The organism is Nocardia sp. NPDC057353 (assembly GCF_042667085.1).
In the GTDB taxonomy this organism is placed as follows: domain Bacteria; phylum Actinomycetota; class Actinomycetes; order Mycobacteriales; family Mycobacteriaceae; genus Nocardia.
Window position 1 is genome coordinate 111007 of the sequence record NZ_JBHVAK010000007.1, and the last position, 42341, is coordinate 153347.

43 protein-coding genes (1 of these 43 running past the window's edge) are annotated in these 42341 nt (G+C 73.7%); 17 read left to right on the forward strand and 26 right to left on the reverse strand.

Annotation, left to right across the window (positions count from 1 at the left end; genetic code table 11):
- Positions 1–1472 carry the 3' portion of a RecQ family ATP-dependent DNA helicase gene (locus ACFUUZ_RS05535; protein WP_378692827.1) on the forward strand. It extends 157 nt beyond the left edge of the window, so the window shows 1472 of its 1629 coding nt (coding positions 158–1629); its start codon lies off the left edge, out of view; its stop codon occupies positions 1470–1472.
- Between the two features lies 1 nt (position 1473).
- Here the strand turns inward: ACFUUZ_RS05535 and ACFUUZ_RS05540 are convergent, their stop codons facing one another.
- The gene (locus tag ACFUUZ_RS05540; RefSeq protein ID WP_378692828.1) at positions 1474–2358 is read right to left on the reverse strand and encodes a helix-turn-helix domain-containing protein; all 885 of its coding nucleotides are present in this window, start codon (positions 2356–2358) and stop codon (positions 1474–1476) included.
- A gap of 361 nt (positions 2359–2719) precedes the next feature.
- Here ACFUUZ_RS05540 and ACFUUZ_RS05545 point away from each other — a divergent pair, with 361 nt between their 5' ends.
- The 3 genes from ACFUUZ_RS05545 to ACFUUZ_RS05555 all read left to right on the forward strand — a co-directional run bounded on the left by ACFUUZ_RS05545 (position 2720) and on the right by ACFUUZ_RS05555 (position 4880).
- Positions 2720–3184 (forward strand): hypothetical protein, encoded by a 465-nt coding sequence (locus tag ACFUUZ_RS05545; RefSeq protein ID WP_378692830.1) that lies wholly within the window; start codon positions 2720–2722, stop codon positions 3182–3184.
- A 134-nt stretch (positions 3185–3318) separates the two neighbouring features.
- Positions 3319–4176 carry an SAM-dependent methyltransferase gene (locus ACFUUZ_RS05550; protein ID WP_378692832.1) on the forward strand — a complete coding sequence of 286 codons (858 nt, stop codon included), beginning with the start codon at positions 3319–3321 and terminating at the stop codon, positions 4174–4176.
- A complete protein-coding gene (locus ACFUUZ_RS05555; protein ID WP_378692834.1) occupies positions 4173–4880 on the forward strand; it encodes a DUF6081 family protein in 708 nt (235 codons plus the stop codon). The genes ACFUUZ_RS05550 and ACFUUZ_RS05555 overlap by 4 nt, the downstream gene beginning before the upstream one ends.
- 33 nt (positions 4881–4913) lie before the next feature.
- Here the strand turns inward: ACFUUZ_RS05555 and ACFUUZ_RS05560 are convergent, their stop codons facing one another.
- The 3 genes from ACFUUZ_RS05560 to ACFUUZ_RS05570 form a co-directional block, all read right to left on the reverse strand.
- A complete protein-coding gene (locus ACFUUZ_RS05560; RefSeq protein ID WP_378692836.1) occupies positions 4914–5234 on the reverse strand; it encodes a hypothetical protein in 321 nt (106 codons plus the stop codon).
- A gap of 18 nt (positions 5235–5252) precedes the next feature.
- Positions 5253–6056 carry a toll/interleukin-1 receptor domain-containing protein gene (locus ACFUUZ_RS05565; RefSeq protein ID WP_378692838.1) on the reverse strand — a complete coding sequence of 268 codons (804 nt, stop codon included), beginning with the start codon at positions 6054–6056 and terminating at the stop codon, positions 5253–5255.
- 62 nt (positions 6057–6118) lie between these two features.
- Positions 6119–6991: a cyclopropane mycolic acid synthase family methyltransferase gene (locus tag ACFUUZ_RS05570; RefSeq protein ID WP_378692840.1), complete on the reverse strand. Its 873-nt coding sequence runs from the start codon at positions 6989–6991 to the stop codon at positions 6119–6121.
- 156 nt (positions 6992–7147) lie between these two features.
- On the opposite strand from ACFUUZ_RS05570, the gene ACFUUZ_RS05575 reads away from it, so the two are divergent.
- Entirely contained in the window at positions 7148–7582 is a 435-nt protein-coding gene (locus ACFUUZ_RS05575) for a VOC family protein (protein ID WP_378692841.1), read from the forward strand.
- A gap of 7 nt (positions 7583–7589) precedes the next feature.
- Here the strand turns inward: ACFUUZ_RS05575 and helR are convergent, their stop codons facing one another.
- Positions 7590–9767, reverse strand: coding sequence for an RNA polymerase recycling motor ATPase HelR (gene helR / locus ACFUUZ_RS05580; protein WP_378692843.1), 2178 nt, complete (start codon positions 9765–9767; stop codon positions 7590–7592).
- Between the two features lie 116 nt (positions 9768–9883).
- Here helR and ACFUUZ_RS05585 point away from each other — a divergent pair, with 116 nt between their 5' ends.
- Positions 9884–10987 carry an alanine racemase gene (locus tag ACFUUZ_RS05585; RefSeq protein WP_378692845.1) on the forward strand — a complete coding sequence of 368 codons (1104 nt, stop codon included), beginning with the start codon at positions 9884–9886 and terminating at the stop codon, positions 10985–10987.
- A 1-nt stretch (position 10988) separates the two neighbouring features.
- Here ACFUUZ_RS05585 and ACFUUZ_RS05590 read toward each other — a convergent pair whose 3' ends face one another.
- The 3 genes from ACFUUZ_RS05590 to ACFUUZ_RS05600 form a co-directional block, all read right to left on the reverse strand.
- On the reverse strand, positions 10989–12683 hold the full coding sequence (locus ACFUUZ_RS05590; protein ID WP_378692847.1) for an alpha/beta hydrolase: 1695 nt from the start codon (positions 12681–12683) through the stop codon (positions 10989–10991).
- A 161-nt stretch (positions 12684–12844) separates the two neighbouring features.
- Positions 12845–13642, reverse strand: a complete 798-nt coding sequence (locus tag ACFUUZ_RS05595; protein WP_378692849.1) for an SDR family NAD(P)-dependent oxidoreductase — start codon at positions 13640–13642, stop codon at positions 12845–12847.
- A gap of 10 nt (positions 13643–13652) precedes the next feature.
- Positions 13653–16538 (reverse strand): BTAD domain-containing putative transcriptional regulator, encoded by a 2886-nt coding sequence (locus tag ACFUUZ_RS05600; protein ID WP_378692851.1) that lies wholly within the window; start codon positions 16536–16538, stop codon positions 13653–13655.
- Positions 16539–16636: 98 nt separating this feature from the next.
- Here ACFUUZ_RS05600 and ACFUUZ_RS05605 point away from each other — a divergent pair, with 98 nt between their 5' ends.
- Together ACFUUZ_RS05605 and ACFUUZ_RS05610 are read left to right on the forward strand one after the other, a co-directional pair.
- A complete protein-coding gene (locus ACFUUZ_RS05605) occupies positions 16637–17722 on the forward strand; it encodes a methyltransferase (protein ID WP_378692853.1) in 1086 nt (361 codons plus the stop codon).
- A 15-nt stretch (positions 17723–17737) separates the two neighbouring features.
- On the forward strand, positions 17738–18487 hold the full coding sequence (locus ACFUUZ_RS05610; protein WP_378692854.1) for a PIG-L deacetylase family protein: 750 nt from the start codon (positions 17738–17740) through the stop codon (positions 18485–18487).
- Positions 18488–18500: 13 nt separating this feature from the next.
- On the opposite strand, the gene ACFUUZ_RS05615 is transcribed toward ACFUUZ_RS05610, so the two are convergent.
- From ACFUUZ_RS05615 to ACFUUZ_RS05625, 3 genes are read right to left on the reverse strand one after another with little or no spacing between them, the layout of a single operon-like run.
- Positions 18501–18977: a nuclear transport factor 2 family protein gene (locus ACFUUZ_RS05615; protein WP_378692856.1), complete on the reverse strand. Its 477-nt coding sequence runs from the start codon at positions 18975–18977 to the stop codon at positions 18501–18503.
- Between the two features lie 35 nt (positions 18978–19012).
- A complete protein-coding gene (locus tag ACFUUZ_RS05620) occupies positions 19013–19444 on the reverse strand; it encodes a nuclear transport factor 2 family protein (RefSeq protein WP_378692918.1) in 432 nt (143 codons plus the stop codon).
- A 49-nt stretch (positions 19445–19493) separates the two neighbouring features.
- Positions 19494–21578, reverse strand: coding sequence for a tetratricopeptide repeat protein (locus ACFUUZ_RS05625; RefSeq protein ID WP_378692858.1), 2085 nt, complete (start codon positions 21576–21578; stop codon positions 19494–19496).
- A gap of 197 nt (positions 21579–21775) precedes the next feature.
- On the opposite strand from ACFUUZ_RS05625, the gene ACFUUZ_RS05630 reads away from it, so the two are divergent.
- A complete protein-coding gene (locus ACFUUZ_RS05630) occupies positions 21776–22522 on the forward strand; it encodes a MerR family transcriptional regulator (RefSeq protein ID WP_378692860.1) in 747 nt (248 codons plus the stop codon).
- 26 nt (positions 22523–22548) lie between these two features.
- On the opposite strand, the gene ACFUUZ_RS05635 is transcribed toward ACFUUZ_RS05630, so the two are convergent.
- A complete protein-coding gene (locus ACFUUZ_RS05635; protein WP_378692862.1) occupies positions 22549–23157 on the reverse strand; it encodes a TetR/AcrR family transcriptional regulator in 609 nt (202 codons plus the stop codon).
- A gap of 172 nt (positions 23158–23329) precedes the next feature.
- Between ACFUUZ_RS05635 and ACFUUZ_RS05640 the strand changes: the two genes are divergently transcribed.
- Positions 23330–24016, forward strand: coding sequence for an SDR family NAD(P)-dependent oxidoreductase (locus ACFUUZ_RS05640; protein WP_378692864.1), 687 nt, complete (start codon positions 23330–23332; stop codon positions 24014–24016).
- Positions 24017–24048: 32 nt separating this feature from the next.
- Here the strand turns inward: ACFUUZ_RS05640 and rox are convergent, their stop codons facing one another.
- Together rox and ACFUUZ_RS05650 are read right to left on the reverse strand one after the other, a co-directional pair.
- On the reverse strand, positions 24049–25473 hold the full coding sequence (gene rox, locus ACFUUZ_RS05645) for a rifampin monooxygenase (protein WP_378692866.1): 1425 nt from the start codon (positions 25471–25473) through the stop codon (positions 24049–24051).
- An 84-nt stretch (positions 25474–25557) separates the two neighbouring features.
- On the reverse strand, positions 25558–25971 hold the full coding sequence (locus ACFUUZ_RS05650) for a VOC family protein (protein ID WP_378692868.1): 414 nt from the start codon (positions 25969–25971) through the stop codon (positions 25558–25560).
- Between the two features lie 76 nt (positions 25972–26047).
- On the opposite strand from ACFUUZ_RS05650, the gene ACFUUZ_RS05655 reads away from it, so the two are divergent.
- The 3 genes from ACFUUZ_RS05655 to ACFUUZ_RS05665 all read left to right on the forward strand — a co-directional run bounded on the left by ACFUUZ_RS05655 (position 26048) and on the right by ACFUUZ_RS05665 (position 28351).
- On the forward strand, positions 26048–26635 hold the full coding sequence (locus ACFUUZ_RS05655; RefSeq protein WP_378692870.1) for a TetR/AcrR family transcriptional regulator: 588 nt from the start codon (positions 26048–26050) through the stop codon (positions 26633–26635).
- Positions 26636–26716: 81 nt separating this feature from the next.
- Positions 26717–26941, forward strand: a complete 225-nt coding sequence (locus tag ACFUUZ_RS05660) for a hypothetical protein (protein ID WP_378692872.1) — start codon at positions 26717–26719, stop codon at positions 26939–26941.
- A 126-nt stretch (positions 26942–27067) separates the two neighbouring features.
- Positions 27068–28351: a serine/threonine-protein kinase gene (locus ACFUUZ_RS05665; protein ID WP_378692874.1), complete on the forward strand. Its 1284-nt coding sequence runs from the start codon at positions 27068–27070 to the stop codon at positions 28349–28351.
- Between the two features lie 33 nt (positions 28352–28384).
- Here the strand turns inward: ACFUUZ_RS05665 and ACFUUZ_RS05670 are convergent, their stop codons facing one another.
- From ACFUUZ_RS05670 to ACFUUZ_RS05680, 3 genes are read right to left on the reverse strand one after another with little or no spacing between them, the layout of a single operon-like run.
- Positions 28385–29260: a tyrosine-type recombinase/integrase gene (locus ACFUUZ_RS05670; protein WP_378692876.1), complete on the reverse strand. Its 876-nt coding sequence runs from the start codon at positions 29258–29260 to the stop codon at positions 28385–28387.
- A gap of 50 nt (positions 29261–29310) precedes the next feature.
- Positions 29311–30219, reverse strand: a complete 909-nt coding sequence (locus ACFUUZ_RS05675) for a cation diffusion facilitator family transporter (RefSeq protein ID WP_378692878.1) — start codon at positions 30217–30219, stop codon at positions 29311–29313.
- Positions 30220–30254: 35 nt separating this feature from the next.
- A complete protein-coding gene (locus tag ACFUUZ_RS05680) occupies positions 30255–31730 on the reverse strand; it encodes an alpha/beta hydrolase (RefSeq protein ID WP_378692880.1) in 1476 nt (491 codons plus the stop codon).
- 284 nt (positions 31731–32014) lie between these two features.
- Here ACFUUZ_RS05680 and ACFUUZ_RS05685 point away from each other — a divergent pair, with 284 nt between their 5' ends.
- Positions 32015–33358, forward strand: a complete 1344-nt coding sequence (locus tag ACFUUZ_RS05685; RefSeq protein ID WP_378692882.1) for a lipase family protein — start codon at positions 32015–32017, stop codon at positions 33356–33358.
- Between the two features lie 7 nt (positions 33359–33365).
- Here the strand turns inward: ACFUUZ_RS05685 and ACFUUZ_RS05690 are convergent, their stop codons facing one another.
- Positions 33366–34244, reverse strand: a complete 879-nt coding sequence (locus tag ACFUUZ_RS05690) for an alpha/beta fold hydrolase (RefSeq protein ID WP_378692884.1) — start codon at positions 34242–34244, stop codon at positions 33366–33368.
- Positions 34245–34383: 139 nt separating this feature from the next.
- Here ACFUUZ_RS05690 and ACFUUZ_RS05695 point away from each other — a divergent pair, with 139 nt between their 5' ends.
- A complete protein-coding gene (locus tag ACFUUZ_RS05695; RefSeq protein ID WP_378692886.1) occupies positions 34384–35790 on the forward strand; it encodes a carotenoid oxygenase family protein in 1407 nt (468 codons plus the stop codon).
- A gap of 48 nt (positions 35791–35838) precedes the next feature.
- Here the strand turns inward: ACFUUZ_RS05695 and ACFUUZ_RS05700 are convergent, their stop codons facing one another.
- Positions 35839–36297, reverse strand: a complete 459-nt coding sequence (locus tag ACFUUZ_RS05700) for a hypothetical protein (protein WP_378692888.1) — start codon at positions 36295–36297, stop codon at positions 35839–35841.
- 244 nt (positions 36298–36541) lie between these two features.
- Between ACFUUZ_RS05700 and ACFUUZ_RS05705 the strand changes: the two genes are divergently transcribed.
- Complete coding sequence (locus ACFUUZ_RS05705) at positions 36542–37759, forward strand: cytochrome P450 (protein WP_378692890.1); 1218 nt, start codon at positions 36542–36544, stop codon at positions 37757–37759.
- 22 nt (positions 37760–37781) lie between these two features.
- On the opposite strand, the gene ACFUUZ_RS05710 is transcribed toward ACFUUZ_RS05705, so the two are convergent.
- From ACFUUZ_RS05710 to ACFUUZ_RS05725, 4 genes are all read right to left on the reverse strand, one after another.
- Complete coding sequence (locus ACFUUZ_RS05710) at positions 37782–38747, reverse strand: NAD(P)H-dependent flavin oxidoreductase (protein ID WP_378692891.1); 966 nt, start codon at positions 38745–38747, stop codon at positions 37782–37784.
- Positions 38748–38864: 117 nt separating this feature from the next.
- On the reverse strand, positions 38865–39215 hold the full coding sequence (locus ACFUUZ_RS05715) for a hypothetical protein (protein WP_378692893.1): 351 nt from the start codon (positions 39213–39215) through the stop codon (positions 38865–38867).
- A complete protein-coding gene (locus ACFUUZ_RS05720; protein WP_378692895.1) occupies positions 39208–39513 on the reverse strand; it encodes a hypothetical protein in 306 nt (101 codons plus the stop codon). Before ACFUUZ_RS05720 ends, ACFUUZ_RS05715 begins: the two co-directional genes overlap by 8 nt.
- A gap of 206 nt (positions 39514–39719) precedes the next feature.
- A complete protein-coding gene (locus tag ACFUUZ_RS05725) occupies positions 39720–39911 on the reverse strand; it encodes a hypothetical protein (protein ID WP_378692896.1) in 192 nt (63 codons plus the stop codon).
- 640 nt (positions 39912–40551) lie between these two features.
- On the opposite strand from ACFUUZ_RS05725, the gene ACFUUZ_RS05730 reads away from it, so the two are divergent.
- The gene (locus tag ACFUUZ_RS05730; protein ID WP_378692898.1) at positions 40552–40815 is read left to right on the forward strand and encodes a hypothetical protein; all 264 of its coding nucleotides are present in this window, start codon (positions 40552–40554) and stop codon (positions 40813–40815) included.
- Between the two features lie 161 nt (positions 40816–40976).
- Here ACFUUZ_RS05730 and ACFUUZ_RS05735 read toward each other — a convergent pair whose 3' ends face one another.
- The 3 genes from ACFUUZ_RS05735 to ACFUUZ_RS05745 all read right to left on the reverse strand — a co-directional run.
- Positions 40977–41405: a cold-shock protein gene (locus tag ACFUUZ_RS05735; protein WP_378692900.1), complete on the reverse strand. Its 429-nt coding sequence runs from the start codon at positions 41403–41405 to the stop codon at positions 40977–40979.
- Positions 41383–41589, reverse strand: coding sequence for a hypothetical protein (locus ACFUUZ_RS05740; protein WP_378692902.1), 207 nt, complete (start codon positions 41587–41589; stop codon positions 41383–41385). Before ACFUUZ_RS05740 ends, ACFUUZ_RS05735 begins: the two co-directional genes overlap by 23 nt.
- Positions 41590–42053: 464 nt before the next feature.
- Positions 42054–42341: Hsp20/alpha crystallin family protein (locus ACFUUZ_RS05745; protein WP_378692904.1), on the reverse strand; the 288-nt coding region annotated here is incomplete at its 5' end.

A 42341-nucleotide genomic window follows, 5' to 3' on the forward strand; every position in this document is an offset into this window, starting at 1 on the left:
CCGGGAAGTCCGCGATCTACCAGGTGCCGTCGCTGCTGCTGGACGGCCCGACGCTGATCGTCTCCCCGCTCACCGCGCTGCACCGCGACCAGGTCCAGCAGCTGGCGGGGACCGACGCGCCGCCCGCCGTCGCGATCAATGCCGCGCAGTCGGCCACAGCGACCGAGCAGGCGTGGGCCGCGCTCGCCGACGGCACCGCGAAGTACCTCTTCCTCGCCCCGGAGCAACTCGCCAAGGCCGAGGTGCTCGACCGGGTGGCGGCGCTGCGCCCCGGGCTCTTCGTGGTGGACGAGGCGCACTGCGTCTCCGCGTGGGGCCACGACTTCCGCCCGGACTACCTGCGGCTCGCGCACGCCGCCGAGCGGGTCGGCAGGCCGCCGGTGCTCGCGCTCACCGCCACCGCCAACGGCCCGGTCCGCGAGGACATCGCCCGCGTGCTCGACCTGCGCGACCCGGCCACGATCGTCGCCGGATTCGACCGGCCCAACCTCGCGCTCACCGTGCGCGCCACCCGCACCGCGGCGGACCGCGACGCCGCCGTGCTCGACCTCGTCACCACCGGCCCGGCCCTGGTCTACACCGCCACCCGGCGCGAGACCGAGCGGCTCGCCGCCGCCTTCCGCGAGCGCGGCGTGGACGCCGCCGCCTACCACGCGGGCATGAAGGCCGCCGAGCGCAACGCGGTGCACGAGCGCTTCCGCGCCGACGAGGTCGCGGTGGTCGTCGCGACCTCCGCCTTCGGCATGGGCATCGACAAGCCCGGCGTCCGCGCCGTGGTGCACGCCGCCGTCCCGGACTCGCTCGACTCCTACTACCAGCAGATCGGGCGCGCGGGCCGGGACGGCGAACCGGCCGAGGCGATCCTCTGCTTCCGCCCCGAGGACCTCGGGCTGCAGCGCTTCCTCACCGGCCGCCGGGTGGACGACGACGGGCTGCGCGCGCTCGCCCGCGCCCTCGGCGACCGGCCGCTGACCCTCGCCGAGCTCACCGCGGCGACCGAGCGCTCGCGCAGGCGCACGCTGAACAACCTGAACCTGCTGGAGGCCGCGGGCCAGGTCGAGAGCCTCCCCGACGGCCGCTTCCGCGGCACCGGCGCCGACCCGGAGACGGCGCCCGAGCGCGCCGCCGAGATCGCCGAACGCCGCGCACAGCTCGACCGCTCCCGGCTGGAGACCATGCGCGCCTACGCCGAGACCCCGCTCTGCCGCAGGCAGTTCCTGCTCGGCTACTTCGGCGAGGTGCGCGAGGAGCACTGCGGCAACTGCGATACCTGCGCGGCGGGCACCGCGCGCCCGATCGAACGGGTGGACGGCCCGTTCCCGCCGGGCGCGGCGGTGCGGCACCCGGAGTTCGGCGACGGCGAGGTGGTGCGGCGCGAAGCGGAGACGGTCACGGTGCTCTTCACCGAGGCGGGCTACCGCAGCCTGTCGCTGCCCGCCATCGAGGAGGGCGACCTGCTGCGCGAGCGCTGACTCAGCGCATGTCGCTCAGCAGGTCCTCCAGGAAGCCGGTGCTCTCCGCGGGCGAGAGCGCCTGCACCGCGAGCCGGTTCATGACCGCCAGGTACAGCTCGACGTCGCGCTGCTTGTCCAGGTAGATCGAGCTGGTCAGCTGCTCGGTGTAGACGATGTCGGGCAGCTCCGGCTCCGGGAAGCGCAGGATGCTGAACGGGCCGCCCGCCGCCGAGTGCCCGCCCGCGGCGTAGGGCAGCACCTGGATACGCACGTGCGGGTGCTCGGCCATCGCCGCCAGGTGCGCCACCTGGTCGCGCAGCACGGCGGCGCCGCCGACCGGGCGGCGCAGCGCGTTCTCGTCCAGCACCGACCAGAGCGTCGGCGGGGCGGGCCTGGACAGGATGCGCTGCCTGCGCATCCGCATGGCGACCCTGCGGTCGGTCTCGTCGGAGTTGCCCAGCTCGATCACCGCGCGGGCGTAGTCCGGGGTCTGCAGCAGCCCCGGGATGAACTGCGCCTCGTAGGTGCGGATCGTGGTCGCCGCCTGCTCCAGCCCGATGTAGGTCTCGAACCAGCTGGGCAGCAGGTCGCTGTAGCTCTGCCACCAGCCCGGGTCGTTCGCGCGCTTCGCCATCTCCAGGTACGGCTCGCGCGCCGCGTCGTCCTCGACCCCGTAGAGGGTGAGCAGATCCCGCAGATCGCGCTCCTTGAACCCGGTGCGCCCCAGCTCCAGCCTGCTGATCTTGGCGTGCGAGCCGCGGATCGCGTACCCCGCCGCCTCCCGGCTGATCTCGCGCTCCTGCCGCAGCTGGCGCAGCCTGCTCCCCAGCGCGACGCGCAGCACCGTCGGCCCCCGCTCGGCGGCGAGGAACTCCGCGAAGCCGCCGTTGTCGTCGTTGGTCATGGACCGCCTCCGGCCGGTGAACGAATACCCCTGCACGCGAAAGTCGCTCCCGGCACCCGCCATCCCCCGCGTCGCCGGCCGATACTACCGCCTCCCGACACCCGGGCAACACCGGGCGAATCCCCCGTTTTCCATTGGCATTACTGTGAATTCGCGTATCAGGCTCTGTGTTGCCGCCGTTCCGTACCGACCGCCCCGATTGTCCGCTATCCCGAAACCTGCTCTCCGGCAGCATGATCGGTTCCCCGGTTATCGAGCGGATTGCCGGACGGGTGCGTAGAGTGCCCGGCAAGCGGTGCCGGGGCGGGGTACTCCGGCGACTCCACCGCCGCATTCCGGATCCGTTCCCAGGGGGCCGACCATGACGTCGAACGAACTCCAGCTCACCGACGGCGAGGTGGCCGACCGGCTGTCCGCCATCCTGACCTGCACCAGCATCGATCTCGCCACCTCCAAGGCGGGCGCCAACTGGTGCTCCAACGCCTTCTTCGCCGAACGCGCGGGCGACCCGTTCCGCATCCTCGTCGTGCTGGAGTCGAGCGGCCGCACCCTCGATTCGCTGCGCGCCAACCCGCAGGTCGGGGTGAAGGTCGTGCCCACCGGATTCCTGGAGCCCTTCGCCCAGGGCGTCGGCACCGCGACGGTGCACACCGAACCGGAGGCGCGCGAGGAGATATTCCGCACAGTGGTGGCCAAGGAGCCCGCGCTGCAGCCGTTCCTCGCCGCCCCGGTCGAGGCGGTGGAGATCACCGTCGACTGGTGGCGGGTCACCCACGTCGGCGCCGGGCTACTGCCCGGTCGGGTGCTCGCGCGCGGGGCGCACTGATGTCGAACCCGAATCGACAAGTGGCCCAGTACATTTCGCTATTGTCGCCGAGCCATCGGCGCTTCTAGGCTTGACCCGCCGCGGACGATCGGCCGCCGATCCCGCGGCCTCGCAGCACGCACAGAGAGGTACCCATGTCCGAAGCCACTCCGCAGACCGGAGTCCGCGCCCCGGTCGGCGTCGACACCACCAGGGCCAGCATCGCCCGCGTCTACGACGCCACCCTAGGCGGCAAGGACAACTATCCGATCGACCGCGAGGTCCGCGACCGGGTGGCCGAGGTCGCGCCCAGGCAGAGCGACGTGGCCAGGATGAACCGGCGCTGGCTGCACCGGGTGGTGCGCTACCTGGCCGGCACCGCGGGCATCGACCAGTTCCTCGACATCGGCGCCGGGCTGCCCACCGTCGGCAACACGCACGAGATCGCCCAGCAGCAGAACCCCGAGGCCACCGTGGTCTACGTGGACAACGACCCGGTGTGCAACGCGCACGGCCGGGTCCTGCTCGAGCAGAACGAGTTCACCCACTTCGTCCCGGCCGACCTGACCGAGCCGGACACCCTGCTCCGGCACCCCGAGATCACCGCGCACCTCGACCTCGAGCGCCCGCTCGCGCTGATCCTCTGCGGCATCCTGCACCACGTCGACGACGCGCTCGACCCGGCGGGCATCATGCGCCGCTACATCGAAGCGCTGCCCCCCGGCTCCTACGTCGGCATCACGCACTTCTACGACCCCGCCGACGGCGGCCCCGCGCACGACATGGCGATCGAGCTGCAGCGCCGCTTCACCGAGATGGGGCTCGGCTCCGGCTGGTACCGCACCGCCGAGCAGATCGCCACCTACTTCGGCGACCTGGAGATCGTCGAGCCCGGGCTGGTCGAGCTGGACGACTGGTGGCCCGCGGGCCCCGCGCTGCGCCCCCGGCTCACCGAGGAGCGGCTGCTGCTCGGCGGCCTCGGCTTCAAACCCGCCGCGGAGCGTGCGCTGTGACCACCTACGACGACTTCGCGGGCGGTGCCGTCGACCCCGCCCGCTGGCAGTTCCTCGAGGTGCCGCTCGGGCCCGGCGAGACCTGGCGCTACGCCGACCCGGCCGCCGCGGTCACCGTCGCCGACGGCGCCGTCACGGTGCGCATCCCGGAGTTCACGCTGGCCAACCCCGCGGTGCAGATCCTGGACAACCCCAAGTACCTCATGGTCTCCACCGAGGAGTTCGACCTCACCGCGGGCCCGCGCACCTTCGGCGTCCGGATGGCCGCCACCACGCTCGGCGCCGACGGCAGCGACTACCGCGACGGCTTCGCCGCCTTCAACGTCCTCGACATGGCGACCGCGCAGGTCTTCGACGCCATCGCCACCGGGCGGCACGCCTACGCCATCCACGAGCGGCTCCTCGTCCCCGGCGTGGTCGACCCCGCCGACGCCTTCACCCACGTGGTGCACGCGCCGCTGGCGGGCGACGCGGTGAAGGCAGGCGAGTTCCAGCACTACGCGGTCACCATCGATCGCGCGGCCGAGCGGGTGGAGTGGCGGGCGGGCGGCGCGCTCGTCTACACCGTGCGCGCCGCCGCGCTGCCGGAGCGGGTGCGGATCGGATTCGGCATCATCACCCTGCACCCGCTCGCCGACGGGCGCAGCACCTCGCTGCGCGGCCAGGGGCTCGCCGCCGCCTGGCGCGACTTCACCGTCGACTGACTTGTTGCCATGTCTCGGTGCCGAGGCCCCTGGTCAGCGCCGGGACGAGGGCAGCTCGAGCGCCAGGCGCGCGGTCAGTTCCTCCGCGACTTCGGCGACGGCCGTCTTCAGCTCCTGCGCCGACACGGAATCGGTCGGCTCAATCAGCACCGAGCTTCGGCTCGTCATCGTCAAGCTGGCCGAAGACCGCCTCTCCATCCCGCTCACCTGTCCGATCGTCAGCATGGAGAGCGGGCCGAGGCGCATCGCGAAAGACACCCGTCCGGCATCGATGAGCGCGGTCTGCTGGTGGGCCCGCAGCAGACCGGCGATGCGGTTTCGCACGTCTTCCTCGTCGAAGACCGAGCCGAGCATGTCGTGCGGAAGCGGTGTCTAGGTCACGATTTCGCGATCGCGGTAGACGAGGATTCCGCGTTCACCCACTCCGCGCATACCGGGAGACGTCGTCGCCAGGCCGTGATCCGGCTTCGAGTCGGTGTGGAGCTGCTCGTTCTGTTCGAACAGGCCGGTGCTCCTGCCGAGCGCGGCCAACTCGCCCGGAAGATCGCGCAGTGTCCGAGCCTCCAGCGGCTCGGGATCCGTGAGCAGTGTGTGCAGTTCGAGCGTGGCATTGGCGTAGCGGCTCTCGCTCGCGCCACCCAGCCATCGGGCGGTGGCGGGCCGCTCGACCGTGCGCCATCGCACGGGTGCCGGAGAATCGGCCACACCACCGCGGGAACCTGCGGGAGCGCCGAACCCCGGAAAGCGGGGAGTCATCGCGGGCTTGGTTCGGCCCGGTTGCAGCTCGGCGAGCAGACGTTGGCGGGCCTGCTGCTCATCGAGGTCGACCAGGTCGATGTAGATGATCTGCTTCAACAGCCCCTTGATCTCGCACGGTTCGATCCGCACCGGAACCAGGAGCCGCTCGAAGCCCTGCGGATCGGCGGCGAACTTCTCGGCCCACTCGGGCGAGGTGAAACTCGCTTCGAGGTAGTTCTGCGAGACGACAGCGATCGTCCGCCGGCTGTGGCGCGCGGCCATGTCCATCTCGAGTGCGAAATTCCCGCCCGCCTTGAAGTCCCACTCCTGGATATGGGTCGTGAATCCCTCCTCCTCGAGCACCCACGCTATCCATACGGCAGCCTGCTTGTCGGCAGAGTTGTAGCTGATGAAGAAGTCGCGCGCCTCCCCTGTCATGTCGGCCATCGTATCGGCACCGTCGACAGGGAAGACTCGCGCGATTCCTACCGGATTGCGGGTCAGGCTGCGCCGGGCTTGGCCAGGCTGAACTGCATGATGTCGATGTAGCCGTCGCGGAAGAACTCCGCGCAGCCGGTCAGGTACTTGATGTAGGTGTCGTAGGTCTGGACCGAGGTGAGCGCGATGGCCTCGTCGCGGTGCGCGCGCAGCGCCTCGGCCCAGTGATCGAGGGTGATGGCGTAGTTCGGGCCCAGCGGGTGCACCCGGGTCACCTCGAACCCGGCGCGCTGCGCGCCGTCGATGACCCACTCCGGCTGCGGCAGCTCCCCGCCCGGGAAGATCTCGCGGGCGATGAAGCGGGCGAACTCGAGCACCTCCCGGTCGATCGGCAGCCCCTTGGCCCGGATCTCGTGCCGGTCGAACTGCACGATCGTGTGCAGCAGCATCTTGCCGTCCGACGGCAGGATGGCGTGGCAGCGCTCGAAGAAGGCGTCGTAGCGCTCGCGGCGGAAGTGCTCGAAGGCGCCGATGCTGACGATCCGGTCGACCGGGCGGTCGAACTCCTCCCAGCCCTGCAGCAACACCTCGGCACTGCGGTGCCCGCGGTTCGCCTCGAGCAGGTCGGCGACGTGCTCGTGTTGGTTCTTGCTCAGCGTCAGCCCGATGACGTTGGCGTCGTAGCGCTCCATCGCGCGCAGCATGACCGAGCCCCAGCCGCAGCCCACATCGAGCAGCGTCATCCCCGGCTCGATCTCACACTTGCCGAGCGCCAGGTCGACCTTGGCGCGTTGTGCCTGCTCCAGGGTCATGTCCGGGCGTTCGAAGTAGGCGCAGCTGTAGGTCCGGGTGGGGTCGAGGAAGAGGGCGAAGAAGTCGTCGGACAGGTCGTAGTGCGACTGGACATCGGAGTAGAACGGGGCCAAACCGGACACAACGCGCTCCTTGGTCGTCAGTGGTCGTCGAGCACAGCGATCGATCGGTAGGTGGCCGTGCTCTACCACCGCCATCAACCGGCAAACAGCCGGTTTCCGCCCCCGGTGTCCGATCCGTACAAGACCGCGACGGCCCCGAGGGGTTCACTGGGCGTCATGACGATCAGCGCGATCACCCTCGGGGTGCGAGACCTGGAACGCTCGCTGCGGTTCTACCGGGACGGCCTCGGGCTGGCCTTCCCCGGCATCATCGGCACCGAGTTCGTCGCCGACGCCGAGCACCCCGGCGGCGCGACCGCCATGCTCTCGCTCGGCAACGGCCTGATCCTGTCGCTCTACGGCCGCGATGACCTGGCCAGGGACGCCGGGCTCACCCCGGACCGGGTCTCGGGGTCGGGGGTGAGCCTCGGCTGGTTCGTCGATGCGCGCGACACCGTCGACGAGCTGCTGGAGCGGGCCGCCGCGGCGGGCGGCAGCGTGGTGCGGGCGCCGCTGGAACGTCCGTGGGGCATCTACGCCGGCTACTTCGCCGACCCCGACGGGCACCTGTGGGAGGTCGTGTACTTCCTGCCCGGCAGCGCACCGGGGTGAACCGGAGTCAGCGGTGGTGCACCAGCGGTTCCAGCCCGCGCAGCGCGGGTGGGAGCGGGCCGGTGTGCAGCACGCCGAGCCGCTGGGTGGCGCGGGTGAGCGCGACGTAGAGCTCGGCGGCGCCGCGGGGGCCGTCGGCGAGGATCGCCGCAGGCTCCACCACCAGGACCGCGTCGTACTCCAGCCCCTTGGTCGCCGCCGCGGGAACCGCGCCCGGCACCCACGGCGGCCCGATCACCACCGCCGTGCCCGGCTGCTCGGCCTCCGCGCGCACGAACTCCTGCACGGCGTCGGCGATCTCCGCCGCTGCCAACTGCCGCGACCAGGGCCGGATTCCCGCGGCCCGCACCGACTCGGGCGGGCGCACCGCGGGTGCGAAGTCGGCGAGCACCGCCGCGGCGACGCCCATGATCTCCGCCGGGGTCCGGTAGTTCACGGTCAACGACCGGTACAGCCAGCGGCCGGGCACGTACCGGTCCAGAGCGGCACCCCAGCTGCGGACACCGGCCGGGGATCGGCGCTGCGCCAGGTCGCCGACGATGGTGAAGGAGTGACTGGGGCAGCGGCGCATGAGGACCCGCCAGTCCAGGTCGGAGAGTTCCTGCGCCTCGTCCACCACCACGTGCCGGTAGGTCCAGTCCCGGTCGGCGGCGGCGCGCTCGGCCAGGTCGCGGGTGTCGCGCTCGACGAAGCGCTCGGCCAGGTCGGCGCCGTAGAGCAGGTCCGAGGCGAAGAGGTGGTCCTCGTCGTCCATGGAGTCCTCCCGGCTCACCAGGATGTCGAGCACGCCCGCGGCGTAGGCGGTTCCGGCCCGCTCCGCGCGCTCGGCCGCGCCGTCGTCGGGGTGGGTCGGGCCGAGCAGGTCGGTCAGCTCGTCCAGCAGCGGCACGTCGGAGACGGTCCACGCGGCGCCCTCGGCGCGCAGCAGCGCGGGGTCGGCGCCCGCCGCGGCCAGCCGCTCGGGTGATTCGTAGAGCGCGGCGAGCAACTCTCCCGGGGTGAGGAGCGGCCAGAGCTCGTCGACGGCGGCGGTGAAGGCGTCGAGTTCGGCGAGCTCGGCGGTGAGGTCCGCGCGCAGGTTCGCCCAGGCCTCGCGGTCGTCGCGGGTGAGCCAGCCGCGGCCGACCCGCGCCGCGGCCCGCTCGGTGAGCACGTAGCTCACGATCTCGACGAAGACGGCGCGGGCCTCGTTGTGCGGCCGCTCGCTCGCGCGCGCCTCCTGCCTGGCCCACTCGGCGGTCTCCGCGTCGAGCCGGACCGTGACATCGCTCAGCTCCAGGTCGATCGGGTGCTCCGGCAGCCGCTGGCGGTCGGCGACCGCGGCGGCCAGCACCGCGAGGATGTCGAGCGAGCCCTTGATCCGGGCCGCCGCCGGGGTGTCCTCGGCGGTCACGCGCAGCCCGGGCACCAGCTCGCCGGTGGTCGTGAAGACCACGTCGGTCTCGCCGAGCGAGGGCAGCACCCGGCCGATGTGCCGCAGGAAGGCCGGGTTCGGGCCGACCACGAGCACGCCGTTGCGCGCCATCTGCTCGCGCTGGGTGTACAGCAGGTAGGCGACCCGGTGCAGCGCGACCACGGTCTTGCCGGTGCCAGGACCGCCCTCGATCACCAGCACGCCGGAGTGGTCGAGGCGGATGATCTCGTCCTGCTCGGCCTGGATGGTCGCGACGATGTCGCGCATGCCCTCCCCGCGCGGCGCGTTCACCGCCGCCAGCAGCGCCGCGTCCCCGCGCTCCCCGCCGCCGGGGCGGCCGAGCACCTCGTCGGTGAAGGCGGTGACGTCGCGGCCGCGGGTGTGGAACTGCCGCCTGCGGCGCATGTTCTCCGGGTGCGCGGCGGTGGCGACGTAGAACGGTCGCGCCGCGGGCGCCCGCCAGTCCAGCAGCAGCGGCTCGAACTCCCGCGCCGCGTCGAACAGCCCGATGCGGCCGATGTAGGACCGCTCGCCGGTCACGGTGTCGAGCCTGCCGAAGCAGAGCCCGTTGTCCGCCACGTCGAGCCGCTCGACCGTGCGGGCCAGCGCGCGCACCTCGGCATCGCGCTCCACCGCCGAATTGCCCGGCGACCGCAGCGCCACGGCGTGGCGTTCGCGGGCGGCGGCGCGCTCGCTGTCCAGCCGGGCGTAGAGCCCCGCCACATAGGTGCGCTCGTCCCGCAGTTCCGCGTCGTACCCCTCGGCAGTCATGCCCCTCACTTCCCACGTTTCCGCAGCTTCCGGCTCCGGCGGGCTATTGTGCGGGAAGACCGGGGCCTTGCCGCAAGCCCGGGGGCCCGCGATAAAATGAGGACGGGAACGAGGACGTGCACACGACCGCAGAGCTTCCCGACACCCCCTTCGCCCTGGTCGACCTGGACCGCGTCGACCGCAATGCCGCCCGCCTGCGGGACCGCCTCGACGGGCTCGGAGTCCCGCTGCGGCTGCACGTGAAGACGGTCAAGTCCGCGGAGCTGGTCCGGCGGGTGCACGGGTGCGCGCCGATCACCGTCTCCACGCTCGCCGAGGCGGAGTACTTCGCCGACGCCGGGTACGAGGACATCGTCTACGCGGTCGGCATCGACCCGCACAAGCTGGCCAGGGTGGCCGCGCTGCGGGCGCGCGGGGTCGCGCTCACCGTGCTGCTCGACAGCCGCGCCCAGGCCGAAGCCGTTGCGGCGGCGGATATCCCGGCGCTCATCGAGATCGACGCGGACGGCAGCCGCGCCGGACTCCGCCCCGACGACCCGCTGCTGCCCGAGGTCGGTGCGGTGCTCGGCGACCGGCTGGCCGGGGTGCTCACCCACGCGGGCGGCTCCTACCACGCCTTCACCCCCGAGGCGCAGGCCGCGGCCGCGCGGGGTGAGCGGGACGCGGTGGTCGGCGCCGCGGCGGTGCTGCGGGCGGCCGGGCTGCCGTGCCTGGTGGTCAGCCTCGGCTCGACGCCGACCGCGCACACCGTGCGCGACCTCACCGGCGTCACCGAGGTCAGGGCCGGTGTGTACCTCTTCTTCGACCTGGTGATGGCCGGGCTCGGCATCTGCACCCTCGACGACCTCGCGCTCTCGGTGGTCGTGACGGTGATCGGGCACCGGCCGGACCGGGGGTGGATTCTCACCGACGGCGGCTGGATGGCGCTCTCCCGGGATCGCGGCACCGCCGAGCAGCCGGTGGACCAGGGGTACGGCCTGGTCACCGACCTCGCCGGCGCCCCGATCCCGGACCTGTTGGTGACCGGCGCCAGCCAGGAGCACGGCGTGCTCACGCTGCGCCCCGGCAGCGGCCGCCCGCTACCCGAGCTGCCGGTCGGCACCCGGCTGCGGGTGCTGCCCAACCACGCCTGCGCCACCGCCGCCCAGTACGCGCGCTACCACGTGACCGGCGCAGGCACTGAAGGGCTCGCGGTGTGCGAGCGGCTCGGCGGCTGGTGAATCACACGCCGCGCAGGGCGTTCTCGACCCGCTGGGTCGCGGCGTCGTCCCAGCCGGGCGGGGCCAGGATGTCGGCCCAGAGCTGGGCGGCCTCGGGGCCGTAGCTGTGGCCGAAACCGGCGGGGACCTCGGCGGAGAAGACCATGTCCAGGGTGACCTGCCAGAAGGTGACGATCGGGATCCAGCGCATGCCGGGGTCGACGTCGGGGCCGAGCGGCTCGCGCAGCCAGTCCGGGCGGTGCAGCGCCAGGTCGAATGACCACCAGGTGATCGGGTCGCTGGCGTGCTGCCAGTAGACCACGCGCGGGAACTCCCACGGCGCGGGGAGTTCGGCGTCCTCCGGGCGGGAGGCGAAGCGGATGTTCGCGCCGCCGTCGACCACCGGCAGCCGCTCCAGCGAGCCGGGGTCGCGGCCCTCGGTGATCCGGCCCCACGGCTCGGCGAAGTTCGGCGTGCCGACCAGCAGCGCGCCGTCGGTGCGGGCGACCAGGTCCGGGCCGGAGGCGAAGGCGGCCTGCCCGCCGTAGGAGCCGAGGCTCTCGCCGAAGACCACGAGCTTCGGGCGGCGGTCCTCGGGCCGCTCGGCCCACGCCTTGTACACCGCCTCGAACAGCGCCCGCCCGGCCAGCTGCGGGGTCTCCCGGTCGGCGATGAAGGAGAGCGGGCTGGGTAGGTACGAGTACTGCATGGCGGCGATGGCGGTGTCGCCGCCTGCGACGTACTCGAAGCTCGACGCCACATTTGCGTTCACCCAGCCGCGCCCGGTGGTGGTGACCACCGCCAGCACGCCGCGGTCGAAGCCGCCGGTGCGCTCCAGCTCGGCGACGACGCGGTCGGCGATGCCGTCGATGCTGTCGGCGGATTCGCGGTCGGCGATGCCGTCGATGCTGTCGGCGGATTCGCGGCCCGCGTACACCCGGATCGGGGTGCGGGCGGGCGCGCCGGTGACCGCGGTGATCTGCTCGGCGGTCGGGCCGCCCGCGACGAAGGTCCTGCCCTCGGCGCCCAGCGTCTCCCAGGCCTCGGCCGAGGCGGGCGACCCGGAGCGCTCCGGCAGCTGCGGCTGCACGACGCCCTCCGCGGTGCCCTGGTCCGCGAGCTTCGCCGACTCCTCGGCCGCCCCGAGCAGCCCCCGGTACAGCGCGCCGTTGAGCAGCACCACCACGACCACCAGCACCAGTGCCACCGCGCCGAGCCGGGCCACCGGTGCGGGCAGCCAGCGGCCGCCGAACCGGGTCAGCTTGACCGTGGCGGCGCGCAGCCCGCGCCCAACGGCGAGCAGCAGCAGCGCGACGACCACCGCGATCAGCAGCACCAGCAGGTAGTACGAGCGCTCCACCCGCGGCACTCCAACCAGGTCGCGGATGATCTGCTGCCACCACGAGCCCAGGATCAGGAACAGCGGCACCAGGATCGCCGACGCGGCGGCCAGCACCCACCAGCCGATCCGCCTGGCGCGCGCCGACCACTCCGGCTCGACGCCGCAGCGCCGGACCACCCACGCGACCAGCACCCCGATCCCGTACCCGGTGATCATCGACAACCCCGTCGCCACGCCCTGCAGGTACCAGACCCGGGGCAGCAGCGACGGCGTCATGGACCAGACGAAGAACAGCAGCGCCCAGGCCAGCCCGACCGGGTGCGGGGGGCGTAGGAACCCGTGCCTGGACGTTTCCACTTCGGGTGAATCGAGCACGGTCGGGCTCCTTCCGGGGCGCGACCGGCGGGGTCCTGGCACGATCGCGTGTGAGCAGGGTACCTACCGCGGAGCCGTTCGCAGGTCGTTCACTTCGGGTGATGTCGTCGGCGAGCCGGGCCGCGGTCCTGCCGCCCGGTTCGCCCGGCCGGGCGATGGATTCAGTAGTAGACCGGGCCGGGGACGCCGCCGCCCGCGGCGATGGCGTCGCCGGTGAGGGCGATGCTGCGCGGCGAGGCGAGGAAGGTGACGACGTCGGCGACCTCGCTCGCGTCGACGATCCGGCGGATCGAGTTCTGTGCCAGCTCGGCCTCGAGTTCGGCGACGCCGGTGCCGGTCTTGGCGGCTTTCGCGGTGAGCCCGTCCGTGAGGCGTTCGGTGCGGGTGCGGCCGGGGTGCACGACGGTGACGTTGACCCCGTGCGGGCCGAGCTCGTCGGCGAGGTTCTTGGTGAGGGCGGAGACGCCGACATTGCGGATGGTCTGGGCGATCGAGTTCGCCTGCCTGGCACCGAGGCCGCTGATGTTGATGATCCGGCCCCAGCCCTGGGCCACCAGGTGCGGGGCGACGGCGCGGGCGGTGCGCAGGTAGCCGAGCACCTTGATCTCGACCTCGCGTCGGACCAGCTCGTCGGAGGTGGCGGCGAGGTCGGCGGGGGCGCCCGCGCTCCACGGGGTGGCGGCGGAGTTCACCAGGATGTCGATGCCGCCGAGTTCGGCAACGGCCCGCTCGACCAGGGCACGCACCTGGTCGTCGGCGCCGGTGTCGGTGGGCACCGCGAGGACCCGGCGCCCGGTCTCGGCGGCGATCGCGCGCGCGGCGGCGGCCAGCGGCTCGGCGGTGCGGGCGGCGAGCACAATGTCGACGCCCTCGGCCGCGAGCCCGCGGGCCACGGCCAGCCCGATGCCCTTGCTGCCACCGGTGACGATGGCGCGCCTACCCTCCAGATGCAGATCCATCCTGATCACGCTAGCCAGTGCGCGCGGGCGGGTCCGCCGTCCCGCTCGAGCCGATCCGAATCGCCGCCGCGGTGAGCGCGGCGAGCGCGGTGTCGGCCACGGCCTCCCGGCTCAGCACCGACCCTGCCGCGTGCGCCTGCGCGAAGGCGATGTCACCGAGCGCCGTACGCAGCGCGGCGGCCACCGGCGCCACCGCGTCGGCGTCCGCGCCGAAGCCGGGGTCGCCGCGCTCCAGCGCGCCGAGCAGCACGGCGGCGTCGGTCTCGGCGACGCGGGCCAGCAGCGGGAGCAGGGCGCGCAGCGTGGTGCGCTGGTGGTGCCAGACCTGCATGGCCCGCCATCCGCGCACGGCGGCGGCGAAGGATTCCAGCGCCGCCGGGACCCGGTTCGCGCGCAGGTGCAGCGTGGCCAGCCCGACGTGCGCGACATTGGCGGCGAACACGCTGTATACGGTGGCGGCCAGCGCCGCCACCTCGCTGTAGCCGAGCAGCGCCGCGTCGGGGTCGAGCACGGCCAGCGCCTCGGCCCGGTTGTAGAGCGCCCAGGCGCGCAGGCTCGGGTTGCCCGCGGCCGCGGCGGCGGCGAGGTTCCGCTCGGCCAGGGCGAGCCCGGCGGCCGGGGCGCCCGCGTAGGTGCGCGCGAGCCCGGCGAAGAGCAGCGCCTCGGCCGCGTACCAGTGGTTGCCCGCGGTCTCGGCCAGGGCGAGCAGCTCGGCGGTGGCGGCGCCGCACTCGGCCAGCCTGCCCTGGTAGAGCGCGACGGCGGCGCGGATCTTGAGCAGCGGCATGCGCTCCGGTGCGGGCGCGGGCAGCGGGGCGAGCGCGGCCTCGGCGACGGCGAGCGCGCGGTCGTGCTCCCCGCCGAAGGTCAGCGCCTCGCCGACCGCGGCGCAGACCGCCGGGTAGCGCGGGTGCGCGGGCGCGCCGGGGAGGGTGAGCGCGGTCTCGCCCCAGGCGACCACCTCGTCCGGGAAGCGGTAGAGCACCGCGAGCGCGAGCCCGGCGCTGAGCCGGAGCGCGCGGTCGGTGTCGCCCGCGGCGACGGTGTGCCGGTGCGCGGCGCGCAGGTTGTCCAGGTCGGCGGTGACGACGGCGTACCAGTGCGCCTCGTCGGGGCCGCGCAGCCCGGCGTCGGCGCGCTCGGCGAGTTCGGTGAACCAGCCCGCGTGCAGGTCGAGGACGGCGGCCGCCTCGCCGCGGCGGCGCAGCAGGTCGGCACCGTACTCGCGGACCGTCTCCAGCATCGAGAAGCGGACCGCCCCGGCCGATTCCGCCACGGTGACCAGCGAGTTGTCGACCAGGGCGGTGAGCGGGGCCAGCGCGGGGCCGCCGTCCACGGTCTCCGCCGCGTCCGCGCCGAACTCGCCGTGGAAGACCGAGAGCCGGGCGAAGAGCCGCTGCTCGGCCGGGCCGAGCAGCGCGTAGGACCAGTCGAGCACCGCCCGCAGGCTGCGGGCCCCGGCGGCGCCGAGCGGGTCGGTGCGCGCGGCGAGCCGGGCCGCGAGGTCGGCGGGGTTCAGCACCCGGACCCGCGCCGCCGCGAGCTCGAGGGCCAGCGGCAGCCCGTCCAACCGGCGGCACACCTCGGCGATGTGGCGCAGGTTCGCCCGGTCCAGCTCCAGCCCCGGCCGCACCGCGCGGGCGCGCTCGGCGAACAGCCGGACCGCGGGGGCGGTGTCGTCCTCCGGCGAATCCGGCAGGGCCAGCGGCGGAATGGGGTGTAGCCACTCCCCCGGCACACCGAGCGCGGCCCTGCTGGTGGCGAGCACGGTGACCTGCGGGCAGCTGCGCAGGATCGCGGTGACCAGCCGCGCGGCCTCGTCGAGGACGTGTTCACAGTTGTCGAGCACGAGCAGCAGTTCACGCTCGGCCAGGAGCGCGAGCAGCGACGCGGTGAGGCTCGCGCCCGGCTGGCGGCGCGCCCCGACCGCGGTGGCCACCGCCTGCACCACGGCGGCGCCGGTGAGCGGGGCGAATTCGCACCAGGCCGCGGGTGCCCCGGCCCCGTGCGCGGCGTGCAGGGCGAGCGTGGTCTTGCCGACCCCGCCCGGCCCGGTGAGGGTCAGCAGGCGGTGCGCCCGCAACCCGGCCGCGACCGCGGCGAGCTCGGCCTCTCGGCCGATCAGCGCGGTATCGGGCAGCGGCAGCCCGCACACCGGCGCCGCCGCCGTCAGGGCCGGGTCCTGGCGCAGCACGGCGGTTTCCAGTGCGCGCAGCGGCGCCGACGGCTCGACGCCGAGCTCGGTGTCGAGCCGGGTCCGCAGCGCGCGCAGCGCGGCCAGCGCCTCGGCCTGGCGCCCGTCCCGGTACAGCGCCCGCGCCAGCTGCCCGACCGGACGTTCCCGCACCGGATGCTCGGCCACGTGCGCCTGCAGCGCGGCCACCAGCCCGTCCCGCCGGTCGGCCGCCAGCGCCGCCTCGAACCGCTCCTCCACCGCGTCCAGCCGCAGCGCGGCGAGCCGGTCGGCCTCGGGGCGCACGGCGTCCAGTTCGGCGAACTCCGCGTACGCGGGCCCGCGCCAGAGCGCGAGCGCCGCGTCGAGCAGGTGCCGCGCGCGCTCCGGGTCGGCGTCGCGGGCCGCGCCGAGCAGCCGCGCGAACTCGGCGGCGTCGAGCGTCTCGGCGCACAGCAGGTAGCCGGGCGGGCGGGTGTGCAGACGCTGCACGCCGTCGGCGTGCAGCGCGCCGCGCAGCCTGGCGATGTGGCTGTGCAGGGTGCGCAGCGCGGTCGGCGGCGGCTGCTCGCCCCAGAGCGCCTGGATCAGCCGGTCGGTGGAGACCACGGTGTCCGCGTGCACCAGCAGCACGGCGAGCAGCAGCCGTTGCGCGCGGCTGCCGAGCGCGACCGCGCCGCCCGCGTGCCGCACCCGCAGCGCGCCGAGTACCTCGAACTCCATCCGGCCCCGATTCCGTGCCCGCAACCGCGCCACAACCGAGCGGCAACAGCGTCGCCCCATCCTCGCATCGACGACATCGACACAGGAGGTTGCAGACGATGAGTACCACCGAGCAGCACGCGCCGCAGGTCGCGGACCCGGCGGAGGTGGAGGCCTTCGCGGGCCGGGCGGTCGCGGACGCGGCCACCTGGATGGTCACCACCATGACCATGTTCGGCGACCGGCTCGGGCTGTGGCGCGCGCTGGCCGACTCCAGGCCGGTGACCAGCGCCGAGCTCGCCGCGCGGACCGGCACCGACGAGCGCTACCTGCGCGAGTGGCTGGCCTCGATGACCGCGCACGGCTACCTGAACCACGACCCCGGCGCGGGCACCTACCTGCTCCCGCCCGCCCACGTGCCGGTGCTCGCCACCGAGAGCCCGGCCCACATCGGCGGGCTGCACCAGGCGCTCTACGGTCTCTCCGGGATGCTCGGCCAGGTGCTGGAGGTCTTCCGGACCGGCGGCGGCGTGCCGATCACGGCCTACCCGCGGGACTGGTTCCAGGGGCTGGAGCGGTTCAGCGCGGCCTGGTTCGACCACCTGCTGCCGCAGGTCTGGCTGCCCGCGCTGCCGGAGCTGGAGGCGGCGCTGCGCCGCGGCGCCGATGTCGCCGACATCGGCTGCGGCCGCGGCCGGGCGCTGATCCGGCTCGCCGAGCGCTACCCCGCGGGCCGCTACACCGGTTTCGACGTGCACCCGGAGTCGATCGCGGCGGCCGAGGCGGCGGCCGAGGCGGCGGGCGTCGCCGACCGGGTGCGCTTCGAGTGCCTCGACGTCTCCGGCGGGCTGCCCGGCAGCTACGACGTGATCACCACCTTCGACGTGATCCACGACGCCGCCGACCCGAGCGGCATCCTCGGCGCCATCAACGCCGCGCTCCGCCCGGACGGCCGCTACCTGTGCCTGGACATCAACTCCAGCCACCGGCTGCAGGACAACCAGGGCCCGATCGCCGCCTACTTCTACGGTGTGAGCGTGCTCTACTGCATGACCACCTCGCTCGCGCACGGCGGCGCCGGGCTCGGGACCTGCGGGTTCCCCGAGCACACGGCGCGCGAGCTGTGCGCGGCGGCGGGTTTCGGCACCGTGCGGCGGGTCGAGATGGAGAACCCGTTCAACATCCTCTACGAGATCACCCACTAGAAGGACGGCGCTGTGATGTCGATCCCCCTCCCGGGAACCGGCCCGGTTTTTGGCATCTGGGCCCATCCCGACGACGAGGTCTACCTCTCCGGCGGGCTGATGGCGGCCGCGCGGGCCGCGGGCAGGCGGGTCGTCTGCGTCACCGCCACCCGCGGCGAGCACGGCACCGACGACCCGGAGCGGTGGCCGCCGGAGCGGCTGGCCGCGATCAGGGACGCCGAGCTCACCGCGAGCCTCGCGGCACTCGGCGTCACCGAACACCACCAGCTCGGGCTGCCCGACGGCAACTGCGTTCGGCAGCCGTTCGACGCCGTGGTGGCGCGGCTCGCGGGCATCGTGGCCGAGGTGCGCCCCGAGGTGGTGCTCACCTTCGGCCCCGACGGCTTCACCGGCCACCCGGACCACCGCATGGTCTCGGCCTGGGCCGAGGCCGCCAGGAACCGGGCGGCGCCGAACGCCCGGCTGCTGTTCGCGCGGGTCACCGCAGAGTTCGCCGACACCTGGCGGCACCTCTACGACCGGCTGGGGATGTTCGCCTCCGACGACCTGCCGTGGCGCGCCGCGCCCGACCGGGTCGCGGTGCGGCTCCGGCTCGACGACGCGGCGGCCGACCGCAAGTTGGTCGCGCTGCGCGCCCAGGCCAGCCAGACCGCGCAGCTCACCGCCCTGCTCGGGGAGGAGACGATGCGGGCGTGGGCCTGCTCGGTCGAGACCTTCGTGGACGCGGTGCCTGCGCAGGCGCTCGATTTCGCGGACGGCTGCTGACCGTCCGGCGCCCTCAGCCCGGCTGGGCCCACATATTGCTCAGCAGCCGGTGGCTGGGGGTGTCGGCCAGCGACTGCGAGGACTCGTAGATCCGCCGGTAGCCGGTGGCGGTGATGCGCCAGGCGCCGTCCGGGTCGCGGCGGTACTCGTCGGCGTAGTAGCCGGCGCCGCGGATCAGCACGCTCCACTCGGTGGCGATCACGGTGTCCTCGAAGTACCAGCTGCCGGTGGCGGTGTCGCCGTCGACCCGGAGCTCCGGGTGGTTGGCCACGTGCGTGGTGACGATGGTGGGCCCCACGTTCTCCCGCATGAAATCGACGATGGCGGCGCGGCCGTCCAGCACCAGCGGATCGCCGAGGGCGTGCGTGCCGTAGCGGCCGCGGCAGTCATCGGCGAGGGTGTCGGCGAACTCGTCCCACAGCTTCAGGTCGAGCGTGCGGAAGTAGCGGTACTTGAGCCCGCGGATCGCCTCGAGCGCATCCAGGTCCATCCAGCGACAATAACGTGTTCTAGTTTTCGGCGGGCTCAATCCGCCGCGAAGGCGGCCTCGAGGCCGTCGAACCAGGCCGCCTCCTCGATCAGCCTGCGGCTGCGCCAGCCCGCCTCGGTGCGCACCAGGTCGTGGTTGTACCAGCCGCCGCAGAAGAACTGCTTGCCTGGCTTCACCACCATGGGGTTGAAGAACATGGCCCGCACCTTCGCGCTGTCACCGTCCAGCTCGACGGCGATGTTCGAGATGAAATGCTGTGTGCGGCTGAACAATCCGAGTCCGGTGGTGAGGCCGTCGATCACCTTCTCCAGGTCGCCGACCGGGCCGCCCGCGGTGCCGTAGTCGATGTGCGCGTCGGCGGTGAACACGGTCCGGTAGAGCTCCCAGTCCTTCTCGTCCACCGCGTGCGCGTAGCGGGTGAGCAGGTCGGTGATCTCGATCCGGTCGGCGATGGTCTGCAGCTCCATGCCGTCCATCCAAGCGTACGTTCCCGCCGATCGGAGGCGGAACGCGTTATCAGAACCACGACCGCGGGCGCACCGCGTTGGCCCGGTCGACCAGGGCGAAGCGGTCCAGGCTGTTCGGGGTGACCTCCGCGACCGCCCGCAGCGCCGCCTCCAGCCCTTTGCGCAGGCCCCGCTCGGTGCAGCAGCAGCCGAGCAGCGTATCCCCCTGGCGCTCCGGCCGGCCGCCCGCCCCGAACCAGCGCAGCCCGCCGTCCAGCACCGCGGCCCGCAGTTCGAGCAGACGGCGATCGCGCGGCAGGCCGTGCAGCCGGTGTGCCGCCTCGTCCAGCTCCTCCTGGGACAGCTCGGCCGCGGGCCGGGAGACCAGCAGCAGGGCGAGCGTCATCCGGGCGGTGTCGTAGTCGGGCGCGGTCGAGCGCACCTGCCGCAGCGTGTCGACCGCGGCGACCGGCTCGCCCGCGGCGATCGCCATCCGGGCCAGCCCGAAGGCCGCGACCGCCACGGTGGTATCGGTCTGCCACACCGTGCGGTAGTCCGCGGCGGCACGGCGCTGCCAGCGCTCCCGGTCGCCGGGCTCGGTGGCGGCGTTCGCCAGCAACTCGGCGGTCGCCGCGAGCGCGAGCACCGGGGCGAGTTCGCCCGGCACCATGGCGCGCGCGGCCGCGAAGCGCGCGTGCGCGCGCTCGAGCCGACCGGTCGCCAGCGCGGCCAGCGCCTCGAACCAGTCCAGTCGCCACTCGACGGGGTGCGCGACCCGCAGCAGCTCGAGGAGTTCGCGCGCGGTGGCCGTCGAGCCGATGTCCAGGTACGCCCGCACCTCGATCAGTGCGCACTCCAATTCGAACGATTCGGGCGGGTCGACCGCGTCGGCCCGCAGCGCGGCCCGGGTGATCCGCAGCGCCTCGAAGGCGCGGTCGGGATCGGCGTGCGCCCGGCCCGCGAGCACCCCCGACGCGGGATCGTCCGGATCGACCATCGGAATCGGCAGCGCGGCGGCCAGACCACGGGCGGTGAGCCGGGACGGGAGGTCGCCGCCGAGCGTGATGTCCACGGACTCCAGCAGCGCCGCCGCGCCGAAGTCGGCGCGCAGCGCACCGAAGGTCGCCGAGACCCGCGGCTGGTCGCGGCCGGTCTCCCGGGCGAGCACCATCCGCAGCACCCCCTCGAGCTGGCGGTACATCGCCGCGGCGGAGCGGAATCGCCGGTCCGGGTCCGGGTCGACGGCCCGGCGCAGCAGCTCGGCGAACTCCGGGTGCCTGCGCAGCGCGGGCTCCTCGGCGCGCAGCTCGGCGGCCGTGTCGCCGGGGAGGGCCAGCGCCGCGAGGGTCCGGCCCGCGCTGTAGATGTCGGAGGCGACCGTCGGCCCGGTCCGCGCCACCTCGGGGGCCTGGAATCCCGGCGTGCCCTCGAGCGCGCCGCCGGAGCGCAGCGCGGCCACCGCGCCGAGATCGATCAGCGTGACCTCGGTCCCGCACACCATGACGTTGTCCGGCTTCAGATCGTTGTAGGCGAGGCCGAGCGAGTGCAGATGGTCCAGCGCGGGCAGGATCCCCAGCAGGTAGCTGATCGCCTCGGGCACCGGGATCGGCTCCGCTCCGCGCTGCTCGAGCAGCGCGCCGAGCGACCGGCCGCCGATGTACTCCATCACGATGTAACCGGCGCCGCGGTGGGTCACGAAATTGAAGATCTTGACGATCGCCGGGTGGATCACCTCCGACAGGAACTGCCGCTCGGCCAGCGCCGTCACGTGCGCCTCCGGGTCGCGCGGGTTGCGCTGCCCCTTGAGCACCACCCAGCGCCCGCCCACGTGCCGGTCCCGCGCCAGGTAGACCCAGCCGAAGCCGCCGTGCGCCAGGCAACCCCGGATCTCGTACTGCTCGGCGACGACATCGCCCTCGGCCAGCGGCGGGCGGAAGCCGAACAGCGCCCGGCACTGTCCGCACGAGCCGTGGGTGGCACCGGGGGTCTTGCCCGCCGCGCGCCCGACCGGGCCGGCACAATTCCAGCAGAACCGTTTGTGCTCCGGCACTTCCGGTTCGGCGAGGACGGCGGCCTCCGGCTCGATCGGCGGCACCGCGGGCGCCGCGGCGAGCCCGGCCCCGAGCCGGAACGGACTGCTCGGGGACCGCGGCATCCGTGTGCTCGACAGCGGACGGTCGACGGGATTCTGCATAGCTGCCACGGCATCTCACCCAGACTCGATTGTGCCAGATATTGATGGCATATACTGCCATACGATGGCAGATAGGGTGCGGTTGTGAGCCCACCGCCCTCACCCGGCGCTTCCCGACCGCGGCCGAGGACCCCTGTCAACTGTGGTTTTCTTGAGACATGGCGGTGCACCGAGACCTGACGATCAACGACCTTGCCGCGGAGGCGGGGATGACTGTTCGGACGCTGCGCGACTACAACGAGCGCGGGCTGCTGCCGCCGCCGATGATGAAGGGGCGCACCGGCTACTACGGCGAGGAGCACCTCAACCGGATCCGGATCGTCGAGCGGCTGCTGGAACGCGGAATCACGCTCAACGGCGTCCGCGGCCTGCTCGAGGCCTGGGACCGCGGGGAGGACCTCGCCGACGTGCTCGGCGTCGCCGCGCCGCCCGCCGCCGCCCCCGCCGACGGGCAGGCGGCCGACGGCCTGATCTCGGCCACCGGTCTCGCCCGCCGCTTCGACGCGCTGCCCGATGGGCTGGGCAGGGCGGTGGCGGCGGGGCTCTACGAACCGGTCGACGCGAACACCTACCGTGCCGCCGACCCCGCGCTGTGCGAACTCTTCGACCGGCTCACCGCCGCGGGCATGCCGCTCGGTCGGGCACTCGACGAGATCGAGCAGCTCCGTGCGGACTGCGACCACATCGCGCGCCAGTTCACCGATATCTTCCTGCGCACGGCGGTCCGCTCGTATCGGCGCTCCGCCCGCACCGGGAACGATGTCGAGCGGCTGAGCGCGGAGCTGGCGGCGACCCGCGCACTCCCGAGCCGGGTGGCCGCAGGCGTGCTCGACCGCAGCCTGGAGCGGTACCTCGGCGTGGTGATCCGCCGCGAACTCGGCGATGTATTCCCCGACGGTGCTTGAGTTTCGTCGGGTGCGTCGGACGCGGGTCAGCTCGATGCGGTGAGCGCCAGCGTGGTTCGCACCGCCGCGAGCGCCAGCTCTTCGCGGTCGAGCGGTAGCCGTCCGTCGGCCCACTCCAGGTACAGCGCGACCAACGCGCCGGTGAGCGCGGTCGCGGTGACGGCGAGGCCGGTGTCCCCGGCCGGGAGCTCCGCACCGGTGGGGAGCGCGGGCGCCAGTGCCCGGAGGAAGAGCGGGGCCCTGGTCAGGCTGTGCGCGCGCAGTGTCGGGTCCGCGAGCGGTTCGCGCAGCAGGATGCGGGCGCGTCGCGGGTCCTCCTCGAAGTAGTCACCGCAGCGCTCGAAGGCGCGGCGCAGCACCGCCGCGGTGCCGCCGTCGGCCGGAATGCCGGTGAGCCGCTCGCGCAGCCCGTCCTCGGTGCGGTCGTAGACCGCGCGCAGCAGCGCTTCGACGCTCTCGAAGCTCTCGTAGAAGTAGCGCGGGCTGAGGTTGGCGGTGCGCGCGACCGCGCGCATGGTCACCGCCGCCGCGCCCGCGGTGCCGAGCAGCTCGTGACCGACGCCGAGCAGCAGTTCGCGACGTTCGGCGGTGCGGTCGTCCAGGGTCTGGCCGCGCCACAGCTTCGGAGGGCTCACCGGCCCATCCTGGCATCACCGCCCGCCGCGCCGCGGGGCGGCTCGCGCTGCCGATCCCCCGGCTCGGCCGCCCGGGTCGACATGCCGTCGACCAGAGGAAGCCCTACGATGAGCCGCGGCGCGACCCGCCGCCCAAGTGCTGGGCGGCGCAGCGGAATTCGAAGGAGACAGGGTGACGACCTCGATCATTGTCGGCGGCAGCAACGGCCTCGGTCGCGCGATCGCCGAGCACCGCGCGAAGCAGGGCGACCGGGTGGTCGTGACCAGCCGCGACCCCGCCCGCGCCGCGGCTGCCGCCAGCGAGATCGGCGGTGACACCATCGGCATCGCCGCCGATCTCGCCGTGCCGGACAGCCTGGTCGCCGCGTTCGCAGCCGTCACCGAGGTGGATCACCTGGTGCTGACCGCGAGCCCGCTGACCCCGATGACGTTCGCCGGCTTCGACACCGCCAGGGCGGTGGAGGCGGTCACGGTCAAGCTGGTCGGGTTCGCGGTCGCCGTGCGCACGCTGCGCGACCGGTTCACCCCCGGCGCCGCGGTCGTGCTGTTCGGCGGGCTGGCCAAGGAGCGGCCGTACCCGGGCTCGACGATGGTGACCACGTTCAACGCCGGGATCAGCGGCCTGACCAAGACCCTGGCCATCGAGATCGCGCCGCACCGGGTCAATTCCCTGCACCCCGCCGTGGTCGGGGACAGCCCCCGCTGGCGCGACGTCCCGGCGCCGCCGCACGTGCAGCGCGCACCGCTCGGGCGGGCCGTCACGATGGCCGAGGTCGTCGACGCGACCGATTTCCTGCTGCGCAACACCGGGATGAACGGTCACGACCTGCACATCGACGGCGGTTTGCTGCTCACCTGACGGCTGAAGCCGGACATCCGTCGGGCGGTCTGTCAGCTCTCCGTGCCGAACCAGCGCGCCAACACCTCGGCCAGCTCGCGCTGGTCGCTGCCTGCCCAGGCCACGTGGCCGTCGGGCCGCAGCAGCACCGCGGGGACGTCGAGCTCGGCCCGCTCCGCCACCAGGTGGTCGACCCGGTCCGACCAGCCTGCCACCGAGAGCGCCCCGGTGCGGTCGAGCAGCAGCCCGCGCCCGGCGTGCAGGTGCCGGTAGAGCCGGTCCGCGCCGAGCGGGATGTCGCGCAGCCTGCGGCCGACGAGATCGGGCCCGGGGCCGAGGTCGTACCGGATGCCGATCGCGTGGATCGTCTCGACCAGGTAGCGGTTGACCTCCTCGAAGTCCATGAGCCGGGTGACCAGCCGCCGCACCGCCCGCGACCCCGGATCCAGGGCCATGAGCTGCATCTGCGCCCTGGTGTTGTCCAGCACCTCGGCGGCGACCGGGTGCCGCTCGGCCTGGTAGGTGTCGAGCAGGTCGTCCGGCGCCCGGCCGCGCACCGCCGCGGCGAGTTTCCACCCCAGGTTGACGGCGTCCTGGATGCCGAGGTTGAGCCCCTGCCCACCGGTCGGCGGGTGCACGTGCGCGGCGTCGCCTGCCAGGAAGGCCCGGCCGTCGCGGTACCGCTCGGCCTGCCTGGTGCCGTCGCCGAAGCGGGAGAGCCAGCGCGGGGAGTGCACGCCGAAATCGGTGCCCGCCACCGCTCGCAGCTGCGTGCGGAACTCGTCCAGGGTGGGTGGGGTGCCGCGATCCGCGCTGAGCCCGGCGGCGGGCACCACCACCCGGTACCGGCCGTTGCCGACCGGCCCGATCCCGAACCGCAGCTGGGTCCTGCGCACCTCGGCCGTGACCGCGGCCATCTCCTCCGGTGGCGCGGTCGCCGCCAGCTCGCCGAGCAGCGTCTCGACCCGGCTCGGCTCGCCGGGGAAGCCGATGCCGAGCAGGGCGCGCACCGTGCTGCGGCCGCCGTCGCAGCCGACCAGGTAGCGGGCGCGCACCGCGGAGCCGTCCGCGAGCTCGGCGGTGACGCTCGACGCGTCCTGGCGCAGCCCGGTCACCGCGGTGCCGCGCCGGAGTTCGGCGCCGAGCTCGGCGGCCCGCTCGGCGAGCAGGCGGTCGGTGATCGGCTGCGGCAACCCGAGCGTGAAGGGGTGCGCGGTGTCCAGCTGCTCCGGCGGCGGCTTGGGGATACCGGCGAAGAACCCGCCCGCCGGATGCTTCGTGCCGAGCGCGAGGAAGCGCTCCAGGATGCCGCGCTGGTCCAGGATCTCGATGCTGCGCGCGTGCAGCCCCAGCGAGCGCACCACCTCGGTGGGCGCGGGCTCCTGCTCCAGCACGAGCACCCCGACATCGTGCAGCCGCAGCTCGCTCGCCAGCATCAGCCCGGTCGGGCCGCCGCCCGCAATGATCACGTCGATCATGAAACTCCCGATTTCCGCAGGTGAAAGGCAACGGTGGGAGATTCTGCGGCACGTACCGGGGCTTGCCGCAAGACCCGGGGTGGGTTATACGTTGAAGTGGGCGGAGAACTCCGGACCCGGCTCGATCGGCTGGATCACATCCACCAGCACCCCACCCGGGTCGGCGACGATGAAGTGCCGCTGCCCGAACTCCTCGCTCCTGATCGCCAGTTGCGGGCGCAGCCCGCCCGCGGTCACCATGCGCTCCCACTCCGCGTCGACGTCGTCCACCTCGACATTGAGCACGACGCCGCGCGCCGGGGCGCCGTAGCCGGCCGGGATGGTCGGGTGCGTCGGGTCGAGCAGCGCCAGCTCGCACGGCGTCGGGCCGGGCCGGCGCAGGCTCACGTACCACTCCGCCTCGAAGGTCACCTCGAAACCCAGCCAGTGGCAGTAGAAGTCGCGGCTCGCCGCGATCGCCTCGGTGCCGAGCACCGGGTAGAAGCTCTGCAGTCGCATGTCGCACCTTTCACGTACCAACGGTATGTGAGCTACCGTATGCCGCATACCGCTGGTATGTCAATGAGGAGGACCGATGCCGCCGAACCAACGCGCCGCGCAGCGCGAGCAGACCCGCGCGCAGCTGGTGCGCTGCGGCCGCGAGCTGTTCGCGGCCGAGGGGTACGCGGTGGTCGGGCTGGCCCGCATCGTCGCCGCCGCCGGGGTCACCAAAGGCGCGCTGTACCACAACTTCTCCAGCAAGGAGGAGCTGTTCCGGGCGGTGCTGGCCGAGGTGCAGCAGGAGGTGGGGGCGCGGGTGGCGGCCGCCGCCGAGGCCGTCGCCGACCCGTGGGAGCAGCTGCGCACCGGCTGCGCGGCCTTCCTCGCGGCCGCCACCGACCCCGCCGTCCAGCGCATCCTGCTCGTCGACGGCCCTGCCGTGCTCGGCTGGCACGAGTGGCGCGCCCTGGACGAGGCGAACTCCGCGAGCCACCTGCGCGACGCGCTCGCCCCGCTCCTCGCCGACGGCACGCTGCCCGCGCAGCCGCTGGAGCCGCTGGTGCACCTGCTCTCCGGCGCCATGAACGAGGCCGCGCTGTGGCTCGCCGCCGAGCCGGAGGCGCTGGCCGACACCGGCGCCGCGCTGGGACGGCTGCTGGAAGCGCTGCGCGCGAGATCCTGACTGGACTTCTCGGTCGGTAGCCCGAATGCTGTACCGGGGGCCGGGCACGGCCGGGGCACGGGACTATCGAAGGAGTCGACGGTGGCGGGACGACGGCACAGGATGATCACCGCGGCAACCGCTCTCGGGTTGGCCGGGGCGGTCACGCTCGGCGCCTCGGGGTGCAGCAAGACCGAGCGGTGGTGCGAGCGCGACCAGGGCGACGTGCTCGTCGCGAACTCCTACTGCGAGTCGAACACGCCGGGCTATGAGTGGGAGCCCGACCACGACAAGCCGAAGAAAAAGAAGAAGCCGAAGAAGCACTAGAAACCCCAGCAGCGAGAACCTCGGGTTCGTCCGGCTGCCCGCAACTACCGGAAACAATGGCTTGCGCGGGCGGCCGGGACGGTGTGAGGCTGGAAATGTCCGAATCTCGCTGGGCTGGGAGGAATCGTGGCGCTGACGCCCGGTGCGGTACTGGCCGAGTACACGATCGTGCAGCCGCTCGGCGCGGGTCCGCACGGGACGGTGTACCTGGCGCGCCACCCGGACCGGCGCCGGGACGTCGCGCTCAAGGTGCTGCACGCCGATCGGGCCGGGGAGCCGGAGTTGCGCGGCTGCTTCGAGCGCGGGCCGCGGCTCGAGCACCCCAATATCGCGACCGTGCTGGAGCGCAGCAGCCCCGGTGACCCGGTGTGCTGGCTCGCCATGCGGTACGTGCCCGGCGGCGATGTGACGCCGCTGCTGGCGGCCGCGGCGGGCGGGTTGGAGCCCGCCCGCGCGGTCCGGTTGATCACCGATATCGCCCGCGGCCTCGACTACGCGCACCAGTGGGGTGTCTGCCACGGTGACCTCAAGCTGACCGACGTCCTGATCGAGCCGCACCCGGACGGCGACCGCGCGGTCCTCACCGACTTCGGGCTCGCCCGCTCCGGCTGCACCCCGGCCTACGCCGCGCCGGAGCGCTGGGCCGGGGCGCCGGGCGATCGGCGCGCGGATCTCTACGCCCTCGGCTGCCTGTTCTACCAGCTGCTCTCCGGGCGGACCCCGTTCGGCATCACCGACCCCGAGGCCGGGCACCGCTCGGAACCGGTCCCGCCGCTGCGGGTCCCTGGGCTGCCCGCGGAGCTGGACGCCGTCATCGCCACCGCCATGGCCAAGGACCCGGCCGCCCGCTACCCGACCGGGACCGCGCTGGCGATCGACGCGCTGCGGGCGGTCACGGTGCCCGAATCCGCCCCCGAGCCCGCACTGCCCGCCCCCTCCGGCGAGCAGCTGCTGCGCACGGCCCCCGAGCGGGACGTCCCGGAGGCGGTGCTGGAGCTCGCGCACGCGCACCGGGACCGCGGCGAGCTGGACGCGGCCGAGACCTGGTACCGCCGCGCGGTCGAGCTCGGCCACCCGGAGGTCGCCGCCAATATCGGCAATATCCGGTACGCGCGCGGGGACTGGGCCGACGCCGTCGCCTGGTACACCTGGGCGGTCGAGGCGGGCGATGCCTCCGCGCTCTACAACCTCGGGAAGCTGCACTACGAGCGCGGGAACCAGGCCGAGGCGGAGACCTGGCTGCGCCGCGCCGTCGACACCGGGAACCTGCCCGCGCTCAACGCGCTCGGCGTCGTCCTCTACGAGCTGGGCCGGGCGGGCGAGGCGGAGTTCTGGCTGCGGCACGCGGTCGAGCGGGGCGATCCGCACGCCGCCCGAAACCTCGCCGTCGTCCGACACGGGCAGCGCTGAGCGCCGCGGCCACCCCGTGCCCCGGGTGCGGCATCACGGCGCTCGGCGCGCGGGCGCCATCGCTTCATCGGTCGACCGGGGAACCGATGGCGCTTCGCCCGACTCGCAGGCGAAGAGATCGAGCTGCTCGCGGCCGCGGGGCGGGAGCGGGACCCGGTCGCCAGGGCGGCGTCCGAGCCGGCGAGCGACGACATCCGGCGGCAACCCGGCGCGGGCCAGCCGCTGCCCGGCGGTGCACCGCAGCACCCCGCCACCCAGCTCGGCCCCGGCCTCGGCGCCGATCGCGCGCAGGATCTCCGCCACCGTGCGGTGCGCGAGCCGCCGGTGCGGCGCCTGCTCGGTGACGAAGGTGGCGAGCACGTCGCCGCAGGCCAGCAGCCTGCGCTCGGCCAGCCAGGCGGTCACCGCGCCCCTGGTCGCCCCGGCGATCGGCACCGTCCGGCCGGGGCCGATGGTGACCAGGCCCGGCCACTCGGCCAGGTCGAGCGCGCCGAGGTCGAGCGCGGCCAGCTCCGCTCCCCCGGCCCCGGTGTCCAGCGCGAGCAGCAGCAGCGCGTAGGCCCGGCTGCCGCGCCGCGCCGCCGCGCCGAGGACCGCGCGCTCCTGCTCGGTGGTGAGCGCCCGCTCGTCGTCGGGCACCAGCCCCGCCTCCGGCGCGCCGAGCCCGAGCCAGCGGTAGAACAGCCGCAGCGCGGTGAGGTCGCCGTCCCCGGCTCCGACCCGCAGGTACCGGCGCACCGCCAGATCGCGCCCGGCGGCGCTGTCCAGCGCGTCCTCGAACCCGCGGCGCGCGGCCAGCCAGGCGAGGAACCGGGCGACGGGCGCGCGCTGCGCGGGGAACTCGGCGGTGAACCCGGCGAGCAGCGGCCCGGCGGCCACCACCGCAGGCACCCGGATGTCGTCGCTCACGTCGCACCACCTCCCCCCGCCAGGGTGCCGGCGGGCACCGACACCGACGGTCAGGCGACGGTGAACACCGCCTGCGCCACCTTCTCGTTCCGCTCCAACTCGCGCTCCAGCTCGCGCAGCGTGGCCGCGATGGTGTGCTCGGCCGGGTCGCCGACCAGGTCCACGCTCGCCACCACGAACACCCGGCGCGGGCCGACGTACTCGAGCCGGACGAACCGCACCGACTCCACCTGCGGCAGCGCCCCGATCCTGGCGACCGCGGCCGCGTGGATCGGCGCGCTCGCCGGCTCCCCGGTGAGGAAGCGGCGGTTGCGGTCGATCAGCAGCACCGCGACGCCGCCGAGCAGCACCCCGACCAGGATCGAGCCGAGCGCGTCCCATACCGGGTCACCGGTGAGCTGGTGCAGCCCCATCCCGGCCCCGGCGAGCAGGATGCCGATGAGCGCGGCGCTGTCCTCGGCGAAGACCGCGCGCAGCGTCGGGTCGGAGGTCTCCAGCACGTAGTCGAGCAGCTCGCTGTCGCGTTCCCGCGCCTCGCCGCGGAGCTGCCGCACCGCCCGCAGCCAGGAGACGCCCTCCAGCAGGAAGGCGATGGCGAGCACGAGGTAGCCGACCAGGTAGTCGTCCCCGCCCGGCGTCTCGTGCAGCAGCTCGGAGACGCCGTGCCACACCGAGACCGCCGCGCCTGCCACGAACAACCCGACCGCCGCCAGCAGCGACCACACGTACGCCTCGCGGCCGTAGCCGAGCGGCCGCTCCGCGTCGGCGGGGCGGCGGCCGCGCCGGTCGGCGATCAGCAGGAAGACCTCGTTGCCGGTGTCCGCCCACGAGTGCGCCGCCTCGGCGACCATCGAAGCCGAGCCGGTGAGCACCGCCGCCACCGACTTGGCCGCCGCGATCGCGAGGTTCGCGGCGAATGCGATGAGCACCGTCCCGGTCGACTCCCCTGCCTCCGTCATCCCGCCAGTCTGCCCCGCGCGCGGCGGTTCGCGGGTCAGGGCGCGGGGCAGGTCACGTCGTCCGCGGGCAGTTCGCCGTCGAGCAGGAACGCGGTGGCGGTGTCGTTCGCGCATGGACTGTCGCCGAGCAGGTAGGCGCCGTGGCCCGCCGCGTCCACGCTGACCAGCCGCGCCCGGTCGCCGAACTGCTCGCGCAGCAGCTCCGCGCCCCGGTACGGCGTGGGGACGTCGCGCCGGTTCTGCACCAGCAGGATGTTCGCCGGACCTTCCGCGGAGATGGCGGCGGGCGGCTCCGCGGGCTCGTGCGGCCAGTAGGCGCACGGGATGATGTTGGCGGCCGCCGCGCCGTAGAGCGGGTAGCGCTCCCGGTCCTCGGCCACCGCATCGCGGTAGGGCTGCACGTCCTCGGGCCAATCCAGGTCGTTGCAGGTGACTGCCAGGTAGACGGTCCACGAGTTGTCCATGGCGGGGGCCGATGGCGCGGGGCCCGTATCCGGGGGCGCGGCGCCCGCGCGCAGCGACTGCCACAGCTCCGCCAGCAGCGGGTACTGCAGCTCCTTGAACAGCAGGCCGAATACGGCGGTCCGGAACACCGAGCCGTCCAGCCCCTGCACCGGCTGCCGGTCCAGCGCGGCCGCCTGCTCCAGGTAGGCCGCGCGCACCTCCTCGCGGGTGCGGCCGAGGCCGTAGGTGTCGTCGCGGGCGGCGGCCCAGTCGGCGAAGTGCGGGAACGTCTCCTCCATGCCGAGCGCGTAGCGCCGCATGCCGTCGCGGTCCAGGTGGGTATCGCCGACGATGCTGTCGAGCACGATCCGGTCGGTGCGGTCCGGGAACATCGACGCGTAGGCGGCGCCGAGCGCGCTGCCGTAGGAGTAGCCGAGGAAGCTGGTCTTCGGCTGCCCGAGCGCGGCGCGGATCCGGTCCAGGTCGCGGGCCATGTTCACGGTGCTGAGGTGCCGCAGCCGGTCGTCGCGGTCGTGCTCGGCGCACTGCCGCGCGACGTCGCGGACCACCTCGGCCCGCGCGCCGACGGCCGCGTCGTCGACCGCGTAGGGCGGCAGGTTACCGACGTACGGCCCGTCCAGGGTGAAGCCGCAGCCGACCCGCGCCGAGTGCCCGATCCCCCTGGTGTCCATGCCGATCACGTCGTAGGCGTCGGTGACGCTCGCGGGCAGGCCACGCTTCACCAGCAGCGCCGACAGCGCCAGCCCGGAGCCGCCGGGGCCGCCCGGGTTGAGCATGAGGGTGCCGCGCGGCTTGTCGCGGTCCTGGCCCGCCAGGCGGGAGATCATGAGGTCGATCTCGCCCGCGCCGGGGTCGGCGTAGTCGAGCGGAACGGGCACGGTGGCGCAGTCCAGCAGCGTCGGCGCGGCCTCGGCGACGACATCGTCGGGACAGGCGCCCCACGCGACCGGCGGCGGTGCGGGCTCCTCGGTGCCGCAGGCGACGGCGGATGCCGCGCCGACGGCGAGCGCCGCCAGCGCCGCGAGGGTTCGGGTCACGCCGTTCATCGGGTTCTCCTCCTCGGTACGGGTGCGCCACCGATTCGACACCGTGCCGCCGCGGCACAGTCAACCCCGGTGCGAGAACGGCACTTTCCGCCATCGATGTGCGATCTCCAAGATCACTCCGGCACCGGGATGGTGAAAGTCCCAGACATCCGCGCGCGGCCGCCGGGAAGCCGCGCGCGGCTACTACGGTGGCTCCCGCGGGCCGGATTCAGCGTCGAGCCGCCCGCCCTTCGAATTCCGGATCGATTGTCCGGGAACAGTATTCACGTGCGTGAGGTCTCCCGATGAACGAACGCTGGTCGTTCCGTGCCCTGCTGGTCACGGCCGCCACCGCATGCCTGCTCGCCGCCGGGCAGCACCCGGCGCACGCCGAGGACGACCCCGGCGTGCCCTCCGGGCTGCAGCACGGCATCGACAGCGTCGTCCCCGCACCCGCGCTCCCGCCCGGCCCGCCGGTCGACGGACTCACCCCGGAACAGGCCGCGCTGCTGCGCGCGGTGCAGTCGCCGCCGACCGGCGACCCGTTCTTCGACGCCAGGCCCGCCGGACTCGCGGCGCTGAACCCCGGCGACATCCTCGAGCAGCGCGACGTCACCGCAACGGCCACCCTCGTGGTCGGGGTGCCGATCGCCCGCGCCACCCTGCTCAAGTACCGCTCGACCGCGGCGAACGGCGCGCCCTCGTTCGGCACGGCCACCCTGGTGGTGCCGCTCACCCCGTGGGCCGCGGGCGACCGCCCGGTGCTCGTCGACAACCAGCCGATCAACTCGCTCGGCGCCAGGTGCACCCCCGGCTACGCCATGGCGCACGGCCCCGCCTTCAAGAACTTCGCCACCGACTCGGTCCCGCCGACCGCCGCCTGGGGGCTGAACCAGGGCTTCGCGGTGCTGGTCACCGACCACGAGGGCCCGAACATGGCTTACGCGGAGCCGAACGTCGCCGCACACGTCATCCTGGACGGCATCCGCGCGGTGCGCTCAACCCCCGGCTTCGGCGCCAGCCGCTTCGCGCTCGGCGGGTACTCCGGCGGCGCCATCGCCTCGCACGGCGCGGCCATGCTGCTCGGCGAGTACGCCCCCGAGCTGGCCGATGCCGTCGCGGGCGCCGCGATGGGCGGGCTGGTCACCGACAACCGGGTGATCGCGAACCGGTTCGACGGCAACTTCGCCTCCGGGGTGCTGCTCGCGGTCGTCCTCGCCTACTCGCGCGAGCACCCGGAGATCCTGGACCGGATGAACCACCTCGCCACCTGGGTCGCCACCTCGCCGCTGAACGCCGTGTGCGGGCAGGCCATCGGGTTCCTCGGGGTGGTCGGCATCCCGCTCGACGTGGCCGCGAACGTCACCGACGCGCTGGACAGCGCGGTCGCCGAGGAGATCTTCGCGCGCACCGACCTCACCGACCGGACCTCGCGGGTGCCGCTCTACATCTACCACGGCGCGCACGACCTGTGGATTCCGTTCGAGGGGGCGCGCGAGCTCTACCAGCGGCAGTGCGCGCGCGGCGTCGACGCGGTCTTCCGCAGCGAGCCCGGCGAGCACGTGGTCGCGCTCGCCACCGGCTTCCCCGGCGCCGCCGAGTGGCTCGGCGCGCGGCTGCGCGGCGAGCCTGCCCCGACCGAGTGCTGAGCCGGGCTCAGCCGTCCAGCGCCGCCCGCAGCGCGGCGGCGAACCCCTCCGGCTCGCCGTGCATCCCGAACTCACCGCCGAGGAAGCCCGAGTGGTCACCCGGGAACGTCACCGCCGCGCCGCCCAGCGCGACGGCCACCGATGCCCCGCCGCGGTGCGCGATCTCGCCCTCGGACTTCTCCCCCACCGCAAGCACGATCCGCGTCGAGGCCGCGCGCAGCGCGTCGATGTCGAACCGGTACGGCGTGCAGGTGCGGATATTCAGCCCGACGAGCGGGTCGCTGCGGTCGCCGTCGTCCTCGGCGGGCAGGCCGAAGGTGGCCGGGTCCGGGGCAGGACGGTCGAGGTAGTCGGTGGGCAACTCGCCGCGCAGCGAGACCAGCTGAATGAACTTCGCCATGGCCTTGCCCATGCCCTCGGCGTAGTACGTCGCGCGCATGTCGTCGCAAACGGCGTCGATGATCTTCTGATCGGGCAGGAACTGGCTGCTCGGCGGCTCGTGCGCGACCAGGGTGCGGACCAGCTCCGGATGCCTGCTCACCAGCGTGAGCGCGTTGACCGCGCCGCCGCTGCTGCCGAACAGGTCGACCGGGCCCGCGCCGACCGCCTCGATGACCCGGCGCAGGTCGTCGGCGTGCTGCTCGGGGGTGTACTCGTCGGCGTCGTCGGTGCGTTCGCTGCGGCCGGTGCCGCGCGGGTCGTAGGTCACGACGGTGCGGTCGGTGAAGTACCCGGCCAGCGTGGGGAAGCCGCTCGCGTCCATCGGCGAGCCCGCCAGTAGCAGCGGCGGGTGTTCGCCCGGGGTCGCGGCCCGGCGGATGTCGTAGCGGAGCACGGCGCCGGGAACCTCGAGGACGCGGGTCTCCATGGTGTCGGTGGTGGTCATGCGGGTGCCCTTTCGTCGGTGTTGCCGGATTCGACGGTGCGGGCGCCACGAATTCATCGGTAGGCCCGAATGCGCTGCTCCTGGCATCGATCGCGGTTAGGCTTCGCGGTCGAAGGGGACCGTTGCCAGGAGAGTGCCCATGACTGCAGCCCCGACTCCGCCCGCACCGATCGACCTCACCCGCCACGCGCACCTCTCCGGGGTCTTCGCCCCGCAGCGGCGCGAGGTCTCCGTCGCCGACCTGCCGGTCACCGGCGCGCTCCCGGCCGACCTGAACGGCACCTACTTCCGCAACGGCCCGAACCCGCGCTTCGACCCCATCGGCACCTTCGTCTACCCGCTCGACGGCGACGCCATGGTGCACCGCGTCACCCTGCGCGACGGCACCGCGAGCTACGCCAACCGCTTCGTCCGCACCCCCATGGTGGTCGCCGAGGAGCGGGCCGGGCACGCCATCTGGGCGGGCATCACCGACCTCTACACCCCCGGCCCCGAGCTGGTCGGGCCCGAGCTCGCGGGCACCAGCCGGGAACTGCCCGACATCAACGTGGTCGCGCACGCCGGCAAGCTGCTCGCCATGGCGGAGAGCGACCTGCCCTACCGCATCGACCCCAACGACCTGGCCACCCTGGGCCGCGACGACTGCGCGGGCGCCATGGCGCTCGGCAGCACCGCGCACCCCAAGTTCGACCCGCGCACCGGCGAGCTCGTGCTCTTCACCTACCGGCTGGAGGCGCCGTACCTGGCCTGGTCGGTGGTGGCGCCGGACGGCGGGCTGCGCCGCGCCCCGACCCCGGTGGACGGCGTCGACGAGCCGATCATGGTGCACGACATGGCACTCACCGAGCGCTACCTCGTGCTCTTCCTCGGCCCGCTGGTCTTCGACATCCCCGGCATGCTGAACGGGGGCTCGCTGCTGGACTGGCGGCCGGGCAACGGCACGAGGATCGCGCTCATCCCGCGCGACGGCTCCCCGGTGCGCTGGGCGCACACCGACCCCTTCTGGGTGTGGCACTTCGCCAACGCGCACGACGACGAGCAGGGCCGGGTGGTCGTCGACTACGTGCGGTGGAGCTACCCGACCGGGCTCGCCGAGGTCGCCGAGGAGCAGCGCGGCGGGGTCGAGCGGGCGGTGATCGACCCGACCTCCGGCGCGGTGCGGCGCACGGTGCTCAGCGACCGGTTCGTGGAGTTCCCGCGGATCGACGACCGGCTGCTCACCCACCCGCACGGCACCGTCGCCACCGCCTCGAACGGCCCCGGCCGCAACGCGCTGGTCTTCCTGGACGCCGAGCGGGACACCGAGCGGGTGTGGCAGGCGGGCGACCTCGCCGTCGGCGAGCCGATCTTCCTGCCCGGCGCCGAGCACGACTACTGGGGAACGCTCGCCACCGACCCCACCGACGAGACCTCCTGGTTCCACATCCTGACCGCCGAGGACCCGGCGGCGGGGCCGGTCGCCTCGATCCGGATGCCGATCCGGGTGCCCGCCGGGCTGCACGGCGCCTGGGTCGGCGCGGACAGCGACGTGCTCGACCCGCCGTGAGCGCGGCGGACCCAGCGCACGGCCGCGGGCCGAAGCGCTCCGTCCGCGCTACGGCATCTCCACCGTCTCGGCGCGCTCGATCTCGGCGAAGACGCTGCGGATCGCGGCCGCGGGCGGGACCTGCGCGGCGGTGGCGAGATCGACGATGAGCAGCAGCGCGGCGGGCTGGGTGACGGCGGGCGGCGGCGGGGTCTCGTCCGGCTCGGTGACGCCGAGCGCGCCGGTGAGCGCGGCGACGAAACCGGCCGGGTCGAGGTCGGGCAGCCAGGCGAGGGCGGCGCGGAGCGTGCGCGCGAGCGCGGCCTGGACGTCGTCGGCGTCCAGGCCGTCCGGGTGCGCGGCCTCGAGCAGTTCGCGCAGCGCGCCGCCGAGAACCAGCCCGGTCTGCTCGGCGGGCAGCGCGGCGAGGTCGGTGGTCGCGGCGGTGAACGCCGCCGCGTCCTGCGCGGCGACGGCGGCCAGCGCCGCCTCGATTCCGCGCTCGATCTGCGTCGCCGTCGATGCCACGTGGCTCCCCTTTCGTCGCGGCCACTCTCTCACGCGGCACCGACCGCCCCGTGATCGGCGGCGTCGATCGGGCATTCGGCTCCCGTGATCGCGCCGCAGGCCCCGGAACCGGCGTCATACCGAGTGCTGTTCGCGCGCAGCTGATTTCGTCGGGTGACCGGTCGCGCCACGGTTCAGCGCGCCGAACCGGCGGCGGCGTAGGCTCGGAAGAACTGACCGTCTCGGCGCCGAAGTGGGGGTGACGATGACCGCCGACATCGAATCGACCGGCACCGACCTGCTCGGGATCCTGACCGAGCTGGCGAGCCCCGAGGGCCGCGCCGACCCGTACCCGGTGTATCGGCGGCTGCGCGCGCTCGGCCCCGCCGTCCTCGACCCCACCGGCACCCTGCTGGTCAGCGACTATCGGCTCGCCGCCGCGCTCATCCGCGACCACCGCTTCGTGAAGCGCCCGGAGATCGCGCTGACGGCGGCGGGTTTCGAGAACTGGCGGGAGCGCCCGGCGCTGCGGCTCATGTTCACCAGCATGCTGGTGCGCAACCCACCGGTGCACACCAGGCTGCGCCGCTCCGCCGCGGGCGCGTTCACCGTGCGCCGGGTCGCCGGGCTGCGCTCCGCCGTCGAGCGCATCGTCGACGACCTGATCGCCGAGCTGCGCGCCGCGGGCACCGCCGACTTCATCGAGGCCTTCGCCTTCCCGCTGCCGGTCACCGTGATCGGCGAGCTGCTCGGCATCCCGGAGCCGGACCGGGCCCGGTTCCAGCTGCTGGTCCGGCACTGGACCGGCGTGCTGGACGGCCTCACCCCCGAGATCGTTGACCGCGCCGACCCCGCCGCCGTCGAGATCGACGCCTACTTCCGCGACCTGCTCGCTCGGCGCCGCCGCGCCCCCGCCGACGACCTCATGTCCGCGCTGGCCCAGGTCGACGGCCTGGACGACGACGAGATCGTCGGCACCGCCGCGCTGCTGCTCGCCGCCGGTTTCGAGACCACCACCGGGCTGCTCGCCAACGGCCTCGTCGCGCTGCTCGACCACCCCGCCGAGGCGGCGGCGCTGCGCGAGCGCCCCGAGCTCGCGGCCCCCGCCACCGAGGAACTGCTGCGCTACGACTCTCCCGTTCAACTGCTCTCCTCGCGCACCGCGCCGGAGGAGCTGGAGGTGGCGGGCCGGGTGCTGCCCGCCGGGCAGCGGGTGGTCACCCTGATCGGCGCCGCCAACCGGGACCCCGCGGTCTTCCCGGACCCCGACGTACTGAAGCTGGACCGCGCCGACGAGGCCCCGCTCTCCTTCGGCGGCGGGCTGCACTACTGCCTCGGCGCACCCCTTGCCCGGCTGGAAGCGCAGCTCGCCTTCCCCGCGCTGCTCCGCGCCTTCCCGGACCTCGCGATCACCGGCCCCGCCGTGCACCGCGAAGGGCTCGCCCTGCACGGCCTCATCGAGCTGCCGATCGCCACCACCTGAGCCGCGCCGCGCGCGTTCTTCGTCAGCGCACGAAGAGGCGGTCGCGGGCGGCCTCGTACTCGGCGGCGAGCTGAGCGACGACCGCGGCCGCGGGGCGGATCGCACTGACCGCGCCCACCCCGTGCCCCGCACCCCAGATATCCCGCCACGCCTTGGCCCCGAGCGTCCCGTCGGTCCCGAAATCGATCGCCCCGGCCTCGGTCCCCGCCAGTCGGGCCGGGTCGAGGCCCGCCGCGACGATGCTCGGCCCCAGGTAGTTCCCGTGCACCCCGGTGAAGCGATCGGTGTAGACGATGTCGGCGGCACTGGAATCGACCACCATCTGCTTGTACCCCGGCACCGCGTTCGCCTCCTCGGTGGCGATGAACAGCGAACCGATGTAGGCCAGATCGGCCCCGGCCGCCTGCGCGGCCAGCACCGAGCGCCCGTGCGCGATCGATCCGGAGAGCGCCAGCGGCCCGTCGAACCAGGCCCGGATCTCCTGCACCAGCGCGAACGGCGACTGCGTCCCCGCGTGCCCGCCCGCGCCCGCCGCCACCGCGATCAGCCCGTCGGCGCCCTTGTCCACCGCCTTGCGCGCGAAGGTGTCGTGGATGATGTCGTGCAGCACGATCCCGCCGTACGCGTGGATCCGCTCGTTCACCTCCGGCCGCGCGCCCAGCGAGGTGATCACGATCGGCACCCGGAACTCCTCGACCAGCGCCAGATCCTCCTCCAGCCTGGCATTGGTGCGGTGCACGATCAGGTTCACCGCGAACGGCGCGCTCGGCGCCTCCGGGTGCGCGGCGTCGTGCGCGGCCAGCTCCTCGGTGATCCTGGTCAGCCACGCCCGCAGCTCGGCGATCGGGCGCGCGTTCAGGCTCGGGAACGCGCCGACGACGCCCGCGGTGCACTGGGCGATCACCAGATCGGGGCCGGAGACGATGAACATCGGCGAGGCGATCACGGGCAGGCGAAGGCGATCGACCAGAACGGGCGGCAAGCTCACGGGGCATCCTCGGGGCCGGGGGTGGGGCGCCCCCGAGCCTATCGGCGCGTGCCCGGCGCGCCCACGCCGTCCCGCGCCGCTCGGCTCAGGCGGACTTCAGCCGTGACGGGACGCGAGTCAGGCGGCGTGGCCGGGTCGGTGTGAGAGCCGGCCCAGCGCCTCGGTCACCGCGCGGGTGGCGATCTCGAGCGCATCGGCCAGCGGCACCATCTCCGGCTCCTCGCCGTAGGCGGTCTCGAGGTCTCGCTCGGCCAGCCAGCGGAAGTAGGCGCTCTTGCTCATCCCGAGCTCGCTCGCGCGCAACCCGACCCGCAGGTCGAGCTCGTCGGACATCTTCACCGACCGTGGTTTGAGCCGGGCCTCGGTATCGATGTCGGGCGCCACGTCGCGGCCGCGCCGGGCGCGGGCCACGATCCGGGCCATCTGCTCGGGGGGCACGTCATCGGTGGGGGTGGTGTCGTCAATCATCGGTCATCTCCCACTGCGTGAATTCGGCGGTCTCGGTGGCCGTCAGCGGCCTGACATCGACGATCGTGAACTCGGGCGCGGTGACCCGGCCGGTGACCTGCACGGCCTGGCCTGCACCGGTGCGCATCCACAGCTGGAACAGCTGCCAGCCGGTAGCAGCGTCGTATGCGGGCTCGCCCCATGCGCGTACCTCTCCGGCCAGCCACCGCCGCATCAACTGCAGCACCTGCTCGGGAGTCAGATCGACCCCGGCCGCCGCCATCATCTGGGCCAGCGCGTAGTAGAGCCTGATAGCCACGAACCGAGACTACCCGGCGGCTCTATGAGACTACCACGACGGATGCGGGCCGGCCGGACATCGCGCGCCCCCGTCCCGGTGTCGAGGGTCAACGGAACCCGCCGGCCCGGACCTCCGGCCACGCCGCGCTCCAGCGTGGTAGCTACAGGTCGTAGACGACGAGACAGCCGTCGGGCAGGTACCCGCGGGCAGTGCCCGGGTCGGCGTCATCGGCACCGGATTCTCTGGTCCCGGCTCGCGGCGATCTCGGCCTCGTTCGCCGCGATCCCGTCCCAGGTATGGGGCACCTTCACCACGGTTCCGGAGCCGGTGCGGAACGCCACCCTCGTCCTGGCCACCAGCGGCACCCCGAACCGGTCCGCGAGCCGCCGCGTCACCGTCACGTAGGCCGCGGGCAATCGCTGAGCAGCAGCAGCAGCGGCGGCGGCGCAGCGGCGGCAGGGCCTGGCGCGTCCACCAGCTCGTCGGGTCGGGGTAGCCGATCTCGGCATCGGTCCACCCCACCCGCCGCGGCACCACGGCGCCGGCGAGCGCCGCCATCCGTGCCCCGGCCATCGGCGCTGCGCTCAGCTCCCTCACCGCTGCCCCTGTCCTTGTCGCCGGCCGCGGCACCCTTGTCGTTGCCCGAGCCCGATCGGGAGCCACCGAGGACGTTGTAAGCACGTACGAGGATCTGGCGTTCTGCGAGCCGGGCAACGCGCGATGACGATGGACCACGGACACCCGGCCGCCGTCCGCAGCGTCGTGGCACCCGCCTCCGTTCACCTCGGCGGCCCTGCCCCGAATCTCGAGGGGCGGTGTCGAGCCGACGATGCTCCTCGCCCGGAGTGGGGGCAGCACGGCTGCGCGGGCTCGGATCGCCCCCGGGGCATCCCGGAACAGCGCGGGCGGCCGGGCGAACGATGGCGGTCGCGGCGGACCGGTCACTGCGCGATCCGCGCCGGAGAGGAGAGTTTCATTCTTCGTCGGCAAGAATGCGGCCGGTGCCACGGCTTCGCCTGCGGGCCGCGAAACGCTGGGTCGGATACGTTTTCCCGCGTGAGTGAAGGTTCGCAGGTGTTGGCGATCGACGGGCAGGGCCCGCTGGCGCTCGGGGTCGCCGGTATCGGCCTGAGCGCACCGGCGTTGGAGGGCTCGCCCTTCATCCGAGCCGAGGACGGCACGGTCTATGCACTGCCGAAACCGTTGCACGACTGGGCGTTCGGGGTCATCGCTCGCATCCAGGCCACGGGGACCTCACCGTTCCCGCGTGAGGTCGAGTTCGGCGCCCACCCGCGCGGCATCTACGCGCGCCTGCTGTGAGCGCGCCGATCTGCGGCGCCGAACACCAGCGGGCCCGCCGCGAACGGTAGCGATGTCCGTCGTCGGCTCCCTTCCCGGCCGCACCCGGCGAGCCGGCCGAACGTCTGGGGTAGGTGGTCCAGGCACTCAGGATCCAAGCCCTCGGGTGTCCCACGGCCTGGTCAGTCCCGAGCTGATCGGGCCATTGTGGTTTCGCGGGCGGACCGGCGGGCGTCGGTGCGTCCGAAGGCGCGCCGCAGGCGGTGCCGGATCCCGCCGGGGGCCGTGTGAGCGGGGGTGGCGGGTCGGGCGTGGCGCGGGGGCGGTACGGGCGCGGGGGTGGTGCCGGGGTAGGTGAGGACCTGGGTGGCCTCGGGGCCGCGGTCGGTGGCGGCGGTGGTGAAGACCACGGGCTGGCCGGGGTGCAGGGTGCGGTAGCCGGGGGCGGCGATGGCGGTGTGGCGCACGAACACCGACTCGCCGCCGTCGTCGGGGTCGAGGAACCCGAAGCCGTGCTCGGTGTTGAACCAGGCCACCCGGCCGTGCTGCCACCGGCCAAAACGGTGCGGGTCGTGGCGGGCGGGACGTTCAGCGGGAGTACAGGTCGTCATCGGCGGGAAGGATCCAGGCCTGGTCGAGGCGGTCGGCGATCGGGGCCGTGTCGACGGCGGAACGGATACGCTCGGTCGGCGGGAACACGGCGGTGGGGTCCAGGCCGGTGTCGCGGTCGGCGGGGTCGACGCAGATGTGCTGGTCGGCGCGGTCGAAATCGCTGCCGGTCGGAGCAACGAGCATGACGTCCTCCTGCGGAGAGATCCGCCTCGTCATGGGCGAGGCGGCGGAAACGTGGGCGGGGCGGGCCCGTGACCGCCGGGCCCGCTCCGCGCGGGAAGAGTCGTGGAATACCTTGTCTGCGAACATTCACGGACGGGGCATCACCTGCCTTTCGACTCGAAACGCCGCCCACCTGGCAATCGTGCGTGCGCGCGGTGCGGGCGGGGCCCGCGCGGCCGCGGCGTACACCCGCCCGGCCACGTCCTCGTGTCGGGCCCGCCGGCGCCGGCGATCCGCCGCGTCGGTCTCGCGCCGGTGCCGGGCAGGGCCGGGACTCGGTCGCGGGGGCGGGTCCCGGCGGAGCCAGGCGGCGCGCAGGATCTGCTCGACCTCGGCGAAGAGCTCGTCGAGATCGGGATCGAGCAGCAGTAGCCGCTCGTCGAGTCCGGCCGCGCCCGGTCGCGGCGGCGCGGGCGCGGCCCTGGTCAGGAAGATGCCGCGGCGAGTTCCCTGGTCTCGTGCTGCTGTTCGCTGCGCACGATCTCGATCTTGCGGGGCTTGGCCTTCTCCGCCACCGGGATCGTCAGCCGCAGCACACCGTCGCGGTAGTCGGCGCGGATGCGCTCGGTGTCCAGGCTCTCGCCGAGGAACAGCTGCCGGGAGAAGACCCCGCGCGGTCGCTCCGAGGCGATCATCGAGCGCCCCTGGTCCAGCTGCGGGCGCTCGGCGCGCACCGTCACCACATTGCGCTCGACGTCGAGATCCAGCGAATC

What these genes read in the sequence shown, in the direction of transcription:
- ACFUUZ_RS05540 (WP_378692828.1), bottom strand. Translation starts at nt 2,358, where the DNA reads ATGACCAACGACGACAACGGCGGCTTCGCGGAGTTCCTCGCCGCCGAG.
- ACFUUZ_RS05545 (WP_378692830.1), top strand. Translation starts at nt 2,720, where the DNA reads ATGACGTCGAACGAACTCCAGCTCACCGACGGCGAGGTGGCCGACCGG.
- ACFUUZ_RS05550 (WP_378692832.1), top strand. Translation starts at nt 3,319, where the DNA reads ATGTCCGAAGCCACTCCGCAGACCGGAGTCCGCGCCCCGGTCGGCGTC.
- ACFUUZ_RS05560 (WP_378692836.1), bottom strand. Translation starts at nt 5,234, where the DNA reads ATGCTCGGCTCGGTCTTCGACGAGGAAGACGTGCGAAACCGCATCGCC.
- ACFUUZ_RS05565 (WP_378692838.1), bottom strand. Translation starts at nt 6,056, where the DNA reads ATGACAGGGGAGGCGCGCGACTTCTTCATCAGCTACAACTCTGCCGAC.
- ACFUUZ_RS05575 (WP_378692841.1), top strand. Translation starts at nt 7,148, where the DNA reads ATGACGATCAGCGCGATCACCCTCGGGGTGCGAGACCTGGAACGCTCG.
- helR (WP_378692843.1), bottom strand. Translation starts at nt 9,767, where the DNA reads ATGACTGCCGAGGGGTACGACGCGGAACTGCGGGACGAGCGCACCTAT.
- ACFUUZ_RS05595 (WP_378692849.1), bottom strand. Translation starts at nt 13,642, where the DNA reads ATGGATCTGCATCTGGAGGGTAGGCGCGCCATCGTCACCGGTGGCAGC.
- ACFUUZ_RS05600 (WP_378692851.1), bottom strand. Translation starts at nt 16,538, where the DNA reads ATGGAGTTCGAGGTACTCGGCGCGCTGCGGGTGCGGCACGCGGGCGGC.
- ACFUUZ_RS05605 (WP_378692853.1), top strand. Translation starts at nt 16,637, where the DNA reads ATGAGTACCACCGAGCAGCACGCGCCGCAGGTCGCGGACCCGGCGGAG.
- ACFUUZ_RS05610 (WP_378692854.1), top strand. Translation starts at nt 17,738, where the DNA reads ATGTCGATCCCCCTCCCGGGAACCGGCCCGGTTTTTGGCATCTGGGCC.
- ACFUUZ_RS05615 (WP_378692856.1), bottom strand. Translation starts at nt 18,977, where the DNA reads ATGGACCTGGATGCGCTCGAGGCGATCCGCGGGCTCAAGTACCGCTAC.
- ACFUUZ_RS05620 (WP_378692918.1), bottom strand. Translation starts at nt 19,444, where the DNA reads ATGGAGCTGCAGACCATCGCCGACCGGATCGAGATCACCGACCTGCTC.
- ACFUUZ_RS05625 (WP_378692858.1), bottom strand. Translation starts at nt 21,578, where the DNA reads ATGCCGCGGTCCCCGAGCAGTCCGTTCCGGCTCGGGGCCGGGCTCGCC.
- ACFUUZ_RS05630 (WP_378692860.1), top strand. Translation starts at nt 21,776, where the DNA reads ATGGCGGTGCACCGAGACCTGACGATCAACGACCTTGCCGCGGAGGCG.
- rox (WP_378692866.1), bottom strand. Translation starts at nt 25,473, where the DNA reads ATGATCGACGTGATCATTGCGGGCGGCGGCCCGACCGGGCTGATGCTG.
- ACFUUZ_RS05650 (WP_378692868.1), bottom strand. Translation starts at nt 25,971, where the DNA reads ATGCGACTGCAGAGCTTCTACCCGGTGCTCGGCACCGAGGCGATCGCG.
- ACFUUZ_RS05655 (WP_378692870.1), top strand. Translation starts at nt 26,048, where the DNA reads ATGCCGCCGAACCAACGCGCCGCGCAGCGCGAGCAGACCCGCGCGCAG.
- ACFUUZ_RS05675 (WP_378692878.1), bottom strand. Translation starts at nt 30,219, where the DNA reads ATGACGGAGGCAGGGGAGTCGACCGGGACGGTGCTCATCGCATTCGCC.
- ACFUUZ_RS05680 (WP_378692880.1), bottom strand. Translation starts at nt 31,730, where the DNA reads ATGAACGGCGTGACCCGAACCCTCGCGGCGCTGGCGGCGCTCGCCGTC.
- ACFUUZ_RS05685 (WP_378692882.1), top strand. Translation starts at nt 32,015, where the DNA reads ATGAACGAACGCTGGTCGTTCCGTGCCCTGCTGGTCACGGCCGCCACC.
- ACFUUZ_RS05690 (WP_378692884.1), bottom strand. Translation starts at nt 34,244, where the DNA reads ATGACCACCACCGACACCATGGAGACCCGCGTCCTCGAGGTTCCCGGC.
- ACFUUZ_RS05695 (WP_378692886.1), top strand. Translation starts at nt 34,384, where the DNA reads ATGACTGCAGCCCCGACTCCGCCCGCACCGATCGACCTCACCCGCCAC.
- ACFUUZ_RS05705 (WP_378692890.1), top strand. Translation starts at nt 36,542, where the DNA reads ATGACCGCCGACATCGAATCGACCGGCACCGACCTGCTCGGGATCCTG.
- ACFUUZ_RS05715 (WP_378692893.1), bottom strand. Translation starts at nt 39,215, where the DNA reads ATGATTGACGACACCACCCCCACCGATGACGTGCCCCCCGAGCAGATG.
- ACFUUZ_RS05735 (WP_378692900.1), bottom strand. Translation starts at nt 41,405, where the DNA reads ATGACGACCTGTACTCCCGCTGAACGTCCCGCCCGCCACGACCCGCAC.
- ACFUUZ_RS05740 (WP_378692902.1), bottom strand. Translation starts at nt 41,589, where the DNA reads ATGCTCGTTGCTCCGACCGGCAGCGATTTCGACCGCGCCGACCAGCAC.